Origin of the sequence: Pseudomonas sp. 1D4, from assembly GCF_001728925.1 — a bacterium.
Taxonomy (GTDB): Bacteria; Pseudomonadota; Gammaproteobacteria; order Pseudomonadales; family Pseudomonadaceae; genus Metapseudomonas; species Metapseudomonas otitidis.
In genome coordinates this window covers 1-55,606 of the sequence record NZ_LXJQ01000035.1, presented here as the reverse complement: position 1 = coordinate 55,606, position 55,606 = coordinate 1, and the positions used below count along the sequence as shown (strand labels likewise).

The 55,606-nt window shown below is 67.2% G+C and carries 49 protein-coding genes (1 of these 49 cut by a window edge); 18 read left to right on the top strand and 31 right to left on the bottom strand.

Going from position 1 to position 55,606, the window contains the following annotated elements:
- A protein-coding gene (locus A7D27_RS17790; RefSeq protein ID WP_069565600.1) for an AraC family transcriptional regulator crosses the window boundary here: on the top strand, nucleotides 1–488 show its 3' portion. It extends 394 nt beyond the left edge of the window; 488 of the gene's 882 nt are visible here — the last part of the coding sequence; the start codon falls outside the window, past its left edge; it ends in the stop codon at nucleotides 486–488.
- Between the two features lie 79 nt (nucleotides 489–567).
- Entirely contained in the window at nucleotides 568–1,383 is an 816-nt protein-coding gene (locus A7D27_RS17785) for a VanW family protein (protein WP_069563277.1), read from the top strand.
- Here A7D27_RS17785 and A7D27_RS17780 read toward each other — a convergent pair.
- The 3 genes from A7D27_RS17780 to A7D27_RS17770 all read right to left on the bottom strand — a co-directional run bounded on the left by A7D27_RS17780 (nucleotide 1,380) and on the right by A7D27_RS17770 (nucleotide 4,467).
- Nucleotides 1,380–1,997 carry an NAD(P)H-dependent oxidoreductase gene (locus tag A7D27_RS17780; protein ID WP_069563276.1) on the bottom strand — a complete coding sequence of 206 codons (618 nt, stop codon included), beginning with the start codon at nucleotides 1,995–1,997 and terminating at the stop codon, nucleotides 1,380–1,382. The genes A7D27_RS17785 and A7D27_RS17780 overlap by 4 nt on opposite strands.
- Entirely contained in the window at nucleotides 1,990–3,384 is a 1,395-nt protein-coding gene (locus A7D27_RS17775; RefSeq protein ID WP_069565599.1) for a class II fumarate hydratase, read from the bottom strand. The genes A7D27_RS17780 and A7D27_RS17775 overlap by 8 nt, the downstream gene beginning before the upstream one ends.
- Nucleotides 3,385–3,459: 75 nt before the next feature.
- Nucleotides 3,460–4,467, bottom strand: coding sequence for a DUF2804 domain-containing protein (locus A7D27_RS17770; protein WP_069563274.1), 1,008 nt, complete (start codon nucleotides 4,465–4,467; stop codon nucleotides 3,460–3,462).
- A gap of 284 nt (nucleotides 4,468–4,751) precedes the next feature.
- Here A7D27_RS17770 and A7D27_RS17765 point away from each other — a divergent pair, with 284 nt between their 5' ends.
- The 3 genes from A7D27_RS17765 (at nucleotide 4,752) to A7D27_RS17755 (ending at nucleotide 6,541) form a co-directional block, all read left to right on the top strand.
- The gene (locus tag A7D27_RS17765; protein ID WP_069565598.1) at nucleotides 4,752–5,261 is read left to right on the top strand and encodes a DUF2059 domain-containing protein; all 510 of its coding nucleotides are present in this window, start codon (nucleotides 4,752–4,754) and stop codon (nucleotides 5,259–5,261) included.
- A 12-nt stretch (nucleotides 5,262–5,273) separates the two neighbouring features.
- A complete protein-coding gene (locus tag A7D27_RS17760) occupies nucleotides 5,274–5,579 on the top strand; it encodes a BolA family transcriptional regulator (protein WP_044406615.1) in 306 nt (101 codons plus the stop codon).
- 143 nt (nucleotides 5,580–5,722) lie between these two features.
- Nucleotides 5,723–6,541 carry a shikimate 5-dehydrogenase gene (locus A7D27_RS17755; RefSeq protein WP_165669312.1) on the top strand — a complete coding sequence of 273 codons (819 nt, stop codon included), beginning with the start codon at nucleotides 5,723–5,725 and terminating at the stop codon, nucleotides 6,539–6,541.
- Nucleotides 6,542–6,556: 15 nt separating this feature from the next.
- Here A7D27_RS17755 and A7D27_RS17750 read toward each other — a convergent pair whose 3' ends face one another.
- Nucleotides 6,557–8,932 (bottom strand): autotransporter outer membrane beta-barrel domain-containing protein, encoded by a 2,376-nt coding sequence (locus A7D27_RS17750; RefSeq protein ID WP_069565597.1) that lies wholly within the window; start codon nucleotides 8,930–8,932, stop codon nucleotides 6,557–6,559.
- A 379-nt stretch (nucleotides 8,933–9,311) separates the two neighbouring features.
- Here A7D27_RS17750 and A7D27_RS17745 point away from each other — a divergent pair, with 379 nt between their 5' ends.
- On the top strand, nucleotides 9,312–9,755 hold the full coding sequence (locus A7D27_RS17745; protein WP_069563288.1) for a sn-glycerol-3-phosphate transporter: 444 nt from the start codon (nucleotides 9,312–9,314) through the stop codon (nucleotides 9,753–9,755).
- A gap of 4 nt (nucleotides 9,756–9,759) precedes the next feature.
- Here the strand turns inward: A7D27_RS17745 and antC are convergent, their stop codons facing one another.
- From antC to antA, 3 genes are read right to left on the bottom strand one after another with little or no spacing between them, the layout of a single operon-like run.
- The gene (gene antC, locus A7D27_RS17740; protein WP_069565596.1) at nucleotides 9,760–10,779 is read right to left on the bottom strand and encodes an anthranilate 1,2-dioxygenase electron transfer component AntC; all 1,020 of its coding nucleotides are present in this window, start codon (nucleotides 10,777–10,779) and stop codon (nucleotides 9,760–9,762) included.
- Nucleotides 10,780–10,793: 14 nt separating this feature from the next.
- A complete protein-coding gene (gene antB / locus A7D27_RS17735) occupies nucleotides 10,794–11,285 on the bottom strand; it encodes an anthranilate 1,2-dioxygenase small subunit (protein WP_069563270.1) in 492 nt (163 codons plus the stop codon).
- A complete protein-coding gene (gene antA, locus A7D27_RS17730; RefSeq protein WP_069565595.1) occupies nucleotides 11,282–12,676 on the bottom strand; it encodes an anthranilate 1,2-dioxygenase large subunit in 1,395 nt (464 codons plus the stop codon). The genes antB and antA overlap by 4 nt, the downstream gene beginning before the upstream one ends.
- A gap of 315 nt (nucleotides 12,677–12,991) precedes the next feature.
- Here antA and A7D27_RS17725 point away from each other — a divergent pair, with 315 nt between their 5' ends.
- The 3 genes from A7D27_RS17725 (at nucleotide 12,992) to A7D27_RS17715 (ending at nucleotide 15,360) form a co-directional block, all read left to right on the top strand.
- The gene (locus A7D27_RS17725; RefSeq protein ID WP_069563268.1) at nucleotides 12,992–14,005 is read left to right on the top strand and encodes an AraC family transcriptional regulator; all 1,014 of its coding nucleotides are present in this window, start codon (nucleotides 12,992–12,994) and stop codon (nucleotides 14,003–14,005) included.
- A 574-nt stretch (nucleotides 14,006–14,579) separates the two neighbouring features.
- Nucleotides 14,580–14,807 (top strand): hypothetical protein, encoded by a 228-nt coding sequence (locus A7D27_RS17720; RefSeq protein ID WP_044404113.1) that lies wholly within the window; start codon nucleotides 14,580–14,582, stop codon nucleotides 14,805–14,807.
- 217 nt (nucleotides 14,808–15,024) lie between these two features.
- On the top strand, nucleotides 15,025–15,360 hold the full coding sequence (locus A7D27_RS17715; protein WP_069563267.1) for a hypothetical protein: 336 nt from the start codon (nucleotides 15,025–15,027) through the stop codon (nucleotides 15,358–15,360).
- A 313-nt stretch (nucleotides 15,361–15,673) separates the two neighbouring features.
- On the opposite strand, the gene A7D27_RS17710 is transcribed toward A7D27_RS17715, so the two are convergent.
- Nucleotides 15,674–16,657, bottom strand: a complete 984-nt coding sequence (locus A7D27_RS17710) for an MDR family oxidoreductase (RefSeq protein WP_069563266.1) — start codon at nucleotides 16,655–16,657, stop codon at nucleotides 15,674–15,676.
- Between the two features lie 242 nt (nucleotides 16,658–16,899).
- Here A7D27_RS17710 and fusA point away from each other — a divergent pair, with 242 nt between their 5' ends.
- Complete coding sequence (gene fusA, locus A7D27_RS17705; protein WP_069563265.1) at nucleotides 16,900–19,002, top strand: elongation factor G; 2,103 nt, start codon at nucleotides 16,900–16,902, stop codon at nucleotides 19,000–19,002.
- Between the two features lie 33 nt (nucleotides 19,003–19,035).
- Here fusA and A7D27_RS17700 read toward each other — a convergent pair whose 3' ends face one another.
- Nucleotides 19,036–19,257, bottom strand: coding sequence for a hypothetical protein (locus A7D27_RS17700; RefSeq protein ID WP_069562788.1), 222 nt, complete (start codon nucleotides 19,255–19,257; stop codon nucleotides 19,036–19,038).
- 206 nt (nucleotides 19,258–19,463) lie between these two features.
- Between A7D27_RS17700 and A7D27_RS17695 the strand changes: the two genes are divergently transcribed.
- The 3 genes from A7D27_RS17695 (at nucleotide 19,464) to A7D27_RS17685 (ending at nucleotide 22,165) form a co-directional block, all read left to right on the top strand.
- The gene (locus A7D27_RS17695; protein ID WP_069562787.1) at nucleotides 19,464–19,865 is read left to right on the top strand and encodes a hypothetical protein; all 402 of its coding nucleotides are present in this window, start codon (nucleotides 19,464–19,466) and stop codon (nucleotides 19,863–19,865) included.
- A gap of 50 nt (nucleotides 19,866–19,915) precedes the next feature.
- Nucleotides 19,916–21,271, top strand: coding sequence for a chromate efflux transporter (gene chrA / locus A7D27_RS17690; protein WP_069565609.1), 1,356 nt, complete (start codon nucleotides 19,916–19,918; stop codon nucleotides 21,269–21,271).
- A gap of 111 nt (nucleotides 21,272–21,382) precedes the next feature.
- On the top strand, nucleotides 21,383–22,165 hold the full coding sequence (locus A7D27_RS17685; protein ID WP_069562786.1) for an APH(3') family aminoglycoside O-phosphotransferase: 783 nt from the start codon (nucleotides 21,383–21,385) through the stop codon (nucleotides 22,163–22,165).
- A gap of 289 nt (nucleotides 22,166–22,454) precedes the next feature.
- Here A7D27_RS17685 and ppnN read toward each other — a convergent pair whose 3' ends face one another.
- The gene (gene ppnN, locus A7D27_RS17680; RefSeq protein WP_069562785.1) at nucleotides 22,455–23,837 is read right to left on the bottom strand and encodes a nucleotide 5'-monophosphate nucleosidase PpnN; all 1,383 of its coding nucleotides are present in this window, start codon (nucleotides 23,835–23,837) and stop codon (nucleotides 22,455–22,457) included.
- Between the two features lie 307 nt (nucleotides 23,838–24,144).
- Here ppnN and A7D27_RS17675 point away from each other — a divergent pair, with 307 nt between their 5' ends.
- The 3 genes from A7D27_RS17675 (at nucleotide 24,145) to A7D27_RS17665 (ending at nucleotide 27,205) form a co-directional block, all read left to right on the top strand.
- Complete coding sequence (locus A7D27_RS17675) at nucleotides 24,145–24,399, top strand: hypothetical protein (protein WP_069562784.1); 255 nt, start codon at nucleotides 24,145–24,147, stop codon at nucleotides 24,397–24,399.
- 57 nt (nucleotides 24,400–24,456) lie between these two features.
- A complete protein-coding gene (locus tag A7D27_RS17670; protein ID WP_139131208.1) occupies nucleotides 24,457–26,817 on the top strand; it encodes a DNA polymerase II in 2,361 nt (786 codons plus the stop codon).
- Between the two features lie 100 nt (nucleotides 26,818–26,917).
- Nucleotides 26,918–27,205, top strand: a complete 288-nt coding sequence (locus A7D27_RS17665) for a hypothetical protein (RefSeq protein ID WP_044404077.1) — start codon at nucleotides 26,918–26,920, stop codon at nucleotides 27,203–27,205.
- A 370-nt stretch (nucleotides 27,206–27,575) separates the two neighbouring features.
- Here A7D27_RS17665 and A7D27_RS28390 read toward each other — a convergent pair whose 3' ends face one another.
- From A7D27_RS28390 to A7D27_RS17640, 5 genes are all read right to left on the bottom strand, one after another.
- Complete coding sequence (locus tag A7D27_RS28390) at nucleotides 27,576–29,213, bottom strand: hypothetical protein (RefSeq protein ID WP_083272626.1); 1,638 nt, start codon at nucleotides 29,211–29,213, stop codon at nucleotides 27,576–27,578.
- Nucleotides 29,214–29,319: 106 nt separating this feature from the next.
- On the bottom strand, nucleotides 29,320–32,871 hold the full coding sequence (locus tag A7D27_RS17655) for an ATP-binding protein (protein ID WP_083265680.1): 3,552 nt from the start codon (nucleotides 32,869–32,871) through the stop codon (nucleotides 29,320–29,322).
- Nucleotides 32,865–33,506, bottom strand: coding sequence for a response regulator (locus tag A7D27_RS17650; protein WP_069565594.1), 642 nt, complete (start codon nucleotides 33,504–33,506; stop codon nucleotides 32,865–32,867). Before A7D27_RS17650 ends, A7D27_RS17655 begins: the two co-directional genes overlap by 7 nt.
- A 194-nt stretch (nucleotides 33,507–33,700) precedes the next feature.
- A complete protein-coding gene (locus A7D27_RS17645; RefSeq protein WP_069565593.1) occupies nucleotides 33,701–34,846 on the bottom strand; it encodes a tetratricopeptide repeat protein in 1,146 nt (381 codons plus the stop codon).
- Nucleotides 34,847–34,944: 98 nt separating this feature from the next.
- Nucleotides 34,945–35,502, bottom strand: coding sequence for a hypothetical protein (locus tag A7D27_RS17640; RefSeq protein ID WP_069562780.1), 558 nt, complete (start codon nucleotides 35,500–35,502; stop codon nucleotides 34,945–34,947).
- Between the two features lie 187 nt (nucleotides 35,503–35,689).
- Here A7D27_RS17640 and zapE point away from each other — a divergent pair, with 187 nt between their 5' ends.
- Nucleotides 35,690–36,793, top strand: a complete 1,104-nt coding sequence (gene zapE, locus A7D27_RS17635) for a cell division protein ZapE (protein ID WP_069562779.1) — start codon at nucleotides 35,690–35,692, stop codon at nucleotides 36,791–36,793.
- A gap of 213 nt (nucleotides 36,794–37,006) precedes the next feature.
- Here zapE and paaZ read toward each other — a convergent pair whose 3' ends face one another.
- From paaZ to paaA, 8 genes are all read right to left on the bottom strand, one after another.
- Nucleotides 37,007–39,067 (bottom strand): phenylacetic acid degradation bifunctional protein PaaZ, encoded by a 2,061-nt coding sequence (gene paaZ / locus A7D27_RS17630; RefSeq protein WP_069565592.1) that lies wholly within the window; start codon nucleotides 39,065–39,067, stop codon nucleotides 37,007–37,009.
- A gap of 140 nt (nucleotides 39,068–39,207) precedes the next feature.
- The gene (locus A7D27_RS17625) at nucleotides 39,208–40,851 is read right to left on the bottom strand and encodes a cation acetate symporter (RefSeq protein ID WP_069565591.1); all 1,644 of its coding nucleotides are present in this window, start codon (nucleotides 40,849–40,851) and stop codon (nucleotides 39,208–39,210) included.
- Nucleotides 40,848–41,156, bottom strand: a complete 309-nt coding sequence (locus A7D27_RS17620) for a DUF485 domain-containing protein (RefSeq protein WP_069562776.1) — start codon at nucleotides 41,154–41,156, stop codon at nucleotides 40,848–40,850. The genes A7D27_RS17625 and A7D27_RS17620 overlap by 4 nt, the downstream gene beginning before the upstream one ends.
- A gap of 83 nt (nucleotides 41,157–41,239) precedes the next feature.
- The gene (gene paaE, locus A7D27_RS17615; RefSeq protein WP_069565590.1) at nucleotides 41,240–42,316 is read right to left on the bottom strand and encodes a 1,2-phenylacetyl-CoA epoxidase subunit PaaE; all 1,077 of its coding nucleotides are present in this window, start codon (nucleotides 42,314–42,316) and stop codon (nucleotides 41,240–41,242) included.
- 64 nt (nucleotides 42,317–42,380) lie between these two features.
- Nucleotides 42,381–42,905, bottom strand: coding sequence for a 1,2-phenylacetyl-CoA epoxidase subunit PaaD (gene paaD / locus A7D27_RS17610; RefSeq protein WP_069565589.1), 525 nt, complete (start codon nucleotides 42,903–42,905; stop codon nucleotides 42,381–42,383).
- The gene (gene paaC / locus A7D27_RS17605) at nucleotides 42,892–43,653 is read right to left on the bottom strand and encodes a 1,2-phenylacetyl-CoA epoxidase subunit PaaC (RefSeq protein ID WP_069565588.1); all 762 of its coding nucleotides are present in this window, start codon (nucleotides 43,651–43,653) and stop codon (nucleotides 42,892–42,894) included. Before paaC ends, paaD begins: the two co-directional genes overlap by 14 nt.
- Before the next feature lie 10 nt (nucleotides 43,654–43,663).
- Complete coding sequence (gene paaB / locus A7D27_RS17600) at nucleotides 43,664–43,945, bottom strand: 1,2-phenylacetyl-CoA epoxidase subunit PaaB (RefSeq protein ID WP_069562772.1); 282 nt, start codon at nucleotides 43,943–43,945, stop codon at nucleotides 43,664–43,666.
- A 53-nt stretch (nucleotides 43,946–43,998) separates the two neighbouring features.
- Nucleotides 43,999–44,988, bottom strand: coding sequence for a 1,2-phenylacetyl-CoA epoxidase subunit PaaA (paaA, locus tag A7D27_RS17595; RefSeq protein ID WP_044404043.1), 990 nt, complete (start codon nucleotides 44,986–44,988; stop codon nucleotides 43,999–44,001).
- Nucleotides 44,989–45,357: 369 nt separating this feature from the next.
- Here paaA and A7D27_RS17590 point away from each other — a divergent pair, with 369 nt between their 5' ends.
- Entirely contained in the window at nucleotides 45,358–45,750 is a 393-nt protein-coding gene (locus tag A7D27_RS17590; protein WP_069562771.1) for a DUF4280 domain-containing protein, read from the top strand.
- A gap of 18 nt (nucleotides 45,751–45,768) precedes the next feature.
- On the opposite strand, the gene A7D27_RS17585 is transcribed toward A7D27_RS17590, so the two are convergent.
- The 8 genes from A7D27_RS17585 to tssF all read right to left on the bottom strand — a co-directional run.
- Nucleotides 45,769–46,311, bottom strand: coding sequence for a toxin-antitoxin system YwqK family antitoxin (locus A7D27_RS17585; RefSeq protein WP_069565587.1), 543 nt, complete (start codon nucleotides 46,309–46,311; stop codon nucleotides 45,769–45,771).
- 7 nt (nucleotides 46,312–46,318) lie between these two features.
- Nucleotides 46,319–48,325, bottom strand: coding sequence for a type VI secretion system tip protein VgrG (tssI, locus tag A7D27_RS17580; protein WP_069565586.1), 2,007 nt, complete (start codon nucleotides 48,323–48,325; stop codon nucleotides 46,319–46,321).
- Between the two features lie 166 nt (nucleotides 48,326–48,491).
- On the bottom strand, nucleotides 48,492–49,367 hold the full coding sequence (locus A7D27_RS27965) for a hypothetical protein (RefSeq protein WP_139131207.1): 876 nt from the start codon (nucleotides 49,365–49,367) through the stop codon (nucleotides 48,492–48,494).
- Between the two features lie 204 nt (nucleotides 49,368–49,571).
- Nucleotides 49,572–50,219, bottom strand: coding sequence for a hypothetical protein (locus A7D27_RS27960; protein ID WP_139131206.1), 648 nt, complete (start codon nucleotides 50,217–50,219; stop codon nucleotides 49,572–49,574).
- Nucleotides 50,220–50,488: 269 nt separating this feature from the next.
- Nucleotides 50,489–50,977 (bottom strand): hypothetical protein, encoded by a 489-nt coding sequence (locus tag A7D27_RS27955; RefSeq protein WP_139131205.1) that lies wholly within the window; start codon nucleotides 50,975–50,977, stop codon nucleotides 50,489–50,491.
- Between the two features lie 45 nt (nucleotides 50,978–51,022).
- Nucleotides 51,023–53,572 (bottom strand): type VI secretion system ATPase TssH, encoded by a 2,550-nt coding sequence (tssH, locus tag A7D27_RS17575; RefSeq protein WP_069565585.1) that lies wholly within the window; start codon nucleotides 53,570–53,572, stop codon nucleotides 51,023–51,025.
- Nucleotides 53,572–54,612: a type VI secretion system baseplate subunit TssG gene (gene tssG, locus A7D27_RS17570; protein WP_069562767.1), complete on the bottom strand. Its 1,041-nt coding sequence runs from the start codon at nucleotides 54,610–54,612 to the stop codon at nucleotides 53,572–53,574. The genes tssH and tssG overlap by 1 nt, the downstream gene beginning before the upstream one ends.
- On the bottom strand, nucleotides 54,576–55,606 hold a 1,031-nt coding region (tssF, locus tag A7D27_RS17565; protein ID WP_139134120.1), incomplete at its 5' end, for a type VI secretion system baseplate subunit TssF. The genes tssG and tssF, both read right to left, overlap by 37 nt.

The window sequence follows — 55,606 nt, the reverse complement described above, 5'->3', positions numbered from 1 at the left end:
GTCGCATCGGTGCCCAGCCGCGCCTGCTGGCAGACTTCGACGGGTTGCTGGGGCTGCGCAAGCAGGGCCTGAACCCCCGGCACCATGTGCATGCGGCTCACCAGTTGCAGGCGCTGCTGACGTCGCTGGCGGTGCTGCCGGCGCGGGGCTTTCTCAAGTCCGGGCGGGTGCTGGACGTGGACGCGGTGCAGGCGGTGATGCGCGCGCACCTGCACGAGCAGTTGAACCTCGACCAGTTGGCCGCACAGTTCAAGCTCTCGCGCTTCCACTTCGCCAAGACCTACCGTGCCCTGACCGGCCACGCGCCGATCCAGGATTTCATCCAGCTGAAGATGGCCCACGCCTGCCGCCTGCTGGACGAGGGCAGCCTGGGGGTGCGGCAGATCGCCGAGCAACTGGGCTACGAGGACGCCTATTACTTCTCCCGCCTGTTCCGCAAGGTGGTGGGTATGGCGCCCAGCCATTACCGGGCGCTGCACCTGGGGTGATGGGCCCTGGGTGTGGCCCGGTGCCTGAAACCGGGCAGGCGGCGCGGCATAATGCGCGCCCCGGCCCCGGACCCTTCCCATGCGCAAACCGCTTTCCCTCTATCACCCCTGGCTTTATGCACTTCGCGTCTGGCAGCGGCGTCTGGTGCGTGCGCTCTACTGGCGCCTGTCGTCCCGGCGCTTGGGGCGGGTGGTGGACGTGCGCCTGCCGTACCGCTACATGCGCCACACCTCCAAGCTGATCCGCCGGCTGGGCGACAGCGACCTGGCGCTGCAGCACAACAAGGTGATCAACCTGCGCCTGGCGGTGGCCTGCATGGACGGCGTGGTGATCGGCCCGGGGGAGTATTTTTCCTTCTGCCAGTTGCTCGGCCGGCCCACGGCGCGGCGTGGGTTCGTCGAGGGCATGGAGCTGTCGTTCGGCGAGGCGCGTTCCGGCATTGGCGGCGGGGTGTGCCAGTTGAGCAACCTGATCCACTGGATGGCGCTGCATTCGCCGCTGCGCGTGGTGGAGCGGGCCAACCACAGTTTCGATCCCTTCCCGGATGAGGGACGGGTGCTGCCGTTCGGCTCCGGGGCGGCGATCTTCTACAACTACATCGACCTGGTGCTGCACAACCCCACCGACCAGGCCTTCCAGTTGTCGCTGAAGGTGGCCGAGCACCAGTTGGAGGGGCTGCTGCTGTGTGCGGCGCCCCGGCCGTTCCGCTACCACGTCTACCAGCGCGGGCACCGCTTCATCCGTGAGGGGGGCGAGGTGTTGCGACTCAACGAGATCTGGCGGGATGTGCGCGAGAAGGGCCAGGAAGGGCGGCTGGTGGCCAGCGAGTGCCTCTATCTCAACCGCGTACGGGTGAAGTACGCGGTGGACGAGGCACTGCTGGAGCCCGGCTAGGGGCGGGAGCCCAGGGTTTCGGCGCGTCGCAGCCAGGCCTGGCGCTGCTCCTCGGTGGAGGTGTGCACCGGGGCGAACTCCGCAAGGTGGCGGGTGCGGATGCCGCAGAAGCCGAGAATGGTGCGCTTCATCTGGCGGTGCCCGGGGGCGCCGTAGACCCAGCGGAAGTACCAGGGCGGCGTGTCGAGGGTCACCAGCAGGTCAGCGGTGCGGCCTTCCAGCAGCTTGTCCCAGTTGCGCGGGCCCCGGTAGCGGAAGGCGAAGCCCGGCAACAGCACACGGTCGAGAAAGCCCTTGAGCAGGGCCGGCACGCCGCCCCACCAGACCGGGTAGACGAACACCAGGTGCTGGGCCCAGTGGATCTGCCGCTGCGCTTCGAGCAGGTCCGGCTCCAGGGGCTGGCTCTGGTCGTAGCCCTGGTGCAGTACCGGGTCGAAGGCCATCTCGCTGAGTTTCAGCACCCGCACCACGTGGCCTTCGCCACGGGCGCCCTGGGCATAGGCGTCGCCCAGGGCGCCGCACAGGCTGTTGTCCTTGGGCGAGCCGAGGATCATCAGGATGCGCTTGCCGTCCCCTTCCAGCGGGGTGGCGCCGTGCTTGGCGGAGTCAACCATGTTGGCCGGCCTCCAGCATGGTTTCCGGGCGCACCCAGGCGTCGAAGTCGGCCTCGCTCACCAGCCCGAGGGCCAAGGCCGCTTCGCGCAGGGTGGTGCCTTCGGCGTAGGCCTTCTTGGCGATCTGCGCGGCCTTGTCGTAGCCGATGTGCGGGTTGAGGGCGGTGACCAGCATCAGACCGCGCTCCAGGTGCTCGGCCATGCGCGCGGCGTCGGGCTCCATGCCGGCCACGCAGTGGCGCTGGAAGTTGCGTGAGCCATCGGCCAGCAGGCGGATGGACTGCAGGATGTTGTGGGCGATCACCGGCTTGAACACGTTGAGCTGCAGGTGCCCGTGGCTGGCGGCGAGGCTGATGGTGGTGTCATTGCCGATCACCTGGCAGGCGAGCATGGAGAGCGCTTCGCACTGGGTCGGGTTGACCTTGCCGGGCATGATCGAGCTGCCTGGCTCGTTGGCCGGCAGCTTGACTTCCGCCAGGCCACCCCGGGGGCCGGAGCCCAGCAGGCGCAGGTCGTTGGCGATCTTCATCAGCGCCACGGCGAGGGTCTTGAGCGCGCCGGAGAGGGCCACCAGCGGCTCATGCCCGGCGAGGGCGGCGAACTTGTTGGGCGCGGAGACGAAGGGCAGCCCGGCCAGCGCCGCCAGTTCCGCCGCCATGGCTTCGGCGAAGCCGTGGGGGGCGTTGAGCCCGGTGCCGACGGCAGTGCCGCCCTGGGCCAGTTGGTAGACCGCCGGCAGCGCAGCGCGGATGGCGCGCTCGGCGTAGTCCAGTTGGGCGACGAAAGCGGACAGTTCCTGGCCGAAGGTGATGGGCGTGGCGTCCATCAGGTGGGTGCGCCCGGTCTTCACCAGGCGGGCATGGCGCGCCGCCTGCTCGGCCAGGCCACCGGTCAGCTCGGCCAGCGCCGGCAGGAGGTCGCGGTGGATGGCCTGGGCCACGGCGATGTGCATGGCGGTGGGGAAGCTGTCGTTGGAGCTCTGGGCGTGGTTGACGTGGTCGTTGGGGTGCACCGGGCTCTTGCCGCCCCGTGGGCCTCCGGCCAGTTCGTTGGCGCGGCCGGCGATCACTTCGTTGACGTTCATGTTGCTCTGGGTGCCGCTGCCGGTCTGCCAGACCACCAGGGGGAACTGGTCGTCGTGCTGGTGGGCGAGGATTTCGTCGGCGGCCTGTTCGATCAGGCGGGCGATGTCCGGGCTGATGCCGCCGTTGCGGCCATTCACCCGGGCGGCGGCCTTTTTCACCAGGGTCAGGGCATGCACCACGGGGAGGGGCATGCGTTCCTCGCCGATGGCGAAGTTTTCCAGCGAGCGCTGGGTCTGGGCGCCCCAATAGGCGTCTTCGGCGACGCTGACGGGGCCCAGGCTGTCGGTTTCGGTTCGGCTCATTGCGTGGCTCCAGGTTCGGTTTTTTCCGCAGTTTAGGCTGCGCCGGAGCCCTTGGGTTCAACGCCTGGGGGTGGATTACCAGCGCGCGCGGGTGTGGCCTACCCAGCCGAGGGCGTTGCCCACGGGCACACGCTCGCCCGTGGGGCCGAGCAGGACCCCGTCGAAGCGTCCGAACCACTGGCGTGTGTCGGCGTAGAGCGGGCCCAGGCGCGGGTTGGCATGGTGCAACTGGCGCGGGGTGAAGGTGAGGCGCACGCGCTCGCAGTCGCTGCCGAGCTGCCAGGGGGACAGCCCGTTTTCCGGGCCTTGCCGGAGGTGCACCGGGCCGTTCAGGCGCGACAGCTCGCCACCGAACCAGAGGGCGTTTTCCGTCTCGCCGCTGGCGTCCGTCCAGCCTGCGCCGAAGTTGCCGGCGATGCCGCCGACGGTGGCGAAGGCGGCGCGGGTCCAGTGGCTGTTCAGCGGCCAGACGCCCCGGCCGAAATCGAGGGCGGCGAAGCTCTGCCCCGGTAGACAGGGATACTGCTGGCGACCCAGGCGCACGCTGCCGGTGACCGGCAGACCGAGCTGGCGGGTGCTGGCGTGGAAGCCGCCGTTGGCGAAGGGGGCGACCAGGTTGACCGAGTCCAGGTGCGCCGGGCGCTGCACGTCGAGGGTTGCCTGCAGCGGCTGGCCGCCGATGTCCGGCACGGCGACGCTGATGCGGGCGCGGCCGGGGAGTTCGTCCACCTCCAGGTGCAGGCGCGGGTGGCTGAAGCCGTGGCTGGCCACCGGTACATCGGGCAGGTGGCAGCCGTGGGCGAGGGCGCGCAGTTGGGAGTGGGTCACGGCGTGGCCGGTTTCCAGGTCGAGGAAGTAGGCGGCGCAGTAGCCGATGTAATCGAGGTCGGCGAGGGTGATGGAGAGCATCCAGCCGGGGGTGGTGATGCACCAGTGGTTCCAGCGCTTGCGCCGGCCGAAGTGCCCGGGGATGGCGCAGTCCAGCCGTGGCCGCTCGGACCAGCCGATGGCCGATGGCTCCAGGCGGCCACGGGCGTCGCACAGGGGCTGTCGTTCGGCGGGGGCCGGGGTGGGGCTGGTCATTCAGGGTCCCTGTGGGTGTCTGTCTTCCGTGGGGCGGGGAACATTACGCGCACACGGCGGCCCAAGCTGGGGTGCCGTTCACGGTGTTGTCATCGGTGGGGCGCAAGGATGCCCAGCGCACTGGCAGCCGGCAAGTGCCCGCGCCGGACCCTGGACGGACGGCACCCCAACCCGCGTTTGGCCGTGATGCACGGCCGCATCCATGGCTTGAGCCCCCAGCGGGCTTGAGCGCAGAATGGCCCGCCCACGGGCTCGGCCCGTACCGCTCATACCAAGGAACCCCAATGACCAAGCTCCGTCTCGTTTGCTCCGCCATCGTGCTGGCCTGTGCCAGCGGCCAGGTGTTCGCCGATGCCGCCAGCCATGCCGCCAACGCCGAGCGTTTCCTCAAGCTTGCCCACGCCGACAAGCTGACCGTGCCGGTGTATGCCCAGGTGCAGCAGATGTTTGCCCAGAACTACCAGAAGGCCAACGCGCCGACTGACAAGAAGGCCACCCTGGAGCGCTACCAGGCCAAGGCCAACGCCGCCCTGGACAAGGCCGTGGGCTGGGACAAGCTGAAGCCGGAGCTGGTGAAGATCTACACCACCAACTTCAGCGAATCCGAGCTGAAGGACCTGATTGCTTTCTACGAGTCGCCCCTGGGCAAGAAGGTGCTGGAGAAGATGCCGTCCCTGACCGCGCAATCCGCCGAGCTGACCCAGTCCCGCCTCGAATCCGCCGTGCCGGAAGTGAACAAGCTGCTGTCGGACATGAACGACGAGCTGGCACCCAAGGATCAGAAGAAGAAGTGATCGGAGCCCGCCATGAGCATGCGTGACCGTATCCTGGCCGCCTTCGCGGCCCTCGAGCCCCAGCACCTCGATGTGCTGGACGAGAGCCATATGCACAGCCGTGGCCAGGAAACCCACTACAAGGCGGTGATCGTCAGCCCGGTATTCGCCGGGTTGAATGCGGTGCGCCGTCACCAGAAGGCCTATGCGGCCCTGGGTGAGCTGATGGGGCAGTTCCACGCCCTGGCCCTGCACACCTACACCCCCGAGGAGTGGGCGCAGCAGGGTGCTGCCCCGGATTCGCCGACCTGCCGTGGCGGCAGCAAGCACGACCACTAAAAGGTCGTTGCAATGAGGCCGGAGGTTTCCCGGAGCGCTCCGCGGGGGCTTCCGGCCTTTGCATTTGGGCGTCGCCCCGGATCGTCAGGGACGGTGCCCGGTTTGCGCACGGTGCCCCGACTTCACTCGAAACAGGAGGCCCCTTGGCCCGAATCCTCAGCAAGGACACCCGGCTGTGCATGTCGCTGTCCGGCCGCCCCGGCAACTTCGGCACGCGCTTCCACAACGCGCTCTACGATCTGCTGGAGCTGGACTACGTCTACAAGGCCTTCACCACCACGGACCTGCCGGCGGCCATCGGCGGCGTGCGGGCGTTGGGCATCCGGGGCTGCGCGGTGTCGATGCCCTTCAAGGAGGCCTGCATCCCCTATCTGGATGCCCTGGACCCGTCGGCGGCGGTCATCGGTTCGGTGAATACCATCGTCAACGACGAGGGCCACCTGACGGGCTACAACACCGACTACCTGGCCGTCGCCAGCCTGGTGCGCAGCCATGCCGTGGACCCGACCTCGACGCTGCTGCTGCGGGGCAGTGGCGGGATGGGCAAGGCCGTGGCCGTTGCCCTGCACGACAGCGGCTTCGCCCGAGGCACCCTGGCGGCCCGCAATGCGGTGTCCGGGCTGGCCCTGGCGCAGGCCTGTGGCTATGACTGGGTGCCTTCGGCGGAGGGCCATGTGGCGCAGGTGCTGGTGAACGTCACGCCGCTGGGCATGGATGGCGGACCGGAGGCCGGTCAGTTGGCGTTCAGCGTCGAGCAGGTGGCGGCGGCCGAAGTGGTCTTCGATGTGGTGGCGGTCCCGGTGGAGACGCCGCTGATCCGCCTGGCCCGTTCCCTGGGCAAGCGGGTGATCAGCGGCGGTGAGGTCATCGTGCTGCAGGCGGTGGAGCAGTTCGTGCTCTATACCGGCGTGCGGCCCACGCCGGAGCAGATCCGCCAGGCGGAAGCGCTGGCCCGCGCCTGAGCGCGGGCCGTTGGCTCAGAAGGCGAGGGCGGCGGTGAGGCCGGCGCTGTTCCACTGGGCGTCGCTGCGCTGGGTACGGCTGAAGCCGGCACCGAGGGTCAGGTCGCCCAGGTCGTAGCGCACGCCGAGGCGGGCTTCGACGGTGTCGCGGCCCTGGCGGACGCCCGGGGTGGTGAAGGCCTCACCACCCACCAGGAAGCGCGCCTGGGTATCGCTGCGGTCACCGATGCCGTCGTGCCAGGCCATCAGCGAGGCCTCCGGCATGAGGCGGCCGCCGGCCAGGGGGAACAGGCCGGCTACACGCAGGCCGGCGCCGACTTCGCCGCTTTCATAGCGCGAGCTTTCCACCTTCAGCGCGGCAGAGGAGCCGTGCTCGCGGTAGCCGTCCAGCTCCACGCGGGTGTAGCGCATGCCGAGGCGGGGCTCCACCAGCAGGCTGTCCAGCTCCAGGCGGTAGCCGCCGATCAGGCTGGTGCCGTACTGCTGGCCGTCCTGGTCGCCGGAGGCGCGGGTGCCGGTGATGTAGCGACGGCTGTCGTGCTCGAACCAGCCCATGGACAGGCTGCCATCCACGAAGTAGGGGCCCCAGCCTTGGTGGGCGTAGAGGCTGACCAGGTGGCCCTTGGTGTCCAGCGTGTTGCCGGTGTGGCTGTCGCTGTTGCCCTGGTAGTGGCTGTAGGCGACGCCGGCGAGGCCTTGGTCACCGAAGGCCTGCTCCAGGCCGAGGGCGATGCCCTGGGTGTCCTGGTCGAAGCCACGGGCACCGTCGCGCTCGCCGGTGTGCCCACGGTTGTCCAGCAGGCTGACCCAGGCACGGGGGCCGCGTGCCGGGTCGCCGGCCGGCTCGTTGCGCTGCTGGGTGGCGCTCTCCAGCAGGCGCAGGCCGGCGATGGGGGCGAGGGCATTGGCGCCGTTGGATTCGGGAGCCAGTTGCTCGGCGATCTCGGCGGTGCGGGTTGCATCGGCAGCGGCCAGGCTGAGGAACACCGGGTCATCTGCAGCTAATGCCGGCATCTGCGCGGAGAAGCTCGCCAGGGCGCGCTGGGCGCGGCGCGAGGCGCCCTGGTTGGCCACCAGGCTGGCGGCGGCAACGCCGCTGAGGGTTTCCACCTCGGCACTGAGCACCTGGCCATCGAAGCTGTGGCTGAGGACGCGCAGCAGGCCGGAGGTGCTTTCTGGAGCGCTGGGGGTGTTGGTCCAGGTGTTGGCGCTGATCAACTGGTAGGTGCGCGGGCCGCTCAGGCTGAAGTCGTTGGGTTTGGGGGTGATCAGGACTCGGCTGCCCTGGCTGTAATCGATTCCCACCAGTCCATTGACCCGGAAGAAGGGGGTGTTCGGGTCGGTGGTATTGCTGAGTACCAGGTTGAGGTCGGCGCTGAGCGTTTCGAAGTCACCGTTCAGGACGGTGCCTGGGTGCAGCAGGGTGAGGGTGCCGCTCTCCACGTCCAGGTAGCGCGAGTTGATCAGGGCACTGTCCAGGGTGACGCCGGCTCCTCCGACTTCTATCAGGCGCATGCCGGTGATGTTGCCGCGAATCTCGCCTCCCTCCAGCCACATGTAGTTGTCGCCTTGGCCCTTGACCGCCACCACGCCGCTGGTGAGGCCGCTCATCTGGGCATAGGTGCTCTCGCGCACGGTGCTGATGTCCACGGCCACATCATCCGAGAGTACGGTGCCGTAGTTGGTCAGCATGTGGTCATCGACGATGCGTGCGGCGGTGGCGCCGGTACCCCGTGCTTCGAGGGTGCCGTGGTTGAGCAGGTTGTTTTGACCAAGGGTCATGCCGGTGCCGAGCGACAAGGCGGTTACGTTGGTGCCATCGGCGAAGATCATGCCCTGGTTGTCTACCAGGCTTATGGTGCTGTCTTCCATTTCAAGGGCAATCGCGCGATTGCCGGTGGCGCGCAGTGTGCCTGTGTTGATCAGGTTTCCGGCGATCACTGCGCCGCTCACGGAAAGGTTGGGAGTGCCGGGGACACGGTCACCGGTCTTTTCGATCAGGCCGTTGTTGATGAAGCTGCCATTGATCCTTCCGGCCAGTGAAACGTTGTAGTCAGCGATATCGTGGCTGACCAGTTGGCCGTTGTTGACCATGTTCCCGGTTACGCGCCCATTTTCCAGGTACAGCGTGCCGTTGATGCCGGTTACACCCAGCCCATTGATGCTCATGTCCGCGTTGTTGACCAGATCACCATTGACCTGGCCTGTCACGTCGATCAGCGACTCCCGGTTGGCGTTGACGCCGCCGGTCAGGGTCAGTCCGTTGTAGGCCCCGGAAAGAGTGGCTGGCGTCGAATTGGTGATATCGACGGTGTCGGCTTGTGCCGCCTGGGTAAGGGTGGCAAGGGTGATGGCAAGTGCGAGGTGATGGCGACGGGCGAGCGGGTGCATCGTGTCAGGCATCCTTGTCTGAGTGGGTGGGTATGCGAAAGGGCGGCGAGCCTATAGATGACCTGTCGAAGGGGTCAAGAACCGTGAAGGCACAGTGATGGCATTTCGTGCGTAGGGTCGCAAAAGCGTTTGGCCCCGGCCCGCTGGGTGCCGAGGTCGTTGCTTTCAGCGTGACTCCGCGCCGTGTGCTCTGCAGCGGGTATCGACTGGTTACTTGTGCGGAACCGGCGCCTTCATCCAGGCGGCAGGATCGGACATCCCTGAGCGAGCCCGTCGCAGGAAGACGCCGCTGGACAGGGATCGTTCAGCTTCGTTCAGGCAGGCTGTCGGGCCTTTTACCTGACCCGAGGTCCTGAACGTCATGATCCGTCGCGGACTCCTGTCCTCGCTCTGCCTGTCGCTGCTGCTGGCCCTGCCGGTGGCGGCCGAGGAGGCCTGGTACCTGCAGACCAGCGTCTACACCCGCCACTTCCATCCGGACCCCGAGCACAACAACCACCAGAACCTCATCGGCCTGGAGTACCAGGCCGATGGTGGTGTGGTGGCGGGTGGGGCGACCTTCCGCAACTCGTTTCGCCAACGCAGCCAGTACGCTTACGTGGGCAAGCGTTTCGACAGTGATGTGGCGCCGGTCTACCTGAAGGTGACTGGCGGGCTGCTGCAGGGTTACCGCGGTGAGTACCGCGACAAGATCCCGCTCAACCGCTTCGGTGTGGCGCCGGTGCTGATCCCGTCCCTCGGGGCCCGCCTGGGCCCCGTGGGCGCTGAGCTGGTGCTGCTGGGCAACTCGGCGATGATGGTGAACCTCGGGGTCTACCTCTAGCGGCTCAGGTGCCGCTGTCGAGGAACTTCTCCAGGTACAGCCGCGTCTGGCCCAGCGCGTTGGACTCCAACCAGGCCTTGACCGCATCGACCATGGGCGGTGGCCCGCACACATAGAGGTCGAAGGCCTGTTCCCGCAATGCATCGGCGTCCAGCTGCTCGGGCACGTAGCCCCGCGCGCCGCTCCAGTCGGCTTCGCCGGGTTCGCTGACCACCGGTGTGAAGCGAAAGCCGGGCAGACGCTCGGCGTAGCTTTCGATCCGCGCGTGCTCGCACAGGTCTGCCGCCTGACGAACGCCATGCAGCAGGTGGATGGGCTGCTGGCAGCCCTGCTCGGCCAGGGTATCGAGCATGCCGAGGAAGGCCGAGAGCCCCGTCCCGCCCGCCGCCATGACCACCGGGCGCTCCACCTGGCGCAGGTAGAAGGCTCCGAGCGGGCTTTCCAGTTGAAGTACATCCCCGATCTTACAGCGCTCGCGCAGGTAGTCGCTCATCACTCCCTGGGGCAGCAGGCGGATGAGGAACTGCAGGCGGTTGTGCGGGTTGGGACGGTTTGCAAACGAGTACGCACGGTGTGCTTCGGTGCCGGGCACCTGCAGACGGGCGTACTGGCCGGGCAGGTAGTCCAGCGGGGTGCCTTCGGCCTCGACCTCCAGGATTGCTGCGGCCGACGACACCCGTTGCAGGGCGGTGACCCGCGCTTCACGCTGGGTCAGCGGGGCGGCGTTGCACAGGCTGGCGTCGAAATCGAAGCGGAAGGTGGCATCGGACTGCACCCGCGTCTGGCAGGCCAGGATATGGCGCTCGGCCAGTTCCTCGGGCGACAGGGCTTCTTCGTCAGCGTAGTCGAGGCTGTACTGGCCCGATTCGCAAAGCCCCCGGCAGGTGCCGCAGACGCCTTCGCGGCAGTCGAGGGGCAGGGTGAGGCCGTGGCGCAGAGCGGCGTCCAGCAGGCGCTCGTTGCCCTGCACGGTGAGGAACTGGGTTGTGCCATCGGCAAAGCTGAGGGCGACCTTGTGATCCATGGCGTGAGTCCGGTTCAGAGGTGATAGAAGTCGAGCACGGCGTTGATCCGGTCGTTCAGCAACAGGATGTGCTTGCGGGTGATCAGCCAGCTGTCGCCATGGGGCTTGAGCCGGTAGGTGGCGTGGCCGAAGAACTGCCCGCTCTCACCCAGGCGATGGAACAGGGTGTGCCAGTTGACCCGCACCTCCAGTTGGTCATCGGCCTGCTCGGCGATGCGCACGTTGCTGATGTTGTGCAGGGTGCGCGGCATGGGCACGGTGGATGCGGCCTTGCCGGTGCGGATGCGGAACACCCGGTCTTCCAGCCCGGCGCGGCTGGCGTAGTAGATCAGCGACATTTCGCGCTTGGGGTCGCGGGTGTAGACGTGCTCCGAGTCCCATTGCGGCAGGTGGAACTCGCACTGCTCGTCGAACAGCGCCAGGTAGGCGTCCCAGTCCTGGGCGTCGCACAGTTCGCAGGCGCGGTAGAGGAACTGCTCGATCCGGTGCTGCAGCGGCGCGTTCATTCGGTCACCTCCTTGGGGTGCAGGGCCTTGCGCTCCAGCCCGTCGAGGAGGAAGCGCTGCCAGTGGCGGTGCTGGTTGACGTAGAGGCCTTCGTGGGTGCACTCCACACCGGTCATCAGCGGGGCGATGCCGAGGATCTCGCTGTTGCGGGTGGCTCCGGTGGCCCAGCGCGGGTGGCCCCGGGAGATGTCGCTCCAGCGCTCCAGGCGCCCCTGGAAGCCCCGCTGTTGTTCGCGGAATTCCACCAGGTCGTCGGGTGTGCCCATGCCGGAGACGTTGAAGAAGTCCTCGAACTGGCGGATGCGGCTCTCGCGGTCGGCGTCCGACTCGCCCTTGACGCCGATGCACTGGCTGATGATCTCGGTCTTGTTCCAGGCCAGCGGCCGCACGATGCGCAACTGGGAGCTGATCTGGTCCATGAAGAACAGGCTGGGGTAGATGTTCAGGTTGCGCAGGCGGTGCATCATCCACTCGGCCTTGGCCTGGCCGTAGGCCTCCACCAGGCGCGGCATCACGCTGGAGTAGCCGGGGCGCACGCTGGGGTTGGGCATGTCGCTGAACAGCACGCTGTGGCCGTTGTGGAAGGAGAACCAGCCGTCGTCGGTCTCGGCGTCGCCGGCACCGAGCTTGCTGTAGTCGAGGGTGGCGCTGGCGGTCCCTTGTGCGGCGTCCACCTGCTGGCGGTGCTGCACGGTGGCGACGTAGTTGTAGTGCACGGTGCTCACGTGATAACCGTCGAGGCCGTTCTCGTTCTGCAGCTTCCAGTTGCCATCGAAGGTGTAGCTGGAGCGGCCGGGCAGCACCTCCAGCTCACCGGTGGGGGACTGGGCCACCATCATGTCGAAGAACACCCGCGCATCGCCGAGGAAGTCCTCCAGGCGGTCGCTGCCTTGGGTGTCGAGGCTGACGAAGACGAAGCCCTTGTAGCTCTCGATGCGGGCCTTGCGCAGGCCGCGGGTGGTCTTGTCGAAGCATTCGGAGTATTCGCCGGGCGCCTTCACCTTCAGCAGGCGACCGTCGTTCTTGTAGCACCAGGCGTGGAAGGGGCAGGTGAAGGTGGACTGGTTGCCCTTGCCGACACGGGTGAGGGTGGCGCCGCGGTGCTGGCAGGCGTTGACCAGGGCGTGCAACTGCCCGCTGGCGTCGCGGGTGACGATCAGCGGCTGGCGGCCGGCCTGCAGGGTGATGAAGTCGTTGGCGTTGGCGATCTCGCTCTCATGGCAGGCGTAGATCCAGTTGCGCTCGAAGATCAGCTCCATCTCCAGGTCGAACAGCTCTGGCTCGGTGAACATGTCCCGGGCGATGCGGAACACGCCGTCCTGCGGGCGGAAGTCCAGGCAGCCGGTTATGAAGGCCTTCCAATCGTCGAGGCTTCTTGTCGTGATGGGCATGAGGGGCTCCAGGCGGTGACTCGGTGGAGCTCATTAGGAGATGGCTGAGGGGTGGGGGTCTATCCGTTTAGTGGGCGAACACTCGCCGGAAAATCCGTACCTCGACGGGGCATGGGGTAACGCACGGGCGCTATTGGGGTAACGCTTATTGTGCTGGATCAAGGCGTTTGTCCGCTTTGTCTATCCGGAAAGTTGAAGAGGTCTGTCCTATAAGTTCGATTACGGGCTGTGGGACGACCGTGGCATGTTGCTTGCCTTGAACCTGGTAATGCGCCGTCAGAGCGCGCTTCCATAAACCCTGCTGGGTGCCGTGTGATGAACCTGAAAGAATCCCCTCGTTGTCGGGGCCTGCTCGCCGATCGTTTCGACCTGGCGGGGGCCCGCGCCTGGATGGCGGCCATCTGCGGGCCGCATCGATTGGACGCTGCGCGTCCGGAGCGCATCCGCTTCCACCACAGTGGCAATGTCCTGCCCACCAGCGCCATTACCCTCGGCCATGTGGAGTACGGCACCGACGTCACCATTGGCGTCGGCGAGGAAGCCATCCTCGACTGCTACAGCCTCAGCCTGCCTCTGGGCGGCGAGCAGGAGCTGGACCTCGCCGGTCGTCGCCTGCGCTCGGACCCCGGGCTCGGCCTGGTACTGTCGCCCGACCAGAGCCAGCGGCTGACCATCGCCGGCAACTGCCGCAAGCTGCAGGTGGCCATCCCGCGACGGGCACTGATGGAGGTGTTGGAGGCGCTGCTGGAGCGCAGCGTCGTCCAGCCGTTGCACTTCGAGCCACAGATGGATGCAATCGACGGGGCGACGGGTGCCTGGTGGCGCATGGCCCGCCATCTCACCGATGAGCTGGCACGGGGCGCGGCACTCTACGGCCAGGGGCTGTTTTCCCGGGACCTGGAGAGCGCCTTCATCAAGGGCCTGCTGCTGGCCCAGCCGAACAGCTACAGTGATGAACTGCGGGCCCGACAGGCCCTGCAGTTGCCGCACTACCTGATCCGGGCGCGGGACTACATGCGTACTCACGCCAGGGAGAACCTCTGCCTGGAAGACATCGAACGCGCTGCCGGCGTGTCGCGCTTCAAGCTGTTCGAAGGGTTCCGTCGGCACTTCGGGGTGTCGCCCATGGCCTTCCTCAAGCGCCACCGGCTGCTGGCGGTGCGCCAGGCGCTCCTGGACGATCACAGTCCGCGCAATATCTCGGCCATCGCCATGGCCTGGGGCTTCACCCACCTGGGGCGTTTCTCCTGCGAGTACCGCAAGCTCTTCGGCGAGCCGCCCAGCGCCACCCTTCAGCGCCAGGCGGCGCAGCGCGACGCCTCCTGCTGAGAGGGGGCGTCCGTCCGTCTGTTTAATTCGAGCCGTCACCCGGTCGTCATCAGCGTGTCACGGGCTGAGGACGACCATGCCCCGACCCCGCCACCATTAGGACCCGTCCCATGGCGACGGACGGTGAGAATCTAGATCCTTGGGCCCTCACCAGCGTTGAAAGGAAAGATCAGGAAACAAACCCGGGCCCTTGGGCCTATCCAAGCTTCGGAGCATGCCGTATGATCGGCCGCCTAGTACCTAGCTGTAAGTCAGTCCGGTCAGCTGTACTCCGCGACGTCCCCGCGCACCACGGCACCGGTCTCCTCGATGGTCACCTGAACGCAACTTCCCGCCCAATGGCGTTCCCGCGTTCCTGGCCAGCCATCCAGAAGTCTGATCAGGACAGCCGCCGGCCCAGAACCTTGCCGCGGCTACAACCTGGCACCCGAAGTACTTCGTCGGCTCACCCGTCGTGGGTGGAACCAAATGCCGGCTCATTCGCTCCGATAAGGATCATCCGTTGCGCCCATTTGGGTGGCGGATTCGGAGTTTTATTACGCGGCCATGCCGCTTGTATGCAGGACATAACAACATGACCATTCATCATCAGGCCAAAGACGCCATCACCACCCTGACCCGCGCATTCGCTCCGTTGCAGTGCCAGATCACCGCCCCGTCCCGCAAGGGCGGCTTCAGCTTCACCATCGTCAGCGAGTACGGTGTTGCCTGCCACAGCCAGCGCCTCTACCCGGAGCACTACCGTGACTCCAGCCAGCTGCAGCAGGTGATCGACCGCGCTCAGCGTGCGCTGACCGCCTAAGGCGAGTCGGCGTTACTCAAAGCCCCGCACAAGCGGGGCTTTTTCATGGGCCGCTTGAGAGTTACGGTTGCCCAGGCAGGCTATCCGGGTGCTGGTAAATCAGGACATGGTGCGTCGGTTGCGCTGTTGTCCTGAGGATCTGAGGAGCAGTTGGTAGACATGCTGGTGGGTTGTGCTCTAGCCTGCCGCGCCAATTTTCTATCAGGGATGACATCGCGTGAAAAAACTGCTGTTGCTGATCGCCATCATTGGAGCGGGTTACTACGCCTATACCCATCATTTCGCCAAATCAGAGCCCGTAACGGTGACGAGTTATCAGGACGTGCTCAAGAAGGTGGAAGCCACGCCTGTAAGCCAAGCCGAAGTGGTGTTTGGCGCAAACCAACTGGCTAGGTTCCTGTGCGAAGAAAATAGCCAATGCCTGGAGAAGCACACCAACTACAGAGAAATGTGCGAGAACCGCATCTTTGCTGGCGCCCCTAAGACCTACAGCCGGAAGGATGACGTCATTTCGGTTTCGAAGAGTTTTACCCAGTGCGTTGGCGTTCGTTGACTGAGAGCTAACCCATTCCAAAGCCCCGCACAAGCGGGGCTTTTTCATGTCCGTTGAAACGTGGAGATGGAACCGGGCGGGCTTTTCGCCAGACGAAAAAAAGCAGCCCGGGGGGTGGGCTGCATGGATGGCCAAGGGGGTGGCCATGGGAGGAGCTAGGAGCAATACACGATCGGTTCGCGACCGCTACCAGCAGGGGCGGGTGGCAGCAGGGCTGCCGGCGAGTCGATGGGTGGCAGGATAGACACCGGCTCCCGTGGCGGGAAATCACCTTAGGTAATAGTGACTATCGGCTGCGCTTATCGCCGTTCCCTCAGCGGTTGACGTCCACCACCACGCGACCACGCACCTGGCCGTCCAGCAGTTCGCGGGCCATCGGCAGGGATTCTTCCAGGCTGATCTCGCGGGTGATGTCTTCCAGCAGTGCCAGGTCCAGGTCGCGGGCCAGGCGCTCCCAGGCGTGGATGCGGTCGGCGCGCGGGCGCATCACGCTGTCGATACCGGCCAGGGTCACGCCGCGCAGGATGAAGGGTGCGACGCTGGCGGGAAAGTCCATGCCCTGGGCCAGGCCGCAGGCCGCTACTGTGCCGCCGTAGCGGGTGCTGGCACAGACATTGGCGAGGGTGTGGCTGCCGACCGAGTCGACGGCACCGGCCCAGCGCTCCTTGGTCAGGGGACGTCCCGGCTCGCTCAGGCTGGCGCGCTCGATGAGGGTGGTGGCCCCCAGGCGCTGGAGGTACTCGGCCTGGTCCGGACGGCCGGTCGATGCGACCACCTGGTAGCCCAGGCGTGCCAGCAGGGCGATGGCGAAGCTGCCGACGCCGCCATTGGCTCCGGTCACCAGCACCTCACCGGAGTCCGGGGTAACGCCATTGCGCTCCAGGGCCAGCACACAGAGCATCGCCGTGTAGCCGGCGGTGCCCACCGCCATGGCCTGGCGCGGGGTGAAGCCGGCCGGCAGCGGAATCAGCCAGTCACCGTTGAGCCGCGCCTTCTGCGCCAGGCCACCCCAGTGCGTTTCGCCCACGCCCCAGCCGTTCAGCAGCACCGCATCCCCTGGCTTGTAGTGGGGGTGATCGCTGGTCTCCACCGTGCCGGCCAGGTCGATGCCGGCCACCATCGGGAACGTGCGCACCACTGGGCTCTTGCCGGTAATGGCCAGGCCGTCCTTGTAGTTCAGGGTGCTGTAGTCGACGCGGACGGTGACGTTGCCTGCGGGCAGCCGGGCTTCGTCCAGCTCGGCCAGTGTGGCGCGGTAGCCGGTGTCATCTTTGTCGATGAGGATGGCGCGGAACATGCGGAATCTCCTGATGGTCATTGTCATGGGCGCCGGTCGGAAGTGGCGCCTGTGGCGGGATCGGTCACGCGTGGGCGCCAGTCTATGTCGGCAGGCTACCGCTGGGCACCTGCCGATGGTTGAACGCGCCAGCCAGGGCCGGCGGGCTTGCGCGTTGGCCAGCTTGAACCATGCTTGCTATCCGCTCCCCGGACCCGGTGGAGACGTCCTTTTCCTGAATACGACCCCCGACGAGGTGAGCCATGGCCCGCGCCACATCCATCGACCGTTACCGCAACATCGGCATCGTGGCCCATGTGGATGCCGGCAAGACCACCACCACCGAGCGGATCCTGTTCTACACCGGGGTCAATCACAAGATGGGCGAGGTGCACGACGGTGCCGCCACCATGGACTGGATGGTGCAGGAGCAGGAGCGTGGCATCACCATCACCTCGGCCGCCACCACCGCCTTCTGGTCCGGCTCGGCCAAGCAGTATGACAAGCACCGCTTCAACATCATCGACACCCCCGGCCACGTCGACTTCACCATCGAAGTGGAACGCTCCCTGCGCGTGCTCGACGGCGCCGTGGTGGTGTTCAGCGGCGCCGACGGCGTCGAGCCGCAGTCCGAGACGGTCTGGCGCCAGGCCAACAAGTACGGCGTGCCGCGCATTGCCTACGTCAACAAGATGGACCGCGCCGGCGCCAACTTCCTCTGGGTGGTCGGGCAGATCCGCCAGCGCCTCGGCCACACCCCGGTGCCCATCCAGTTGCCCATCGGCGCCGAGGAGAACTTCGAAGGCCAGATCGACCTGCTGAAGATGAAGGCCATCTACTGGAACGACGCCGACCAGGGCACCAGCTTCCGCGAGGAGGCGATCCCCGAGGCCCTGCTCGCCGAGGCCGAGTCCTGGCGGGAGAAGCTGGTGGAGGCCGCTGCCGAAGCCAACGAGACGCTGATGAACAAGTACCTCGAAGGCGAGGCCCTGAGCCTGGAGGAGATCAAGGCCGGCCTGCGCCAGCGCACCATCGCCTGCGAGATCGTCCCCGCCGTGCTGGGCTCCTCCTTCAAGAACAAGGGCGTGCCGCTGGTGCTCGACGCGGTGATCGACTACCTGCCGGCGCCCACCGAGATTCCGGCCATCAAGGGCACCCACCCGGACGACGAGAACCGCCACGACGAGCGCCACGCCACCGACGACGAGCCGTTCTCCGCCCTGGCCTTCAAGATCGCCACCGACCCCTTCGTCGGCACGCTCACCTTCACCCGTGTCTACTCCGGCGTGCTCAGCTCCGGCGACTCGGTGCTCAACTCGGTCAAGGGCAAGAAGGAGCGGGTCGGCCGCATGGTGCAGATGCACGCCAACACCCGCGAAGAGATCAAGGAGGTGCGTGCCGGCGACATCGCCGCGCTGATCGGCATGAAGGACGTCACCACCGGCGACACCCTGTGCGACCTCGACAAGCCGATCATCCTCGAACGCATGGACTTCCCCGAGCCGGTAATTTCCGTCGCCGTCGAGCCCAAGACCAAGGCCGACCAGGAGAAGATGGGCATCGCCCTCGGCAAGCTCGCCCAGGAGGACCCGTCCTTCCGCGTGCGCTCGGACGAGGAGTCGGGGCAGACCATCATCTCCGGCATGGGCGAGCTGCACCTGGACATCCTCATCGACCGCATGAAGCGTGAGTTCAACGTCGAGGCCAACATCGGCAAGCCCCAGGTCGCCTACCGCGAGAAGATCCGCAACCGCTGCGAGATCGAAGGCAAGTTCGTCCGTCAGTCCGGCGGGCGCGGCCAGTTCGGCCATTGCTGGGTCCGTTTCGAGCCGGGCGAGGAGGGCAAGGACACCCTCGAATTCGTCAACGAAGTGGTAGGCGGCGTGATCCCACGCGAGTACATCCCCGCCATCCAGAAGGGCATCGAGGAGCAGATGAAGAACGGCGTGCTGGCCGGCTACCCGCTGCTCGGCCTCAAGGCCACCGTGTTCGACGGCTCCTACCACGACGTCGACTCCAACGAGATGGCCTTCAAGATCGCCGCCTCCATGGCCACCAAGCAACTGGCGCAGCACGGCGGCGCGGTGCTGCTGGAGCCGATCATGAAGGTCGAGGTGGTCACCCCCGAGGACTACATGGGCGACATCATGGGCGACCTCAACCGCCGGCGCGGCCTCATCCAGGGCATGGACGAAGTGCCGGCGGGGCGGGTGATCCGCGCCGAGGTGCCGTTGGGCGAGATGTTCGGCTACGCCACCGTGGTGCGTTCCATGTCCCAGGGGCGGGCCAGCTACTCCATGGAGTTCTCCCGCTATGCCGAGGCGCCGGCCAACATCGCCGACGCCATCATCAAGGGGCAGGCCTGAGCCGGCCCGGCGGGCCCCAGCGGGCCCGCCGGGTCAGGTGGAGCGGCGGGCGAGGCTGGCCATCTCCAGCGCCACGTCGCGGATCAGCGCGTGCATGCGGCGCTTGCAGAACACCGCCTCGCCGTCGAAGGCGCGGGTCAGTTCCAGTCGGTCGTTGCGGCACATCGACAGCAGCCACTTGCCGTCGGGGCGCGGAGTGACGGCCACGCTGTGGTCGGGAAAGGCGTCGTAGATGTCCTTGATGGCGGTGAACATGGTCCTTCCTGTGGTGTGTTTGGACCTGACCCCCGATGCAGGGCTCGTGCCAGCGTCCCGACAGGCGGCAACGCCTGCGCGGCCGGGCTTGTCGCAGGCGCGCCGCACCAGGTTTCGTGCAGCCTGCACGATGCCGCGTGCGAGGGCCGGGCAACCTGCATGACGGCGTGGCGCGGAAGCCCGGCTGCTGGCTATGCTGCTGCCCCATGAACGACGCCTTCCCCCTGCGCGCCCCCTGCCCACCGGGCACCTGCGACTGCGACCGTGACCGCCTGCTGGAAACGCCGGGGGCCGACCTGCGTGCCCTGCGCCTCACCCGCATGGAAGAGAAGCGCCTGCTGGAGCGCCTGGAGCAGCTGCGGGACCTGGACGACCTGCACCACATGCAGCAGCGCCTGTTCGAGCTGCTGGGCGTGCGCCTGCACCTGGGCCCGGGCCATAACGAGGTGCGCAGCATGCGCGGCCTCGACATCCGCCTGGAGCCCATGCCGGGCCTTTGCCGCAAGGTGCGCCAGTCCGTGCCGGCGGCCATTCGCCGGGCCCTGGAACAGCGCCCCGAAATCGCCTGGCGCCTGCTGGACGCCCACGACCTGCTGCGTGACGCCTGAGCGTCATGTCCGACGTGCAGACTGCCCCCACCGATCCGCCGAGCCGCACCATGCCCGACACCACTGCCGAGCCCCTCACCCCCGTTGCACCCACTGCCGTCAGCCTGCGCGAGGCGTTGCCGTTCTGGTTGCGGCTCGGCTTCATCAGCTTCGGCGGCCCGGCGGGGCAGATCGCGATCATGCATCAGGAGCTGGTGGAGCGGCGGCGCTGGATCTCCGAGCGGCGCTTCCTGCACGCCCTCAACTACTGCATGGTCCTGCCCGGGCCTGAGGCCCAGCAATTGGCCACCTACCTGGGCTGGCTGATGCACCGCACCCTCGGCGGCGTGCTGGCCGGCCTGCTGTTCGTGCTGCCTTCCCTGGTGCTGCTGATCGGCCTGGCCTGGGCCTACCTGGTGTATGGCGAGCAGCCCCTGGTGGCCGGGGTGTTCCGGGGCATCAAGCCGGCCGTCACCGCGCTGGTGCTGCACGCCGCCTGGCGCATCGGCTCGCGCACCCTGCATGACCCGGGCCTCAAGCTGCTGGCCGTGGTCGCCTTCCTTGCTGTCTTCGCCCTGGATGCGCCGTTCCCCCTGGTGGTGCTGGGCGCCGGCCTGGCCGGCTGGATCGGCTGGCGTCTGGCGCCCTCGCGCTTCCAGCCGGGCGGCCATACCGGCAGCGTGACCCGCCACGGGCCGGCCCTGATCGACGACGACACGCCCCCACCGCCCCATGCGCGTTTCAACCCACGGCGGCTGGCAGTCCTGCTGCTGGTGGGCGGTTTGCTGTGGGCGCTGCCCATGGGGTTGCTGCTGGCGGCCTTCGGTCCCGAAGGCACCTTCACCCAGATGGGCTGGTTCTTCACCAAGGCTGCGCTGCTGACGTTCGGCGGCGCCTACGCGGTGCTGCCCTATGTGTTCCAGGGCGCGGTCGAGCACTACGGCTGGGTCAGCGCCACCCAGATGATCGACGGCCTGGCCCTCGGCGAGAGCACACCGGGCCCGCTGATCATGGTGGTGGCCTTCGTCGCCTTCATCGGCGGCTACACGCAGCAGGTATTCGGCCCCGAGCAGGCCTTTCTCGCTGGCGCCGTCGCTGCCGTGCTGGTCACCTGGTTCACCTTCCTGCCGTCGTTCCTGTTCATCCTCGCCGGCGGGCCGCTGGTGGAGTCCACCCACGGCGAACTGCGCTTCACCGCGCCATTGACGGCCATCAGCGCGGCCCTGGTGGGGGTGATCCTCGACCTCGCGCTGTTCTTCGGCTATCACGTGTTCTGGCCCTTGGGCTTCGACGGGCGCTTCGACTGGACCTCGGCCGTGCTGGCCGGGCTCGCCGCACTGGCGCTGCTGCGCTGGCGGCGCGGGGTGATCGAAGTGCTCGCCTGCGCCGGCGGGCTCGGGCTGTTGCTGCAGTGGGTGGGGATCTGATCCGCCCAGACTGCGGCCACCTGTAGCTTTTCCGACGAGTGGCCCGGCAGTAGGCTCGCTGCCGCTTCGCAAGCCTGGCTTGCACCCATTGGTTCGGCAAAGGACTCCGACATGAACCTGACTCTTCCGCCCCAGACCCTTCGCTTCATTGGCGACGCACCCCTCGAACGTGACGACGCTGGGCAATCGCCCTGTCCCGTCTACACCTTCGAACAGCGCGGCGAGCGCTTCTTCCTCAAGCTGTCACCGGCCATCTACGCCCCCACCACCTACAGCGTGGTGCGCGAGGCCGCCGTGCTCGACTGGCTGGCCGGACGACTGCCGGTGCCGGAGCTCGTGCTGGTGGAAGAGGGCCAGAAGCATGCCTGCATGATCACCCGCGCCGTGCCCGGCGTGCCCCTGTACGACCTGGTGGACGACGGCCAGCACGAGCGCGTGCTGGCGGCCTTCCTGGACGCGCTGCGGCAACTGCAGGGTGTAGCGGTGGACCGCTGCCCACTGCGTGCCGGTATCACCGAGCGTCTGCGGGAGCTGGATTACCTGCTGGCCAACGGGCTGCTGGCCGACGACGTCGACCTCAGCCAGTGGCCTGACCTGGAAAACACCGGTGACCTGCTGGCGCTGCTGCACCAGGGGCTGCCCGACGAGGGCCGGGTGTTCGCCCATGGCGACCTGGGTGACAGCAACCTGTTCATCGACGAGCGTGACCGCCTGTACTTCCTCGACCTGGGGCGCGGCGGCGTGGCCGACCCCTGGATGGACATCGCCTTCGCCCACCGCAACCTGGGCGAGGAAATTTCCCCGGCCTTTGCCGACCGCCTGCTGGCGGAGCTGCCCTACCCGGACCAGCCGGAGCGGCGGCGTTACTTCCAGCAGCTCGACGAACTCTTCTAGGCGCCCGACCGCAGCCCCAGTTGCGCGGCGTAGCGCCAGCAGGCGAACGCCGCCAGAGCCATCACGGCCAGCCGCCCTGGCGGGTGACCGGGGTAGGGGGCATCGGTGGGGGCGTCTCGTTCAGGTGGGGTCACGCCTCTCGGCGGCAGGACCCGGTGACGGCTTCGCCACCCGGCACGGATGGCCAGGAAGGGAAGCGGCAGGCTTGTTGCAGGTATGGAGGGGGATACGACGTGATGCGGACTCTACGCCGCCCGCCCGGGTGCAGTGCCCGGGCGGGCGGCGTCGGTCAGGCGTGGCGCGGCACCACGCGGTAGCACGGCTCGTAGGCGGCACCGCCGGGCAGCTTCATGCGGTGCTGCTCGACGAAGGCCTGCAGCAGCCGGTCCAGCGGGTCCATGATCGCGGGGTCACCGTGGATCTCATACGGGCCGTGTTCCTCGATCAGGCGGATGCCGGTGGCCTTGACGTTGCCGGCAACGATGCCGGAGAACGCCCGCCGCAGGTTGGCGGCCAGCTCGTGGGGCGGCAGGTCGCGGCTCAGGTCCAGTGCCGCCATGTTGGCGTGGGTGGGGTCGAACGGGTGCTGGTAGCGCTCGTCGATCTTCAGCAGCCAGTTGAAGTGGAAGGCGTCGTTGCGCTCGCGGCGGAACTGCTTCACCTCCTTCAGCCCGGCCGAGAGGGTACGGGCCACCTCGGCGGGGTCGTTGATGATGATGCGGTAGCGCGCCTGGGCCTCGGCCCCGAGGGTGGCGCCGACGAAGGCGTGCAACTGTTCCATGTAGGCAGCGGCGCTCTTCGGCCCGGTGAGTACCACCGGGAAGGGCAGCTCGCGGTTGTCCGGGTGCATGAGGATGCCCAGCAGGTAGAGGAACTCCTCCGCCGTGCCCACGCCACCGGGGAAGATGATGATGCCGTGGCCGACACGGACGAAGGCCTCCAGACGCTTCTCGATGTCCGGCAGGATCACCAGCTCGTTGACGATGGGGTTCGGCGCCTCGGCGGCGATGATGCCCGGCTCGGTCAGGCCCAGGTAGCGGCCGCCGGCCACCCGCTGCTTGGCGTGGCCGATGGTGGCACCCTTCATCGGGCCCTTCATCACGCCGGGGCCGCAGCCGGTGCAGACGTCCAGGTTGCGCAGGCCCAGCTCGTGGCCGACGCGCTTGGTGTACTTGTATTCATCGGTGCTGATGGAGTGGCCGCCCCAGCACACGACGATGCGCGGCTCCACGCCCGGGCGCAGGGTGCGGGCGTTGCGCAGCAGGTGGAAGACGTAGTCGGTGATGCCCTGGGAGCTCTCCAGATCGATGCGCAGGCTGTCCAGCTCGCTGGCGGCGTAGACGATGTCGCGCAGGGCGCTGAACAGCATCTCGCGGGTGCTGGCGATCATCTCGCCATCGACGAAGGCATCGGCCGGGGCGTTCAACAGCTCCAGGCGCACGCCACGGTCCTGCTGGTGGATGCGCACCTCGAAATCCTTGTAGGCATCGAGGATGGTCTTGGCGTTGTCGATTTGGGCGCCGGTATTGAGGATGGCCAGGGCGCACTGGCGGAAGAGGGTGTAGACGCTGCCGGAGCCGGCCTGGCTCAGCTGTTGCACTTCACGTTGGGAGAGGGTCTCGAGACTGCCCTTGGGGCTTACCGAGGCATTGATCACGTGTCTTTGCGGCATTTCAGATTCCATGGCTGGGATGCGAGGGCATCCGGGGGTGAAAGTCGCCGAGCGCTTTCCCGCGCTGGCGCAGTCGGCCACCGCTCGCTGCCGGGCGAGGACGGGCCGGGAGGGGGATTCTACGCAACCTGTGCGGTACCCGCGCAACGGGCATCCCCTGTGACAAGCCTGGACAGCCTTTGGTTGCAGGGCGAGGAACGCCGATGCACGGTCGCACCGCCCGTCCGTGTTGCCCCGCACGGCAGTGGACAGCCGCTGCGCTGCGATTATTCTGGCGCCATTCATTCGACCCTTGCGGACCCCTCCCATGACCCTCACGCCCGACGACATCGCGCGGCTGTTCGAGCTCTACCTGCCCGACCATGCCTGCAGCGTCACCCGCCAGGAGGACGGTGCCTTCACCCTGCAGTTCACCCACCGCAGCCGCCACGACGTGCTCACCGTCCCCGGCCTGGCGGCCAGTCAGTTGGCCTCGGCCGGACTCATAAAGCGCCTCAGTCTCGGCCTGGCCGAGGAGTTCGCCGCCGCCGCCCGCAGCCACCTGGCCTTCCGCCTCGCCTGAAGGCAAGCCGGCCCCGGCCCTGTAGAATCACCGCCCTGATCGCAATGAGGGCGGATGGTGGAGCTGCAACAGGGGTTCGTGCTGACCCGACACTGGCGCGACACGCCGTCCGGCACCGAAGTGGAGTTCTGGCTGGCCACCGACGCCGGTCCGCGCCGCGTGCGCGTGGCGCCCCAGGTGTCGGTGGCCTTCATCCCCGCCGAGCAACGCCAGGCCGCCGAAGCCCTGTTGCGCGAGGAGCGGGGCGTCGAGCTGCGCCCCCTGGCCCTGCGTGACTTCCACCGACGCCCGGTGCTGGGCCTCTACTGCACCCAGCACCGCCAGTTGATCGCCCTGGACAGGGCACTGCGCCAGGCCGGCGTCGACGTCTACGAAGCCGATATCCGCCCGCCGGAGCGCTACCTGATGGAGCGCTTCATTACCGCGCCGGTGCTGTTCGGCGGTCGCGACGACGGCCAGGGCCTGCTGCTGGACGCCCAGCTCAAGCCCGCCCCCGACTACCGCCCGCGCCTGCGCCTGGTGTCCCTGGACATCGAGACCACCGAGTACGGCGAGCTGTACTCCATCGCCCTGGAAGGCTGCGGCCAGCGCCAGGTGTACATGCTTGGCCCACCCAACGGCGACGCAAGCGGCGTGGACTTCGACCTCGCCTGGTGCGACAGCCGTGCCGAGCTGCTGGAGTGCCTCAACCGCTGGCTGGCCGAGCACGACCCGGACGCCATCATCGGCTGGAACCTGGTGCAGTTCGACCTGCGCGTACTCAACGACCACGCCCGCAGGCTCAAGGTGCCGATGCGCCTCGGGCGCGGCGGCGACGTCATGGGCTGGCGCGAGCACGGCAGCCGCAGCAACCACTACTTCGCCGACGCCGCCGGGCGCCTGATCATCGACGGCATCGAGGCCCTGCGCTCGGCCACCTGGAACTTCGCCTCCTTCAGCCTGGAGAACGTCGCCCAGGAGCTGCTGGGGGAGGGCAAGGCCATCGACGACCCCTATCACCGCATGGACGAGATCAACCGCATGTTCGCCGAGGACAAGCCGGCCCTGGCCCGCTACAACCTCAAGGACTGCGAGCTGGTCACGCGCATCTTCGAGCACACCCGGCTGCTGGACTTCCTGCTGGAGCGGGCCAGCGTCACCGGCCTACCGGCCGACCGCAGCGGCGGCTCGGTGGCGGCCTTCACCCACCTGTACCTGCCGCCCATGCACCGCCAGGGCTTCGTCGCGCCGAACCTGGGGGAGAAGCAGCCCGAGGCCAGCCCTGGCGGCTTCGTCATGGATTCCCGCCCGGGCCTCTACGACTCGGTGCTGGTGCTGGACTACAAGAGCCTCTACCCCTCGATCATCCGCACCTTCCTGATCGACCCGATCGGCCTGGTGGAAGGGCTGCACGACCCCCGTGACGAGGCCTCGGTGGAGGGCTTTCGCGGGGCCCGTTTCTCCCGCACCCAGCATTGCCTGCCGGCCATCGTCGAGCGCGTCTGGCAGGGACGCGAGGCGGCCAAGCGCGAGGGCAATGCGCCGCTGTCCCAGGCGCTGAAGATCATCATGAACGCCTTCTACGGCGTGCTCGGCTCCAGCGGCTGTCGCTTCTTCGACACCCGCCTGGCCTCGTCCATCACCCTGCGCGGCCACGCGATCATGCGGCGCACCCGCGAACTGATCGAAGCCCAGGGGCACCAGGTGATCTACGGCGACACCGACTCCACCTTCGTCTGGCTTGGCCGCGCCCATGAGGAAGCCGAGGCGGTGGCCATCGGCAAGGCCCTGGTGGCCGGGGTGAACCAGTGGTGGCGCGAGCACCTGGCCCGCGAGTTCGGGCTCACCAGCGCCCTGGAGCTGCAGTTCGAAACCCACTACCAGCGCTTCCTCATGCCCCGCATCCGTGGCGCGGAGGAGGGCAGCAAGAAGCGCTACGCCGGCCTGGTGCGCCGTGATGGCCGCGAGGACATGGTGTTCAAGGGCCTGGAGACGGTGCGCACCGACTGGTCGCCCCTGGCTCAGCGTTTCCAGCAGGAGCTGTACCTGCGGGTGTTCCGCGGCGAGCCCTGGCAGGCCTGGGTGCGTGACTACGTGCAGCGCACCCTCGCCGGCGAGCTGGACGACCTGCTGGTGTACCGCAAGCGCCTGCGCCGCCGGCTCTCCGACTACCAGCGCAACGTCCCGCCCCATGTGCGCGCCGCGCGCCTGGCGGACGAGCACAACCAGGCCCTGGGGCGTCCACGGCAGTACCAGAGTGGCGGCTGGATCAGCTACGTCATCGCCCTCGCCGGGCCCGAGCCGCTGGAGGCCCGGCGCACGCCCATCGACTACGAACACTACGTCAGTCGCCAGCTCAAGCCGGTGGCGGATGCCATCCTGCCCTTCGTCGGCGGCGACTTCGACAAGCTGCTGGACGGTCAGTTGGAGCTGTTCTGAGGGCAAACGGGACGCACCTCGCGACCCGTGCAAGCCGCCTATGGCGGCGCTTACGGGCCTCGCGTACTCTGGCGGGCATTTGCACTCAAGGAGCCAGAGCATGTACCAGGAAACCGTCACCCTGACCGTCAGCGCGGAACACCGGGGCCGCGAAACCGAGGCGGTGGACAACACCGGCGTCGACATCGGCCTGGAGTCCATTTCCCCCGGGCTGATGCGCGTTCACTTCAACGGCCAGCTGGACGCCCCCGACGAGCCCACCCACGTCTGCATCACCCTGGGCAACGGGCTGACCTACTACGGCCCCATCGCCGGCGGCGAAGCCAACGCCGAAGGCGGCTGGCTCACCTTCGAATGCGACATGATCGACCCCTCCCAGCTGGGTTGAGCCTCACTCCTCGTTGCGCCGGAGGCTGAGCAGTTCGCTGTAGGGCCCGACCGGCGCCTGCCCCGGGCGCTGGCGCGACGGGCGGATGTCGGTGATGACGTAGCCCAGCGCGCCTCCAGCCACCCCTCGATGCGGTCGATCGGGCGGGAAGGTGCGGGTAGGCCGGGTTGTTCCAGGGAGAGTATCGAGAAGGCGATGGCCTTGATGTTCGGCAGGCCTCGCGTGTTCATGCGCATGTACCGGGTTTCACCCCGACAAGCCATTCCATCCGTTCGCAGTCCCCTGCAACGGCCCGCGCCCTGACCAAAGGCGGGAGCCGTATCAGAATGCCGTTGCCGCGCAATGCTGGCGCCCTGGTGACAGGGCGCCGTCAGGGCGCGGGGCGTTCCACCAGTTGCGGTTGCAGCAGTTCGCCGAAGCGTCTTTTAAGGTCCTCCACCGGCTCCTGGTCATGAGCACGGCGCAGGCGTTGCACCGCCTCCGCCGGCCAGCCTTCGCGGCCCCAGGCTTCCAGTGCATTGAGGGCCATGTGGCGGTTGCGCACCACAGGGCTGCCCAGGGCCGTATCCAGCAGGTCCCAGCCCTGGCCGGGGAAGGCGCCCAGGCGCTGGACGATGAAGTCCAGGTCACCGTGGGCCTGGTACGCCAGGCCCAGCCCCAGGGCCGTGCCCGGCCCGCTGGCGATGGCCGCCAGGTCCAGGCGTTCGCGGGCCAGGTCCAGCACCTGGGCGATACGGGCCGGGTCGTCGCTCTGCATCAGGTGGTACCAGGCGCTGGAGCGGCCTTCGCGCTGGCGGGTCAGCCAGCGTTCCCAGCAGTCGATGCCGAGGAGGCCGGCGGCCTGGGCCGCTTCGTGGAAGCGTCTGTCATCGGCCTCGTCCAGGCCCTGGTTCACCAGGGCCGCCCAGCGTTCCGGCTGGCACAGCTCCCGCGCACGTCGGAGGATTTCCTCGCGCAGCGCCTCGCTCCAGCCATGCACATGCAGCAGGTTCCAGTCGGTATGGGGGCTCTCGATGAAGTCGGCGATCTGGGCGGCAACGATCAGATGGGCCAGGGCCCGTGGCGGGCGGCGGGCCAGGTGGTCGAGCAGCAGGAGCACCACCTCGGCGCCGTCGGCGTAGTCATAAATGTCCCGTGCCGGGCCGCCGGCCAGCAGGGCACCCACCAGTTCGTTGGCGGCATCCAGCAGGCCGTCGTCGACGTCCTGCCCGCTCAGCACCGCCAGCAGGTTGCCACCCACCGCGCAGGGGTAGGCGAGGTATTCCACCATGATCGCGTTGCGGTAACCCTCGCGCAGCAACCATTCCTGCACCTCGGGCGAGGGCGCCAGTGCCAGGCGTTCCACCAGGTGGATGCGGCCCCAGCCATGGACCTTGCGCGCCAGGCTCCACCAGGCGCGTTCGCGTTCCGGTGGCGCCAGGCTGCAGCCCAGGGCCACGGCGGCGTACAGGGTGAATTCCTCGTGCAGGCCGAAGGTGAGGAAAAGCTCGCGCTGGCTGCCGCTGTCCAGCGCGCCGAGCAGGGCCAGGGCGAACTTCACGGCGCCGCGATCCGGGCTGCTGCGCGCCAGCCACAGGGCCAGCGCGTGCAGCCGAGCGCGGGGCAGGCCGGGGCGGGCCAGCAGGCGTTCGATGAGTGGGTCGATGAAGGCCAGCACGCTGCCATCGGCCACCTGCTGGTAGAGCCGAGGCAGGTTCGGCGTCGGGTCGTCCAGCGTGGCCAGCAGCAGGTCGTGGATGGCCTGGGCGGCCTGCAGGTCATCGCCGGCGGCGTGGTGGCCGAGTACGCCGTCCAATGCGCCGGGTGCCCAGCTCAGCCCGTCACCGTCCCCGGCGTCTTCGTCGGGCAGTTCGAGGCCGCCGGCGGGCAGGCCTTCGGCGGCCTCGGCATAGGGCCGGAGGACGCTGTACAGGCTGGGCCGGGCCGGGTCCCAGGGGATGGGGTAGCCCTGGGTCTGGCCCTTGTCGTCGCGGACGATGCGGAAGAAGGAGGCGATCCAGTTTTTCATCGGGAAGGGGCGTGGTGGCAAACCACTCCTCTTACCTGAAGCCCCCGGCGCGGGCAATCGCCACGTGCCGGGAGCCCGACGCAATCCACAACCCCACCGACGAGCGTCAGGCGGTGCGCTGGCGAACCTGCTCCAGCAAGGCCTGCAGCACCCCGCGCAGGGCGTCCAGGGCCGCTGGCCGGTGCTCGTCCTCCGCACGGCGCAGGCCCTCGCAGGCCTTCATCAGGGCTGGCGAATCGATGGTGCAGGCCAGCCCGCCGAGGCGGTGGGCGGTCTGCGCCACGTAGCGCTCGGTGCTGGTGCCGTCGGGGATCTGGCCCAGGCGTTCCAGTTCGTCCCCCAGGTTGCGCCGCAACTCTTCCATCAGGGTCGCCAGCAGGGTCGGGTCGGCGCCGCGGATGCCTTCCAGGTGACCGAGATCGAACAGTGCGCCCGGCTGTTCTGCCGTGGCCTCGGCATCGGGTTCGGCCTGGGCCTGGCAGGCCAGGGCTTCGGCCAGGCGGCCGAGGGTCACCGGCTTGACCATCAGATCGTCCATGCCGGCTTCGCGGCAGCGTTGGGCCTCGTCGGCCAGGGCGCTGGCGGTGTAGCCGACGATGCGCAGCCGGGGGCGCTGGTCCTGAGCCTCGCGGTCACGCACTGCACCGGTGAGGGCGTAGCCGTCCATGTCCGGCATGTTGCAGTCGGTGATCAGCAGGTCGAAGGCTTCTTCCTCCAGGGCAGCCAGAGCGCTGTCGCCGTCGCCAACGAAGCGCGCCTGGTGACCCAGGGCTTCCAGTTGCTGCACCAGTACCAGCCCGTTGATCGACAGGTCGTCCACCACCAGGGCGCGCAGCGCGCGCGTAGCGCCGGCGGCCTCCACCACCGGGGCTTCCAGTGGCTCGGCGGCGGCCTCCCAGGCAGCGGGGAGTTCCACACCCACTTCGCAGCCCTGGCCGGGCTCGCTTTCCAGCCACAGGCGGCCACCCATCAGGCCCACCAGGTGGCGGCAGATGCTCAGCCCCAGCCCGGAGCCGCCGTAGTGGCGAGCGGTTTGAGCGCCGCCCTGCTGGTAGGGCTCGAGGATGCGGTCCTGCATGTGGCGGGGAATGCCGATGCCGGTGTCGCTGACCATCAGCACCAGGCGCGATTGTCCCGGCGCGGTGTCTTCGACCCGGGCCACCAGGCGCACCCGGCCGTGGGCAGTGAACTTCACGGCATTGCCCAGCAGGTTGAACAGCACCTGACGCAGGCGCAGTGGATCGAGCCGGTAGCGGCGATCGGCCGGCAGTTTGCAGTCCAGTTCCAGCTCCAGGCCCTTGCTGCGCGCCTGGGCGCCGAACAGGTCGAGCGCGCCACGCAGCAGCGGCAGCGGCGCCACCGGTTCGAAGGCCAGTTGCATGCTGCCGTTCTCGATGCGGTCCAGGTCGAGGATGTTGCCGATCAGGGCGATCATCGAGGTCGCCGACTGCTGGGCGATGCGCAGGTTCTCGGACGGTGTGGCCTGGGCGCGGGCCTCCAGTTCCAGCAGGCCGACCAGGGCGTTGAGCGGGGTGCGCAGCTCGTGGCTCATGGTGGCGAGGAAGCGCCCTTTGGCAGCGCTGGCCTGCAGCGCGTCACGGCGGGCCTCGCGCAGCTCGGTCTCCAGGGCCTTGCGGTCGCTGATGTCGATCCAGCCGCCGAGCAGGCCCTGCAACTGGCCGCCGGCGCTGTAGAAGGGCACCACCCACTGGTAGAGATCGTGCTCGCGGCCGTCGATCTCGATGCGACCGTCGAAGAAACGCGGCTGGCGGTTCTGTTGCAGCAGTTGGTACTCCGCCTCCATGGCCTGGGCCAGGCTCGCCGGGGTGATGCCCTGCTGGCGCACGGTGGTGCCGCGCAGTTGCTCGAGGTCGCAGCCGAAGAACTGCTCGTAGGCGCGGTTGCAGGTGCTCAGGCGCCCCTGCAGGTCACGCACGTAGAGCGGCGTCGGCAGGCCGTTGAGCAGGGAGAACTGGAAGGCCAACTGGTCGCTGAGTTGTCCCTGGGCCTCGCGGCGCTGTTGGATTTCCCGGCGCAGGCGCCAGTTCCACAGCAGCGACAGGGCCACCACCACCAGGGCCAGGATCGACAGGTGCCAGAAGTCCTCCGGCAGGCGCTCCAGCCAGCCGTTGGCGGGGGCAGCGAGCAATTTGATGCCATCACCGAATTCGCCGCTCTGGGCCAGTGAACCGAGCAGCTTGTCGAGAATGCCGCGCAGCTCCGGCACCTGTCCGCTGACCGCCAGCATCTGTGCCGGGGCTGCCGCTTCCACGCGCTGGCCCAGGCGCAATCCCTGGCGCTCCAGCCACTGCTGGTGGCTGGGGTTGCCGCCGAGGTTGTCCAGGCTGGCGTCGACCTCGCCCAGGCGCACCCGCTCCATGGCCTGGGGTGCGTTCTCGGTACGCACCAGGATGATCGCGGGGTAGCGCTTTTCCAGGTAGTCGATCAGCGGATGGTGCCGGGGCAGGGCCAGGCGGCGGCCGGTCATGGCTTCCAGGGAGCTGGGGGAACTGGCGTCCTGGCGGACCACGAAGGCCCAGCCGCGTGCGCCGAAGGGCTCGGTGTAGAGCACGCCGGGGCTCGCGCTGCCGTCGAGGGTGCTGGCCAGGTCGGCCTCGCCCCGTGCCAGGCGTTGTCGGTCGCGGGCTGCACCTTCGCTGTCGAGCAGCTCCAATTGCAACTGATAGGTGTCGCCCAGTTGCTTCAGCAGCTCCAGGCCCAGGCCCGACCATTTGCCCCGGGCGTCGCGGAAGAAGTAGGGCGGCGCCTCGTCGAGGATCAGCCGCAGGCGGGGTTGCCGGTCCAGCCAGCCTTCCTGGGCGCTGTCCAGGGCGAAGGCACCGGTGGGCGAGAACAGACGCGGCGCTTCGGTCCAGTGGGCGAGGATGATTTCGCGCTGGTGTTCGTCGAGGGTGCCGAGCACGTAATCCACCAGCGTCAGCAGGCGAGTGTCTTCGGCGCGGCTGGCGAAGCTGAAGCCACCACTGGAGAGGTTGGCGGCGAACTTGTTCTGCAGGGCTGCACCGGGCCGGGCGCGCATGTGGTGATCCACCCGCAGCTTGTCGCCGATGAAGGCATCGGCCTTGCCACTGAGCACCTGGTCAAAGCCTTCGGCGGTGCTGCGCACAGTCTCCAGGTGGGCAGCGGGGTAGGCGTTGCGCACCTGCTCGGGGTCCAGGTACTGGGACAGCACCAGCACGCGCTTGTCGGCCAGGTCCGGCGGCAGGCAGGGGTCGTCGCGGCGGCCGAGGATGATCGGGGTGTCGTCCAGGTAGGGGCGGCTGTAGGCCAGCCCGGGCTCGCGCCGCTCGTACCCGGTGACGCGGGTCAGCAGGTCGACTTCGCCGGCCTTGAGGCCCCGGATGGCGGCCTCGACGCTGGGAAAGGGGACTTCCTCGATGCTGCGCCCGACGAAGGCGCCGATCCGCGCCAGGTAGTCGTGGGTGATGCCGCGCAGCATGGCGCTGCCGGGGTACTGCGGCCACTGGCTGATGGGCCGCACCACCGCCACGCGCACCGGGTGCTCGGGCAGGCCGGCGCCCAGTTCGGCGAGCTGGGCCAGGTCCAGCGGTGGCGAGGCGCCGGCAGGGGCGTGCCAGCCCGGGCCTGCCAGCAACGCCAGCAGGGCGAGCAGCGCCAGCGCGCGCCGCTTCAGCACAGCCCGGCTTCCTGGATGTAGTGGAACAGCCCGGCATTGGTGTCGATGCCCAGCTTGCGCATGGCGCTGCTCTTCTGCGCGCTGATGGTCTGCTTGCTGCGATTGAGGTGCAGGGCGATCTCGCCGATGGCCATGCCGCTGCCGTACAGGCGCAGCACTTCCGCCTCACGGGGGGAAAGCTCCTCGGCGCTGGCCAGGGGCTTGCCGTGCTCGGCTTCGCTTTCGCCCAACTGGCGGCGGATCGACTCGGAGAGGAACGGGCGGCGCAGGCTGGCACGCAGCGCGCGGGGCAGGTCGGCCAGCAGGCCGCGCTTGCTTACCAGGCCCTGGATGCCCAGCCGCAGCAGGGAGCTGGCCAGGGCGGCGTTGTCGAGCATGGTGACGACGATGATGGCCATCTGCGGATAGCGGTTGCGCAGGTGTTGCACCAGGCGCAGGCCGTCGGCCTGGCGGCTGTCCGGCATCATCAGGTCGGTGATCAGCAGGTCGCAGGCCTGCCGGTCCAGGAGTTGGTAGAGGCCGTCGACGTCATAGGCCTCGCCGACGATGGCAAGGTCGGGTTCGTCGGCCAGAAGGGCGCGCAGGCCGATCAGGGTGATCGGGTGGTCATCGACTATGACGGTTCTCAGAGTCATGCATGGCCTCGGCTCGGATGGGGGCGGGGCGCATGTTAGTGACTCGCGGCGTTCAGAAAAGGGGCGGAGCCCGTCATTGGGCCGGATTAAGTAATGCCCTTCTATTTCGTAGGAAAAACCCTACATTTACAGGCTTAATCGGAAAAATCTCGTTGCGTTCGAGGTGGAGGCCGGGCGGCACTCCACCCCGCCCGTCACTCGGGGGTGCCGCCCGGGTTGGCCACGATGGCGCTGTCCAGCGCAGCGATCATCGAATCCACCAGGCCCGGCTGCTGCTGTTCGCTGGCATCGCGTACCGGAGCCAGGCCGGCCACCCGGGCCGGTGCCTCGGGGTGGCCGTGGTCGGCGGCCACGGCGAACCAGGCGTAGGCCTCCAGCTCGGGTTGCAGGGACGGGTAGGTGCCGTCGAGCAGGCGCTGGCCGTAGTCGTACATCGCCTGCGGGTCACCGGCGAGGGCCTGGCGCTTGGTGGCTTCCGCCTCGGCCTCGCGGGTGACCGGTTCCGCGTCGAGGGCGATGGCGGTGGCGTCGCGTTCGGCAGGGGCCACCGGGTCGCTGGCCAGGCAGGGCAGCCCCGGTTGCTCGGCGCTGGCCGGCAGCGGCTGGCCGGCGTCCTGCTGCTGAGCCATCTGGTACAGCGCGGTGGCGATGCGGTCGCCGGCGGCGCTGGCCACCTTCAACTGGGCCAACCCGCGTTCGCGGTCGGCCAGGTCGGGCTGGCAGGTGCCGAGGTAGAGCAGGCTCAACTCGCGCAGGGCCCGGTCGTTGGTGCGCGCGGCCTTCTCCAGCAGGCGCTTGCCGTAGTCCAGGTCCAGCGGTACGCCGGTGCCACGCAGGTAGTTCCAGGCCAGCACCCGGCTGGCCTCGGCGTTGCCCAGGGCATCGGCCTGGCTGAGGTGGTTGAGGGCCTGGGCCGGGTCGGCGGGCACGCCGTTACCCACCAGGTAGTGATGGGCCAGTTCGTAATGGGCGCGGCCGTTGCCGGCGTCGGCGGCCTGCAGCAGCAGTTGCAGGGCGGTTTCCTTGTCGCCCTGCTGGTCGGCGAGCACGGCCTGGGCCAGGGTTTCGGCGGCCGGCTCGACACGGGGCCTGACCAGACGGGTACGGCCCTTGATCTCGGTGGCGGGGGCCTCCACCACCCACACCAGCGGTGCCTCATAGCTGGGCACGCCGTAGACCGGGTTCTCCGGTGGCAGGGGGCGGTTGCCGCTGAGAACGGCGGGTTTGGAGTGGAGCGGTTGGAAACCGGAGCTGCAGCCGGCGATGAACAGGGCGGCGAGCAGCAGGGAGAGGCGCGGATTCATGGCGTGACAGAAGGGGATACGGCTCGAAAGGCGCATAGCATTCCAGACTGTGGCGCGCCTTCCAAGGCGTCTGTGCCGCCGGTTCGCATTCCGTGCGCGGGGGAGCCGTCATCGTCCCCCGGCGGCCGGGGGCGTCAGCCGTTGATCAGGTTGCGCAGGCGGATGTCCTGGAAGCTGAGGGGGATCGACCCCGGCTCCTTCTCTTCCTTCTGCTGTTGCTGCTGCAGGGCGTTCAGCTCGGTCATGCGCTGGGCGATCATCTTCTCCACCTGCTCGCGCTTCTCCGGTGGCATTTTTTCCAGATCCTCCTCGGTCAGTCCCATCTGCTTGAGGATCTTGTCGCGGATCTTCTCCGAGTCGGTCTTCTCCATGTAGGCATGGAACTCCTGGGAGGCCTTGCTGGCGACGGGTTTCTCGACGCTGGCCGCCGCGCGCTCGGCGTCGGGGTAGACCTCGTCGCGGACGCGCTCGCCGTTGTTCTGCAGGTCCACCTTGAGGCGGGCGAAGGCTTCGTCGTAGGCCGCATCGCGCTGGGCTGCTCGCGTGTCGGGGGCTGGGGTGTTCTGGCGCAGGGTACGGGCGGTTGGCGCCGGTGCGGGATCGCTGGTTGCGGCTGCCTGGCCGCGGCTGACGAGCCGTGCGCTGGCGGTGACATCGCGCGAGCGGGTGGGGTCGACGGAGAACAGGCCCATGGTGATTCCCTCCGGAAAATTCCTTGTCGGGGGCCGGGTAGCAAGCGCTGTGCCATGGGCTGGAGCGCCCGTTCCAGGGCCTTCACCCACTCCGCAGAGAGGATCGGGCGGCAACGGCCTGCCGCAGGCGACCGTGGCCTTGCCGCTCGGGTAGACTGCGCCGCGAATTCCCGGGAGGAGTCCCATCATGGATGCGCTGTCGCCGCTGGCGGCCTACGAAGACGCACTGGCCCGTCAGGGCTTTGCCGAGGACCCGGCGCAACGCCGCGCCGCCACGCTGCTGGAGGTTTGCCAGCAGGCCCTGCAGGCCGGCGAGCCGAGGGTGCGGGGCGTGTACCTGTGGGGGCCGGTGGGGCGCGGCAAGACCTGGCTGATGGACCGCTTCCACGCCAGCCTGTCGGTGTCCGCCCGGCGCCAGCACTTCCACCACTTCATGCGCTGGGTGCACCAGCGGCTGTTCGCCCTGACCGGCACGCCGGACCCGCTGCTCGCCCTGGCCCGTGAGCTGGCCACCGAGGTGCGGGTGCTGTGCTTCGACGAGCTGTTTGTCAGCGACATCGGCGATGCGCTGATCCTCGGGCGGCTGCTGCAGGCGATGTTCGACGAGGGCGTGACCCTGGTGGCCACCTCCAACCAGCTGCCTTCGCAGTTGTATGCCGACGGCTTCAACCGTGACCGCTTCCTGCCCGCCATCGCCGCCCTGGAGCGACACACCGACGTCGTGGAAGTGGACGGCGGTCAGGACCACCGCCTGCACCCGGGCGCCGTGACCCAGCGCTATTGGGTGGCCGAGCCGGACGCCCTGGCCGGGGTGTTCCGCACCCTGAATGGCGATGCACCGGCCACCGATGCGCCGCTGCAACTGGCCCACCGCGAGGTGACGGTGCGCCTGCGCGGCGAGGGCGTGCTCTGGTGTGACTATGCCCACCTGTGCGAGGCACCCCTGGCGGCGCTGGATTTCATCGAGCTGTGCGACCGCTTCCCGGCCATCCTCCTCGGCGCGGTGCCGGTGCTGGGTGCAGCCGAGCGGGAAGGGCGCATCGCCCGTGGCACCGAGGACGCTGCCGAGAAGGTCGCCGCCGGCGACCGCCAGTTGCCGCGCCTGTCGCCCAAGGACGACGGCGTGCGCCGCTTCATCGCCCTGGTGGATGAGTGCTACGACCGCCGGGTGCCGCTCTACCTGGAGGCTGCCGTGCCGCTGGAGGCGCTCTACACCGAGGGCGGGCTGGCCTTCCCCTTCCGCCGTACCCTGAGCCGTCTGCGGGAGATGCAGATGACGCGATTCGCATGAGCCCCCGTAGGATGTGGTGAGCTCGCGAACCGCATCGTTCCGGTCCCGATCCTTGGTCCGCGATCCCAGGGCTTGTCTTTCGTCAAATGGGGCTCGCCCGGGAAGGCGAGACGGAGTCGGTAATCGACTTGACCCCATAACAACGGCGCTGGAGCCAGCCAAAAAAGACCGGCCACAGGGCCGGTCGAATCGCTCACGGAGAATCGAGGCTGATCAGGCGCCTTCCGGGCGCTTGAGCACCAGGGTGAGGATGTCGTAGCTGGCCACCAGCTCGCCGTGCTGGTTGGTGACCTCCACGTCCCAGGCGACCACACCCTGGGGTTCGCCTTTGGGGCTCTTCTTGCCCTGGTCGATCTTGCGTTTGCAGGTCAGGCGCGCCTGGAGGGTGTCGCCGATACCCACCGGCTCGATGAAGCGCAGGGTGTCCAGGCCGTAGTTGGCCAGCACCGGGCCGGGTGCGGGGGAGACGAACAGGCCGGCGGCAGCGGAGAGCACGAAGTAGCCATGGGCGATGCGCTTGCCGAATTGGGAGTCCCGGGCCGCCAGTTCGTCGAAGTGCATGTAGAAGTGGTCGCCCGAGAGGCAGCCGAAGTTGACGATGTCCGCCTCGGTGACGGTGCGGCGGTGGGTCAGCAGCGACTCGCCGATCTGCAGCTCGTCGAACCAGCGGCGGAACGGGTGCACCTCGGTCTCGATCACCCGGGCGCCGCGCACGTGCTCGCGGGTGACGGCGGCCAGCATGCTCGGCGAGCCCTGCACGGCGGTGCGTTGCAGGTAGTGCTTCACCGCGCGCAGGCCGCCCAGCTCCTCACCGCCGCCGGCGCGGCCGGGGCCGCCGTGCTTGAGCATCGGCAGCGGCGAGCCGTGGCCGGTGGATTCGGCGGCGGCCTCGCGGTCGAGGATGTGCAGGCGGCCGTGCAGGGCGCCCATCACCGGCACCACGCGGGCGGCGATGGCCGGGTCCTTGGTGACCAGGCTGGCCACCAGGCTGCCTTTGCCTCGGGCGGCGAGGGCGACGGCTTCGTCCAGGTCCTCGTAGGCCATCAGGGTGCTCACCGGGCCGAAGGCCTCGATGTCGTGGGCGCCGCCCTCGGCGTGCGGGTCGCGGGCGCGCAGCAGGGTGGGGGCGAAGAAGGCGCCTTCGGCCACGCCCTCGCCACGGGGGGTGAAGCCGTCGCGGGCGCCGAACAGCAGCTCGCTGCCGGTCAGCAGGGCGCTCACCCGCTCGGCGACGTCCGCCTGCTGGGCATGGGAGGCGAGGGCGCCCATCTTCACGCCCTCCACCGACGGGTCACCCACCACCACCTTGGCCAGGCGCTCGCGCAGGCGTTCGGCCACGGCGTCGATGTGCTTCGCCGGGACGATGGCGCGGCGGATGGCGGTGCACTTCTGCCCGGCCTTGACGGTCATCTCGCGGGCCACTTCCTTGACGAAGAGGTCGAACTCCGGGTCGTCCGGGGTGATCTCCGGGGCGAGGATGGCGCAGTTCAGCGAATCCGCCTCGGCATTGAAGGGGATGGAGTGGCGCACCAGGTTGGCGTTCACCCGCAGCTTGGCAGCGGTGTCGGCAGAGCCGGTGAAGGTCACCACGTCCTGGCCCTGGAGGCGGTCCAGCAGGTCGCCGGTACTGCCGATCACCAGTTGCAGGCTGCCTTCCGGGAGCAGGCCGGACTCGTGCATCAGGCGCACGGTGGCCTCGGTCAGGTAGCTGGTGGCGCTGGCCGGTTTGACGATGCAGGGCATACCGGCGAGGAAGGTGGGGGCGAACTTTTCCAGCATCCCCCAGATGGGGAAGTTGAAGGCGTTGATGTGCACCGCCACGCCGCCGCGCGGCACCAGGATGTGGCTGCCGGCGAACTGGTTGTGCTTGCCCAGGGGCAGGGCCGGGCCTTCGTGGACGAGGTTGCCGGAGGGCAGCTCGCGGGCGCCGACGCCGGCATAGGCGAACAGGGTGCCGGTGCCGCCCTCGATGTCGATCCAACTGTCGGCACGGGTGGCGCCGGTGTGGTGGGAGAGGGCGTAGAGCTGCTCCTTGCGCTCGTTGAGGTACAGCGCCAGGGCCTTGAGGCGCGCGGCGCGCTGCTGGAAGTCCAGGGCCATGAGCGCCGGGATGCCGCGGGTGCGGCCGAAGTCCACGGCTTCGGCGAAGTCCGGCGTTTCTTCATGGGTGCGGAACAGCGGTTGCCCGTTGAGGGCGCTGCGCAGCACCTGGGCACCGTGCTGGCCGATCCAGCGGCCGCCGATGAAGCTCTGCAGGGTGGGGGCGTTGCTCATGGGGATTCTCCGTGAAAAAGGCCGGCACTCCGGGTGCCGGCTGGGTCTCGTGGGTGGCGCAACCAGAGGGCCAGGGTGGCGAGCCGCGGTGTGGTCCGGTTGAGGCGTTTCATTGTTGTTGTGTCCGTCAAGCCGTCGGGTCAGTGGCGGCTGGCAGCGGCGGCGCCGATGCCGGTCATGGAGCGGATGAACTGCGCGAGGTAGCGGCCGCGTTCCTGCCGGGCGCGCTCGGAGGCGTCCGTCACCGAGAACGCCCAGGCACTGAAGAAGGCCAGGCCCATGGAGAACAGCGCCGGGTTGGAGTAGGGGAACAGCGGCGTTTCGTGGTGCAGCACGTTGACCCACACCGCCGGGCTGAGCACCAGCAGGACGATGGCCGAGAGCAGCCCGGCGACGCTGCCGGCGACCGCGCCACGGGTGGTCAGGCCCTTCCAGAACATGGAGAGGAACAGCACCGGGAAGTTGACCGAGGCGGCGATGGCCAGCACCAGGCCGGAGAGGAAGGCGATGTTCTGCGACTCGAAGAGCAGCCCGAGGAGCACCGCCAGCACGCCGATGCCGAGGGTGGCGATGCGCGAGACGCGCATTTCCTCACGCTCGCTGGCCTTGCCCTTGCGCACCACGCAGGCATACAGGTCGTGGGACACGGCGGAGGCGCCGGACAGCGCCAGCCCGGCCACCACCGCGAGGATGGTGGCGAAGGCCACGGCGGAGATGAAGCCGAGGAACAGGCTGCCGCCCACCGCGTGGGACAGGTGCACCGCGACCATGTTGCCGCCGCCGATGATGGCGCCGGCCGCGTCGCGGAACTCGGAGTTGGTGCCGACCATGACGATGGAGCCGAAGCCGACGACGATCAGCAGCAGGTAGAAGTAGCCGATGAAGCCGGTGGCGTAGAACACGCTCTTGCGCGCTTCACGGGCGTCGCTGACGGTGAAGAAGCGCATGAGGATGTGCGGCAGGCCGGCGGTGCCGAACATCATGCCGAGCCCCAGGGAGATGGCGTCGACGGGGTTCGACAGCAGCCCGCCCGGCGCCATGATCGCGGTGCCCTTGGCGTGCACCTCGGTGGCGGCGGCGAACATCGCCTCGGTGCTGAAGCCGAAGTGCCGGAGCACCATGAAGGCCATGAAGCTGGTGCCGGAGAGCAGCAGCACCGCCTTGATGATCTGCACCCAGGTGGTGGCCAGCATGCCGCCGAAGGTGACGTAGCAGACCATCAGCGCGCCCACCAGCAATACCGCCTGCAGGTAGCTGAGGCCGAACAGCAGTTCGATCAGCTTGCCGGCGCCGACCATCTGCGCCACCAGGTACATCAGCGCCACGGTGAGGGTGCCGAAGGCCGCGGTGATGCGGATCGGGCTCTGTTCCAGGCGGTAGGACACCACGTCGGCGAAGGTGAACTTGCCCAGGTTGCGCAGGCGTTCGGCGATCAGGAAGAGGATGATCGGCCAGCCGGCGAGCACGCCCAGGGCGTAGAGCAGGCCGTCGTAGCCGTTCATGAACATCATCGCGGAGATGCCGAGGAAGGACGCCGCGCTGATCATGTCGCCGGCGATCGCCAGGCCATTCTGGAAGCCGGTGAGGCCGCCACCGGCGGTGTAGAAGTCGGCGGTGGAGCGGGTGCGCAGGGCGGCCCAGCGGGTGATGCCGAGGGTGAACACGACGAAGGCCAGGAACATGTAGATGGCCGTCCAGTTCAGCGGGCGGCTGGCATCGGCGGCGAAGGCCAGCGGCGAGGCCAGCAGGCCGGCGCCGAGCAGCAGGGAGGCGAGCGCTTTCATGGGGCGAGCACCTTTTTGACCTTGTCGTTGAGCGGGTCGATGACGCTGTTGGTCTTCGAGACGTAGATACCGGTGAGGGCGAACGACAGCAGGATCACGCCGACGCCCACCAGCATGCCGACGCTGGTGACGCCGCCACTGAGGGACTGGCCGAGCACGCCGGGGGCGAAGGCCACCAGCAGCACGAAGCCGTAGTAGATGACCAGCATGGCGCCGGTGAGGGACCAGGTCAGGCGCTGCTTGCGCCGGACCAACTGAATGAAATCCGGGTGCTGCCGGATGCGTTCGAGGTCGTGCGGGGTCATGGGTGCTCTCTCTTGTTGTGGTTGTAGAGGCGGTGCAACGCAGGTGAAGCGGGTGGAGCTGTGTCCTCACGGAGCGAGTCGGTTCAGGGCTGGTCGAAGTCGAGGACGACCCTGTCGCTGGCCGGGTAGGACTGGCACGAGAGCACGTAGCCGGCGGCCACTTCGTAGTCCTCCAGGGCGAAGTTGCTGTCCATCTCCACCTCGCCTTCGATGACCTTGCACTTGCAGGTGGAGCACACACCTGCCTTGCAGGAGTAGGGCAACTCCAGGCCCTGGGCGTTGCCGGCTTCGAGCAGGCTCTGGGTGTTGCGCGGCAGGTCGAAGCTCAGGGCGCGGCCGTCGCTGATGACGGTGACCTGGCTGCTGGCGCTGTTGGCGGCACGGGCGGCTTCGCGGGCCTCGCGGCGGGCGGCGGCGCCCTCGCTGGCGAAGAGTTCGAAATGGATGCGTTCGGCGGCCAGGCCGTGGCCCTGCAACTGGTCGCGGACGGTCTCGGTCATGGCCTGCGGACCGCAGATGAAGGCGGCATCCAGGGCCTTCACGTCGATCCAGCGGGCGAACAGTTGGCCGCATTTGTCGGCGTCGATGCGGCCGTTGTAGAGGTCCACGTCCTGCTGCTCGCGGCTGAACACGAAGATCAGGTTGAGGCGCTGGAGGAAGCGGTTCTTCAGGTCCTCCAGTTGTTCGCGGAACAGCGCGGAGGCGCTGGAGCGGTTGCCGTAGAGCAGGGTGAAGCGGCTGCGGGGCTCGCGCTCGAGGGTGGTCTTGATGATCGACAGGATCGGCGTGATGCCGCTGCCGGCCGCCACGGCGAGGTACTGGCCGTGGCGGGCCGGGTCGAGGGGCACGAAGAAGCGCCCGTCCGGCGGCATCACGTCCAGGCGCTGGCCGGGTTGCAGGCGCTCGTTGGCGAAGGTGGAGAAGCGCCCCCCGGCCACGCGCTTGATGGCCACGCGCAGTTCGCCGTCGCCGGTGCCGGTGCAGATGGAGTAGGAGCGGCGTACCTCCTCGCCATCCAGCTCGGTGCGCAGCACCAGGTACTGGCCCTGGGTGAAGTGGAAGGCTTCGGCCAGGCTCTCGGGGATGTCGAAGGCGATGGACACGGCGTCGCGGGTTTCCGGGCGCACGTCCTTGATGGTCAGGCTATGGAATTGGCTCATGTTCTCTCCTGCGGCTTGGCCGCGCGGGGGACGAAGGCGAGCGCCGCCGTTCGTGCTCGCCCGCCTAGATGCACTTGAAGTAATCGAACGGCTCCAGGCAGTCCCTGCAGCGGTGCAGGGCCTTGCAGGCGGTGGAGCCGAATTCGCTGAGCTGTTCGGTGTGGGCGCTGCCGCATTGCGGGCAGCGGATCTCCGGCGCCTCCCCGAGCAGGCTGCGTTTGCTGGCGCTGCCTTCGGGCGGGGCGATGCCGTAGGCGCGCAGCCGTTCGCGGCCTTCGGCGCTGATCCAGTCGGTGGTCCAGGCGGGCGTCAGGCGGCGCTCCAGACGCGGGACGAAGCCCGCCTGCAGCAGCGCCTGCTCGATGTCCCGCTCGATCACCTCGGTGGCCGGGCAGCCGGAATAGGTGGGCGTGACCACTACATGCAGCAGGCCGCCGTCGCGCTTCAGCGCCCGCACGATGCCGAGGTCGACCACGCTGACCACCGGGACTTCCGGGTCCATCACCGCGTCCAGCACCTGCCAGGCAAGGGTGATGTCGCCGGCACCCAGGGGCGCGCGGTCGCTGGCGATCAGCTCACCAGCTTGCATCGGGGTAGGCCCGCTGGAGGAACTGCATCTCGGCCAGCAGCAGGCCCAGGTGCTCGGTGTGCAGGCCCTTGCGACCGGAGAGGTAGAAGGGGCTGGCCGGCGCCGGTAACGGCAGGGTGGCACGGGCGAATACGTCGGCGACCTTGGCCTGCCAGCCGGCGGCGACCTGCTGCGGGTCGGGGGCGATGCCGGCTTCGAACAGGCGCCGCTCCACCTCGTCGGCATTCACCAGCTCGACGCTGAAGCGCCATAGCGCGCTCACGGCGGCGAGCATGCGTTGGTGGCTTTCCTCGGTGCCGTCGCCCAGGCGCTGCACCCATTCGCTGGAGCGGCGCAGGTGGTAGGTGACTTCCTTCAGCGCCTTGGCGGCGATGCCGGCAACCCGTTCGTCAGCGGAGGCGGAGAGGCCGTGCAGCACCTGGAAGTGCCAGGCATCGAAGAGGAACTGCTTGGTCATGGTGACGGCGAAGTCGCCGTTGGGCTGCTCCACCAGCAGCAGGTTGCGGTAGGCGCGTTCGTCCCGGCGGTAGGCGAGGTGGTCGGCGTCACGGCCGTCGTCCAGTAGTTCGGCGGCGTAGTCCAGCCAGTTGCGGGCCTGGCCCACCAGGTCGAGGCCGACGTTCATCAGCGCCAGTTCTTCTTCCAGGGCCGGGGCGCGGCCGCACCATTCGCACAGGCGTTGGCCCTGGATCAGGGCGCTGTCGCCGAGGCGCAGCAGGAGGTCGATGAGATCGTGCTTGGCAGTCATGGCAGGCGCCTCACATGTGGCCGACTTCGGCCGGCAGCTCGTAGAAGCTGGCGTGGCGGTAGACCTTGTCCTGGGAGGGGTCGAACAGCGGCTCCTTCTCGTCCGGGGCGGAGGCGGTGATCAGCGCGGAGGGCACCACCCAGAGGCTCACGCCCTCGTTGCGGCGGGTGTACAGCTCGCGGGCGTTGTCGATGGCCATGCGGGCATCGGCGGCGTGCACGCTGCCGACATGCTTGTGGTTGAGGCCGTGCTTGCTGCGCACGAACACTTCAAACAGGGTCCACTCACTCATGGGGCTATCTCCTCATGGGGCCGGGTCGTGCCGGCGCCCTTCTTGTCGTCAGGTCAGGCGGCGCTGCGTTCGCGCTGCTTGCGGGCATGGGCCACGGCGGCTTCGCGTACCCAGGCGCCATCCTCGATGGCCTTGCGGCGGGTGGCGAGGCGCTCGTGGTTGCAGGGGCCGTTGCCCTTGAGCACTTCGTAGAACTCGCTCCAGTCGATTTCGCCGAAGTCGTAGTGACCGCGCGCTTCGTTCCACTTCAGGTCCGGGTCGGGGGCGGTGCAGCCGAGGAACTCCAGTTGCGGCACGGTCTGGTCGATGAAGCGCTGGCGCAGCTCGTCGTTGCTCTGGCGCTTGATCTTCCAGGCCATGGACTGGGCGCTGTTGGGGGAGTCGGCGTCGCTCGGGCCGAACATCATCAGTGCCGGCCACCAGAGGCGGTTGATGGCGTCCTGGACCATGTCCCGCTGGGCCTGGTTACCGTGGCGCATCATGTGCAGGAGGATTTCGTAGCCCTGGCGCTGGTGGAAGGACTCCTCCTTGCAGATGCGCACCATGGCGCGGGAGTAGGGGCCGTAGGAGGTGCGCTGCAGCACCACCTGGTTGACGATCGCTGCGCCGTCCACCAGCCAGCCGATGGCGCCCATGTCGGCCCAGTTCAGTGTTGGGTAGTTGAAGATGCTGGAGTACTTCACCTTGCCGGCGTGCAGCTTGGCGACTTCCTCGTCGCGGCAGGCGCCGAGGGTCTCCATGGCGCTGTAGAGGTACAGGCCGTGGCCGGCCTCGTCCTGGATCTTCGCCATCAGTTGCAGTTTGCGCTTGAGGGTCGGCGCGCGGGTGACCCAGTTGCCTTCCGGCAACATGCCGACGATCTCGGAGTGGGCGTGCTGGGAAATCTGCCGGATCAGCGTCTGGCGGTAGCCGTCGGGCATCCAGTTCTTCGGCTCGATCTTGATCTCGGCGTCGATCCGCTCCTGGAAGGCGCGCTCCTCGGGCGACATCTCGTCTAGCGCCTTCACGCGCTTGGCGCCGGTTTCTACCAATTGTGCGTACATGCCGTTCTCCAGCCATGCAGGGTTCGTGGGAGGGCCATGGCGCTCTTTTTAAATGATACGAAATCAAATATCAAACATAAAAATATGTATCGTGTTCTGGTCGTGTATCGCTTTGCGGGTGGCTGGCTCCAATGCCTGAGCCGTACATGCTTCGTATTTCCTGGGCCTTGAGCGTGGTGTGACGCTCTGGGGCGAGGGTTTTGGTCGTTGGGTTGGGGGCGAAGGAGGTGTCTTGTTCCAGATTCTGTATCGTATTTTGCGATACGGAATGCTGCGCCGGTTTGTCGGCGAAAAAGCGGCATGGGGGCTCTGGTGGAGGTCGGGGCGCTGGTCTAGAGTCTTTGCCGACCAGCAAAAGGAGGGTGTGCGATGGGATGTCCGCAGGTGTGCAGCGGGGCGACGCTGCAATGCAGTTTCGGGGTGGCGCCGTCGGTGCTGAACGTGCTGCCGGTCAACCGGACGCTCACCAACAACATGCCGGCGGCGAACATCATGGATCACATCCCGCTGGTGAACATCATGCCCTTCGGCATGTGCCAGAGTCTGGCCAACCCCATGGTGGCCGCCGCCACCGCTGCCGCACTGGGCGTGCTGACGCCGATGCCGTGCATCCCCGCGACGATGTCGCCCTGGATACCGGGGGCGCCGACGATGCTGCTGGGCAACATGCCTTCGCTGGATGCCAACTGCATGCTGATGTGCAACTGGGCGGGGGTGATCAAGGTCGCCATGCCGGGCCAGATGCAGATGCTGATCCCCTAGGTATCGCTCAAGGTCGGATCAGACCTCGCTCGATTCGCTCCAGCGCTTCCACCACCAGCGCAGCCGCGAGATCGGCTTGCCCTCGGCGTCCAGCGGCCGGCCGTCCTCGGCGAAGCCCTGGCCTTGGTCCAGTGGCTTGCCATTGAGGTAGCGGTTGCGCTGGGCCACCTGACCGTTGCCGTGGAAGCGCTGGTAGAGACCGTCGCGCACGCCATCGCGGTACAGCTCCAGTTCGGCCAGGCTGCCGTCCGGGTAGTAGCTGCTGGCTTCGCCGTGCATCAGCCCCTGGCGGTAGCCGACCTTGCGTTGCAGCCCGCCTTCGGCGGCGAAGTACTGGGCCACGCCCTGCAGGCGGCCGTCCACATAGGGCAGCAGCGCCGACACCTGGCCGTTGGGGTGGTAGAGGGTGCTGGTGCCATGCAGCACGCCGTTGGCATAGAGAAGCTGGGCCTGGGGACGGCCGGCCTCCTGGATGCGCACCGGGCCGTCGAGGGCGCCCTCTTCCAGGCGGCCCTGGAGGCGGCTGTCGCCACGGGTGAGGTCGAGATTGCCGTTGGCCATGGGCGCCTCAGTTGACCTTTACCAGTCCGCCCTTGAGGGTCAGCATGCCGCCGCCGTCCACGGTCTGTTCGGCGGCGGCCTTGTTGGTGAGGCTGACGCCGGCGTCGTTGGTCAGGGTGGTACCGGCCTTGTTGTCCAGGGAGGTACCGGCCTGGTTGGTGAGCGAGGTGCCGGCCTTGTCGGTGAGCGCCATGCCGGCCTGGGTGGTGAGGTTCTTGTCGCTCTTGGCGGTGAAGTCGCCGCTGCTCTGCAGGGTGAGGGTGCCGGTCACCTTGATGGTGAGGTTGCCGTCCACGGTCAGTTCGTAGTTGCCGCTCACCTTGTGGCTGTAGTTGCCGCCGGTGCTGTGGGTCTGGTCGGCGCCGACGCTGACGGTGCGGCTGTCCTTCACATCGAGGCTGTCGCTGCCGGTCTGGATGGTCACCGTGCGCTTGCCCTTCTCCAGGGTGATGGTCTCGTCGCCTTCCTTCACCGTGCGGGTGCGGGCGTTCTGCACCGTGAGGGTTTCGTCATGGCCGATGGTGGCAGTGCTGTCGTTGAGCACGTTGACGGTCATGTCCTTCTGCGCCTGGAGGAAGACTTCCTCGGCGTCTTTCTTGTCCTCGAAGCGCAGCTCGTTGAAGCCGCCACCGCCCTTGGAGGAGTTGGTCTTGATACCGGACTGGGTCTGGTTGTCGGGCAGGGCGTAGGGCAGGGTGTTGTCGCCGTTGTAGACGCAGCCGGTGACCAGCGGGCGATCCGGGTCGCCATCGATGAAGGTGACGATCACCTCCTGGCCAATGCGTGGGATGAACTGCATGCCGAAGCCCTTGCCGCTCCAGGGCAGCACCACGCGCACCCAGCAGGACGAGGTTTCGTCATTCTTGCCGTCGCGGTCCCAGGGGAACTGGATCTTGATACGGCCGTACTGATCGGTCCAGATCTCCTCGCCGGCCTTGCCCACCACCTGCGCGGTCTGGGTGTGCATGCGCGGCTTGGGCGTGAGCCGGGGCGGGCGGTAGGCAGTGGCCTTGGGTATGGCTTCGAAGCGGTTGCGGTAGTGCTCGTGGCTGGCGTCATGGGTGACGGCGGTCACCACCCAGTCGATATTAAGGCTGGCGTCGTCATGCCCGGTGAGGGTGAACCAGTGGCCGGGCACCAGCCAGCGGCAGTCGCTCTCGCCGATCAGGCGCTTCTCCTGGCTGCGCAGCCCGTCCACGCGCTGCTTGGTCAGCGCATCGCCACGCGCCTTGGCGATGTAGCCGCCCGGGTGCTCGTACATCGACAACGGCCCGGCCACCGCCTCGGCCTTGCTGTAGAGCGAGGTGGTGGGGGTGGTGAAGGCGTAGTCCGTGGCGCTGTATACCCCGCTCACCGCCTGCACGCTGTACTGCGCCGAGCGGATGCCATGCAGCTCGCGCACGCCGATGCCCTGGCCCAGGTAGGGCACCTTCGGCCCGTTGGGAATCGGCACGAAGGCATCACTGCTGTCGCCCAACACCAGCGTGTGCTTGCCGTCCTCGTGGGTGAAGAACCAGAAGATCCCTTCCTCCTCCAGCAGCCGCGAAACGAAGGCGAAATCCGTCTCCCCGTACTGCACGCAATACTCGCGCGGCTCGTAGCTGCCGGAGAGCGACAGCTTGAAATCGGTGAAGCCATGGGCCTTGAAGATGGTGGTGACGATGTCGCTGGTGGACAGGTTCTGGAACACCCGGTTGTTGCTGGCCAGGGTCAGCCACCAGAGCCAGGGGCGCAGCACCACCTGGTAACGGTCGGCGGTGGCATCGGCGGGGAGCTGGCGGATTTCTGCGGCCAGGGCGTCGAGGGGGCGCTGGTTGGCGTCGTTGTGGAGGGTGGCGGTGATATGCGTGGCCACGGCACTGCTCAACGTCAGCGCGGTGGCGCTGTCGCCATTGAGGGTCAGGCTGCCCAACTCGTTCAACGCCTCGTCCCCGGAAAGCGTCTGGGGGTAGAGATCCGTCAGGGCGGAGGCGCTGAGGGAGAGGCTGGTGGTTGTGTCAGTGGGGCGGGGCATTTTTACTTCCAATAAATACGGTTAAAGACATGCATACGCCCGACGTCAAAAGGGGCAAATCCCCCAGGGGCAGAATTATTTTGGAGCAGTTAGGGCCTTAATAGATATTTCCCCTTTTTGTCGGTACTTCCTCGGAGTTAGAGCGATTTTTTTGGGTTAAAACTCTCTATCCCGCTGGTTGGTTGATAAGTGCATTATGTTCTGATTTTCTTTGGGTGAGTGAGAATTGGGCCCATACCGGTGCGTGGTCGGATGTATAGTGCTTGATAGATTTTATTTCTTGGGCCGTGGTAATGGTCATATTCAGAGTGTTCTCTATTGTAACTAAGAGGTTGTCCCCGCCAGCTGATTGCAGGGTTAGTCCGTGATAGAAGATAGCGTCATAGGGATTATCAGTACCGGTGGGTTTGATGCGGAGGCTGGTTTCATTGGTGACCGCTAGATTGAACTCTGGCTGCAGAATGGTGGACACATTCTTGGTGTCCATATTGAAATCTCCGCAAAGGACTGTTGGGAATTCTTGGATGTGAGCAAGTTTCTTTATATAGCCAATTTCCTTGCTGCTCATTTCGCTTGGGTTAGGGGCGTGATAGACCATGATGGCAAAAACCTGTTTAGAGTTGTTCTCTCCAAATAGCATCATCGCTGGAACACGGTTCTTGAATGGGAGTATATTTTGTTGCGCATCTGTATTTATAAGTGATGGTTCATTTAAGGGGGTTACTCGGTCGGAGCGCCACAGGAAAGCATACAGTTCGCCCTTATTGCTCTCCTTGTGCGCATTTCCTCCAGACAAGGCATAGCGCCATTGCCCGCCAAGTATTTCTTTTAGTTGGGTGATTGCTAATGCTCCTTGGCTATTGTCATATGATTCGCCGAATAGAGGGCTTTTTATCGATGGCCGAACTTCTAGTACTGCGAGGATGTCAATATCTCGACTGCGTACTATTTCGGCTATTTGGTATATTCGAGCTATTTGTTCGTTTTCATCTTTCTGAGGGTTGTAGTTGAACTGCTTAATGTTCCAGCTCATGATGTTCATGTGTAATTTCTGCTGTGATTTTTGTGATTGGAAACTTTGTAGATGTTATCCATGAGGTAGGTTTTTCTTGGGTGGTGAATGGTGAAAATATTAGTATATTGCTTGTGCAGTGCCTGATTCTATGTGATTGGTTTCTTCGGCAAGTGATGTGAGGTTCATCATTTTCAATCGCTCGAAGTTGATTTCCCGCTACAAGCTAACGTGCTATTCGTTTGTCATGGGGAGTTGTCCGACTCTGTGAGTCCTGATCTCCTGTTTTATAAAATTTTTCACCCTGCCAACTCGGTCCGCGTCTAGCGCAGTATCAATGTTCGCTGTGTTCCAGTAGAGAGTGTCATCCAATATGTATTGCCCGCCTAGTTTCCAGTCGTTACCTAGCCAGATTCTCTGGCACCTGACACATCCCAGTACATGCCTGCCTGGAATAGAGACTGCAGCAAATTCTTCAGCGTGAATAGGCCAAGTGACACGGTCCATTAAGTAGGTCCCGTATATTTCCGGCTTTCTATTGATTATTTCCCATGCGTCGAGTTGCTGTTGCTCATAGGTATTGAAGCCTTGGGCTACATATACTGCGAAGATCCACGTCCACTCTATATCTGTATTGTTCGGAAAAAGCGCAGCTGCGCTAATTTTGGTGGATACACAGTTTGCCGAGATGGATGCCATATCGCCGCTGCGTGGTGAAGGGTCGTCTAGGCGACTGATGTAATACATGTCGTAAGGGTCGTCGGTAAAAGCATCCCTTTTTTGTTCGAAGCCGCGGCTAAAAATATATCGATAATCAATGCCGTTCAGGGAGACTCCTCGATATCCGATGATGTCAAGTGGGGCTGGATCAACTTTTGGCATCTATTCGTTCTCCATGAGTCTTTAGTGATTGTTGCGATACATAACATCCGGGTTTGAGTTTTTGCCTTCATTGTTTTGCCTTGATATCTCCTCTAAATTTTCTAGGTGCGCCGTTGGTGGTGAGCACAGGCTTGACCATGTCTGGTCTATCAAGAGTTACCCTAGGTTGAAGGGTTTTTTAATGGGCGTGCCAATTGTATTTTTCCCTTCCTGTTTTATGGGGGTGTCAGTTGTGCTGGCCTGTTTGGGTTGAATGGTTAGATTGATTTTTAGTGTTCATTTATTTTTTTCATGTAGCTTATGCTTCCGTTGATGGTGCCTGTTGTTCTGTTTATTAGTGGCTTGTTGTCATATCCATATATTTCCAGTGTGATGGAGGCTCTCTGTAGCGCTTCGTGGAAGCACTTTTCTGCCGAAACTTCGTCGATTCTCTTTGTGTTCCAGTCACCCAGGCCGGGGTGGCTGGTAACGATCGTTAGTGGTCGAGTGGCCTGTTTTATCAATTTCTTGAACTCCACTTGGCCGCTGCCTTTGTAGTTGGACAGGCTGAAGGAAATATAGAAATGCGGAGGAAGGCCGACTCTGTTGTTGGTTGTTATTCCTGATTTGGATTCGTGGAGCCTAGCTTCCAGTACGTCCCATGCAGTTTTAGAGTATTTATCGGCGTGATGTACCTCGCTGCCAACAGAACCGCCCGCATCCGTCAATGTGGTCAGCGTCTCGTCAGTGACATAGGGGAGTATCAAGTCTCCTGCCATATTTGTAATACCTCATCCCATTTATGTATTTTTGTTTTGCATACCTTATTCCAACACCCACTCCGCCAACTTCCCCGTCACCTGCGCCATCAGCACATTCTCGATATCCCGCGCGCCGGCTGCGCTGCACTTGGCGAGCACCGCTTTCACGATGGCGGGGTCGAAGTCGAACTGTTTGCCGGTAGCGGCCTTGTAGCGTTCCCGCAGTTTTTCCAGCTTGGCCAGGACGATGCCTTCCAGCGTCGCTTCATCCAGCGGGCGGTAGGGCACGACGGTCATACGGGCGAGGAAGGCGGGGCGGAAGGCCTGTAGCAGCACCTTGCGCAGGCGTTCGTTGAAGGCGTCGCTGCCGAGCTGGTCGGTGGGGGTGTCCAGCACCAGTTCGGCGCCGACGTTGCTGGTGGCGAGCATTACGGTGTTCTTGAAATCCACCACCAGGCCGGTGCCGTCTTCCATCACGCCCTTGTCGAAGACGTTGTAGAAGGCTTCCAGCACGTCGGGGTGGGCCTTTTCGATTTCGTCCAGCAGCACCACGGAGTAGGGGCGGCGGCGCACCGCTTCGGTGAGTACGCCGCCGGTGCCGTAGCCGACGTAGCCGGGCGGGGCGCCCTTGAGCTGGCTGACGGTGTGGGCTTCCTGGTACTCGGAGAGGTTGATGCTGATGAGGTTGCGTTCGCCACCGTAGAGGGCGTCGGCCAGGGCGTAGGCGGTTTCGGTCTTGCCGACGCCGGTGGGGCCCACCAGCAGGAACACGCCCACCGGTTTGGCCGGGTCGGTGAGGCCGGCGCGGTAGGCCTGGATGCGCTGGGCGATGGTGCCCAGGGCGCTGTCCTGGCCCATGACCCGCTGGCCCAGGCGCTGGCCGAGGGTGCGCACGGCGTAGGCTTCGTCGGCAAGCATCTTGCCGATGGGGATGCCGGTCCAGCCGGCGATCACGGCGGCCACGGTGCGTGAGTCCACCTGCTCGGGCACCAGGGGGTCGTCCTGGCGGATGGCGTCGAGGCCGGCCTCCAGCCGGGTGAGTTCGGCAGCGAGGTGGTCGATGCGCTCGTCGAGGGCTTCGTCGGGGTGGCTGGCGTCGGCGCTCTCGCTCAGGGCCAGCAGTTCGCGGCGGGCTTCCAGCAGCTCGCGCACGGCTTCGCGCTCTTCGCCCCAACGGGTTTCCAGCTCGCGGATGGCCGCCTGGTTGCCGGTGGACTCCTGCTCCAGGGCGGTGATGCGTTCGCGGTGGTCGAGCCCGGTGGCCTGTTCCCGGCGCAGGCGCTGCAGTTCCTCGCCCAGGGCCTGCTGACGGTGGCGCAGGCTTTCCAGCGGTGGCGGCACGTCGTGCTGGCCGAGGGAGACCCGGGCGCAGGCGGTGTCGAGCACGCTGATGGCCTTGTCCGGCAACTGGCGACCGGAGATGTAGCGGTGGGAGAGCTTGACTGCGTCATGGATGGCGCTGTCGAGCACCTGCACGCCGTGGTGCTGCTCCAGCTTGGCAGCGACGCCGCGCAGCATCTCCACGGCGGTGGCCTCGTCGGGCTCCTCCACCTGCACCAGTTGGAAGCGGCGGGCCAGGGCCGGGTCCTTCTCGAAGTACTTCTTGTATTCCAGCCAGGTGGTGGCGGCCAGGGTGCGCAGCTCGCCCCGAGCCAGGGCCGGCTTGAGCAGGTTGGCGGCGTCGCTGCCGCCCTCGCTGCCGCCGGCACCGATGAGGGTGTGGGCCTCGTCGATGAACAGGATGATCGGCTGCTCGCTGTTGCGCACGGCGTCGATCACGCCCTTGAGGCGCTGCTCGAACTCGCCCTTGACCCCGGCGCCGGCCTGCAGCAGGCCGAGGTCGAGCACCCGCAGGATGACGTTCTGCAAGGGCGGCGGCACGTCACCGGCGGCGATGCGCAGGGCCAGGCCCTCGACCACGGCCGTTTTGCCGACGCCGGGGGCGCCGACGAGGATGGGGTTGTTCTGCCGCCGGCGCAGGAGGATGTCGATGCTCTGGCGGATCTCCCCGTCGCGCCCGACGATGGGGTCGATGCGTCCGGCGCGGGCGTCGGCGGTAAGGTCCTGGGTGTACTGGTCGAGCACGCTGTCCTGGGGCGCTTCCTGGGCGGGGCGGGCCTTGCCGGCCGGGCCGGGGCCGCCGCTGTGCTCGCGGGAGGTCTGGGTCCATTCCAGCAGGTTGGCGCGCAGGGCTTCGCGGGGGATGCGCAGCAGCGAAGAGGCGCTGTTGAGCAGCAGGCTGCGGCGCTCGTCGCGATCGAGCAGGGCGAGTAGCAAGAGGCCAGAGCGGATGCTCGTCTGGCCTTGCACGCTGGCTTGTACCACGGCGTCTTCCAGCAGGCCGATGGTCTGCGTGGAGAGCGCTGGGGTGCGGGTGCTGCCGGCCTTGAACAGTTCCAGGGCGCGGTTGATCTCGGTGGCGACGGCGTCGCGCTCCAGGCCGAAGCGCGGCAGCAGCCAGGCGAGGTCGCCGCCTTCTATATCCAGCAGCTCCAGCAGCAGGTGCTCGATCTCCACGTAGTGGTGGGTGCGTTGCAGGCAACGCTGGGCGGCCCGTTCCAGGGCGCGGCGGCTGTCGGCGTTGAGGCGGCCGATGAGCGCGGCGAGTTCCATCAGGGCGTCTCCTTGTGTGGCAGGCCGCTATCGCTGTGGCGCAGGCGGGTATCGATGCGTTGCAGGGTGCTTGCGGCGGCCAGGTGCAGGCCGCCGCTCCAGCGCAGGCGCGGCGGTTGCTGGCGGTCCAGGCGCAACGGCGCGCCGGGGCGCACCAGCAAGCGCAGGTGGCAATCCAGGTCGGGGCCGAGGTAGAGGCCGGCGAGGTCGGCAAGGCGTCGGTGCTGGGCGCCGCCGGGCAGGTAGGCATTGGCCTGTTCGGTGCCCAGCGGGCCGAGGGTGAGGCGGATGCCCGCGTGCTCGTCCCACACCCGGGTGCCGGCGATGGCGTTGCGGCCCAGGCCGAGGTTGCGGCCGCCGCGTTGCAGGCGGCTGCGGCTGGCCGGGGGGATCTCCCGCCAGGCGCCCTGGTAGGCCTCGTAGTCCACCGCCACGCCGAACTGGTGGCGCACCAGCACGGCGAAGCCGGCCAGGGAGCGGCGCGGGCCGTTGAACAGTGCGGCGCGGGCGGTGATGGCGGCGTCCGGCAGGTCCATGCGCTGTTGCAGGCTGCGCGGCAGCAGGCCGGCCAGGGCCAGCAGCGGCGGCTGCACGGGGGCTTGTTCGGGCGGCTGGAAGCCGAGGGCCAGGCGATGCCGGCCCAGCACGCGGTAGAGCTGGGCGAGCAGGCGGTTCTGGAACAGGTCGAGGAATTCCGCCGGGGCGTGGTCTTTGTGGCGGGCCCGCTGTTGCAGCCATTCCTGATAGGCGTAGGGCAGCGGGCCGTCGGGGCCGCCGAGGCCGAATACGGCGGTGCTCAGCACAGGGGGCTGCCCCGGCCTTTCCTCCAGGCGTTCCACCTGGCTGGCGGCGAAGGTTGGCGTGAGTGGCCCGCGCAGGCGCAGGGCCTCGTCGTCCGGGCTGCTGCCCTGGCCCAGCGGCGTGGCGTCGGGGCGTTCGCGCTCCAGCAGCAACAGGGCCTGGAGGAATTCGAAGGCCTGGGGCCGGTCGCGCAGGCGCTGGCTCAGAGGCTGAGGGGCTTGCCGGCCTGGGGCTGCCATGTCCGCACCTCCTTGTCGTGATCCACCAGCACCGTGCGCACGAAACGGTTGGGCGTGGCGTAGAGGGAGAAGAACTGCGCCAGCACGGCGGAGAACAGTACGGCGCTGCTGCCGGCGAAGTGCTGTGGGTCGAGGCGGATGCGTACCTCCAGGCCGTTGCGCCAGCCGCGCCAGGCGTCCTCGCCGACCCGCGCCACCACCCGTTCGCTGGTGAGTTCCACGAGGCCATCCACCTGGCGCCGGGGTCCGGCTTCGTCCCGCAGGTTGTGCAGGTGCAGCAGTTCGCGCAGGGCGTCCAGGGCCTCGGGGCCTTCCACCAGAGACAGATGGTTGAGGCTGAGCTGGGACACCAGGCGCCAGCGCGAGGGGCCGGCGAGGCGCGGCAGGCTTTGTGGCGTGGGCGGTGCCAGCAGGCTGGCCAGGGCCACCGGGCCGGGGCGCTCGAAGCCCAGGCGGGTGCCGGCGGGCAGGTTCTCGGCCAGGTGCCGGTTGGTGCACAGCAGCTCGGCGGTGAGGCTGTATTCGGGGGCGTCGTGCAGCGGGTCGAAGGCGGTGTCCACCAGGCTCAGCAGCAGGTCGCTGCCGGGGCGTGCCGGGTTCAGGCCCTGGACGCGCCGGGCGTGCCAGTAGAGGCCGGAGCCGGCATGGCTGTGGCCGTAGTAGGCCGGCACGCGGCGCACGCCCTGTGGCGTGGCGGCGCGGACGCTACGGATGCTGTGGATCTCCACGCTGCGCTCGCGGTGGGCGTCGGCCACCAGGCGATATTCGCTGCGGGTACCGTCCGGGCGCAGGGGCTCGGAGGTGCGCGGGAACAGGTTGATGGCCGGGGCGCAGCCCAGGCGCAGTTCACTGGCCTGCAGGTGCGGCCGGCCCGTTGGGGCGCGGTCGAAGGCGATCAGCACCTGGCAGTCGCGCCCGCCGCTGGCCGGTGGCAGCAGCGGCAGGTCGAAGAAGGCGAACTTGTCGGGGAAGGCGAAGTACTCCGCCAGCAGGC

What these genes read in the sequence shown, in the direction of transcription:
- A7D27_RS17785 (WP_069563277.1), top strand. Translation starts at nt 568, where the DNA reads ATGCGCAAACCGCTTTCCCTCTATCACCCCTGGCTTTATGCACTTCGC.
- A7D27_RS17780 (WP_069563276.1), bottom strand. Translation starts at nt 1,997, where the DNA reads ATGGTTGACTCCGCCAAGCACGGCGCCACCCCGCTGGAAGGGGACGGC.
- A7D27_RS17775 (WP_069565599.1), bottom strand. Translation starts at nt 3,384, where the DNA reads ATGAGCCGAACCGAAACCGACAGCCTGGGCCCCGTCAGCGTCGCCGAA.
- A7D27_RS17770 (WP_069563274.1), bottom strand. Translation starts at nt 4,467, where the DNA reads ATGACCAGCCCCACCCCGGCCCCCGCCGAACGACAGCCCCTGTGCGAC.
- A7D27_RS17765 (WP_069565598.1), top strand. Translation starts at nt 4,752, where the DNA reads ATGACCAAGCTCCGTCTCGTTTGCTCCGCCATCGTGCTGGCCTGTGCC.
- A7D27_RS17760 (WP_044406615.1), top strand. Translation starts at nt 5,274, where the DNA reads ATGAGCATGCGTGACCGTATCCTGGCCGCCTTCGCGGCCCTCGAGCCC.
- A7D27_RS17750 (WP_069565597.1), bottom strand. Translation starts at nt 8,932, where the DNA reads ATGCACCCGCTCGCCCGTCGCCATCACCTCGCACTTGCCATCACCCTT.
- antC (WP_069565596.1), bottom strand. Translation starts at nt 10,779, where the DNA reads ATGGATCACAAGGTCGCCCTCAGCTTTGCCGATGGCACAACCCAGTTC.
- antB (WP_069563270.1), bottom strand. Translation starts at nt 11,285, where the DNA reads ATGAACGCGCCGCTGCAGCACCGGATCGAGCAGTTCCTCTACCGCGCC.
- antA (WP_069565595.1), bottom strand. Translation starts at nt 12,676, where the DNA reads ATGCCCATCACGACAAGAAGCCTCGACGATTGGAAGGCCTTCATAACC.
- A7D27_RS17725 (WP_069563268.1), top strand. Translation starts at nt 12,992, where the DNA reads ATGAACCTGAAAGAATCCCCTCGTTGTCGGGGCCTGCTCGCCGATCGT.
- A7D27_RS17720 (WP_044404113.1), top strand. Translation starts at nt 14,580, where the DNA reads ATGACCATTCATCATCAGGCCAAAGACGCCATCACCACCCTGACCCGC.
- A7D27_RS17710 (WP_069563266.1), bottom strand. Translation starts at nt 16,657, where the DNA reads ATGTTCCGCGCCATCCTCATCGACAAAGATGACACCGGCTACCGCGCC.
- fusA (WP_069563265.1), top strand. Translation starts at nt 16,900, where the DNA reads ATGGCCCGCGCCACATCCATCGACCGTTACCGCAACATCGGCATCGTG.
- A7D27_RS17700 (WP_069562788.1), bottom strand. Translation starts at nt 19,257, where the DNA reads ATGTTCACCGCCATCAAGGACATCTACGACGCCTTTCCCGACCACAGC.
- A7D27_RS17695 (WP_069562787.1), top strand. Translation starts at nt 19,464, where the DNA reads ATGAACGACGCCTTCCCCCTGCGCGCCCCCTGCCCACCGGGCACCTGC.
- chrA (WP_069565609.1), top strand. Translation starts at nt 19,916, where the DNA reads ATGCCCGACACCACTGCCGAGCCCCTCACCCCCGTTGCACCCACTGCC.
- A7D27_RS17685 (WP_069562786.1), top strand. Translation starts at nt 21,383, where the DNA reads ATGAACCTGACTCTTCCGCCCCAGACCCTTCGCTTCATTGGCGACGCA.
- ppnN (WP_069562785.1), bottom strand. Translation starts at nt 23,837, where the DNA reads ATGCCGCAAAGACACGTGATCAATGCCTCGGTAAGCCCCAAGGGCAGT.
- A7D27_RS17675 (WP_069562784.1), top strand. Translation starts at nt 24,145, where the DNA reads ATGACCCTCACGCCCGACGACATCGCGCGGCTGTTCGAGCTCTACCTG.
- A7D27_RS17665 (WP_044404077.1), top strand. Translation starts at nt 26,918, where the DNA reads ATGTACCAGGAAACCGTCACCCTGACCGTCAGCGCGGAACACCGGGGC.
- A7D27_RS28390 (WP_083272626.1), bottom strand. Translation starts at nt 29,213, where the DNA reads ATGAAAAACTGGATCGCCTCCTTCTTCCGCATCGTCCGCGACGACAAG.
- A7D27_RS17650 (WP_069565594.1), bottom strand. Translation starts at nt 33,506, where the DNA reads ATGACTCTGAGAACCGTCATAGTCGATGACCACCCGATCACCCTGATC.
- A7D27_RS17645 (WP_069565593.1), bottom strand. Translation starts at nt 34,846, where the DNA reads ATGCGCCTTTCGAGCCGTATCCCCTTCTGTCACGCCATGAATCCGCGC.
- A7D27_RS17640 (WP_069562780.1), bottom strand. Translation starts at nt 35,502, where the DNA reads ATGGGCCTGTTCTCCGTCGACCCCACCCGCTCGCGCGATGTCACCGCC.
- zapE (WP_069562779.1), top strand. Translation starts at nt 35,690, where the DNA reads ATGGATGCGCTGTCGCCGCTGGCGGCCTACGAAGACGCACTGGCCCGT.
- paaZ (WP_069565592.1), bottom strand. Translation starts at nt 39,067, where the DNA reads ATGAGCAACGCCCCCACCCTGCAGAGCTTCATCGGCGGCCGCTGGATC.
- A7D27_RS17625 (WP_069565591.1), bottom strand. Translation starts at nt 40,851, where the DNA reads ATGAAAGCGCTCGCCTCCCTGCTGCTCGGCGCCGGCCTGCTGGCCTCG.
- A7D27_RS17620 (WP_069562776.1), bottom strand. Translation starts at nt 41,156, where the DNA reads ATGACCCCGCACGACCTCGAACGCATCCGGCAGCACCCGGATTTCATT.
- paaE (WP_069565590.1), bottom strand. Translation starts at nt 42,316, where the DNA reads ATGAGCCAATTCCATAGCCTGACCATCAAGGACGTGCGCCCGGAAACC.
- paaD (WP_069565589.1), bottom strand. Translation starts at nt 42,905, where the DNA reads ATGCAAGCTGGTGAGCTGATCGCCAGCGACCGCGCGCCCCTGGGTGCC.
- paaC (WP_069565588.1), bottom strand. Translation starts at nt 43,653, where the DNA reads ATGACTGCCAAGCACGATCTCATCGACCTCCTGCTGCGCCTCGGCGAC.
- paaB (WP_069562772.1), bottom strand. Translation starts at nt 43,945, where the DNA reads ATGAGTGAGTGGACCCTGTTTGAAGTGTTCGTGCGCAGCAAGCACGGC.
- paaA (WP_044404043.1), bottom strand. Translation starts at nt 44,988, where the DNA reads ATGTACGCACAATTGGTAGAAACCGGCGCCAAGCGCGTGAAGGCGCTA.
- A7D27_RS17590 (WP_069562771.1), top strand. Translation starts at nt 45,358, where the DNA reads ATGGGATGTCCGCAGGTGTGCAGCGGGGCGACGCTGCAATGCAGTTTC.
- A7D27_RS17585 (WP_069565587.1), bottom strand. Translation starts at nt 46,311, where the DNA reads ATGGCCAACGGCAATCTCGACCTCACCCGTGGCGACAGCCGCCTCCAG.
- tssI (WP_069565586.1), bottom strand. Translation starts at nt 48,325, where the DNA reads ATGCCCCGCCCCACTGACACAACCACCAGCCTCTCCCTCAGCGCCTCC.
- A7D27_RS27965 (WP_139131207.1), bottom strand. Translation starts at nt 49,367, where the DNA reads ATGAACATCATGAGCTGGAACATTAAGCAGTTCAACTACAACCCTCAG.
- A7D27_RS27960 (WP_139131206.1), bottom strand. Translation starts at nt 50,219, where the DNA reads ATGCCAAAAGTTGATCCAGCCCCACTTGACATCATCGGATATCGAGGA.
- A7D27_RS27955 (WP_139131205.1), bottom strand. Translation starts at nt 50,977, where the DNA reads ATGGCAGGAGACTTGATACTCCCCTATGTCACTGACGAGACGCTGACC.
- tssH (WP_069565585.1), bottom strand. Translation starts at nt 53,572, where the DNA reads ATGGAACTCGCCGCGCTCATCGGCCGCCTCAACGCCGACAGCCGCCGC.
- tssG (WP_069562767.1), bottom strand. Translation starts at nt 54,612, where the DNA reads ATGGCAGCCCCAGGCCGGCAAGCCCCTCAGCCTCTGAGCCAGCGCCTG.